The sequence below is a fragment of the Streptomyces sp. NPDC021749 genome (genome assembly GCF_040640655.1).
Lineage (GTDB): Bacteria > Actinomycetota > Actinomycetes > Streptomycetales > Streptomycetaceae > Streptomyces.
Genome location: NZ_JBFACE010000022.1, coordinates 57672 through 115342, shown reverse-complemented (window position 1 = coordinate 115342; position 57671 = coordinate 57672). Strand labels below are relative to the sequence as shown.

General features: G+C 72.8%; 43 protein-coding genes and 1 pseudogene (2 of these 44 cut by a window edge). 20 read left to right on the top strand and 24 right to left on the bottom strand.

Annotated features, from left to right (window positions below; genetic code table 11):
• The 3 genes from AB0G35_RS22230 to AB0G35_RS22220 all read right to left on the bottom strand — a co-directional run.
• On the bottom strand, positions 1-423 hold the 5' portion of the coding sequence (locus AB0G35_RS22230) for a response regulator transcription factor (protein ID WP_360951994.1). The gene continues 291 nt to the left of window position 1, outside the view; 423 of the gene's 714 nt are visible here — the first part of the coding sequence; it begins with the start codon at positions 421-423; its stop codon lies beyond the left edge, outside the window.
• A gap of 59 nt (positions 424-482) precedes the next feature.
• Positions 483-1781, bottom strand: a complete 1299-nt coding sequence (locus AB0G35_RS22225) for a PspC domain-containing protein (RefSeq protein WP_360951991.1) — start codon at positions 1779-1781, stop codon at positions 483-485.
• Between the two features lie 86 nt (positions 1782-1867).
• Positions 1868-3631, bottom strand: a complete 1764-nt coding sequence (locus AB0G35_RS22220; protein WP_360951988.1) for a serine/threonine-protein kinase — start codon at positions 3629-3631, stop codon at positions 1868-1870.
• Positions 3632-3881: 250 nt separating this feature from the next.
• Between AB0G35_RS22220 and AB0G35_RS22215 the strand changes: the two genes are divergently transcribed.
• The gene (locus AB0G35_RS22215) at positions 3882-5444 is read left to right on the top strand and encodes a PspC domain-containing protein (RefSeq protein WP_360951985.1); all 1563 of its coding nucleotides are present in this window, start codon (positions 3882-3884) and stop codon (positions 5442-5444) included.
• Positions 5441-5692 carry a hypothetical protein gene (locus AB0G35_RS22210; protein ID WP_360951982.1) on the top strand — a complete coding sequence of 84 codons (252 nt, stop codon included), beginning with the start codon at positions 5441-5443 and terminating at the stop codon, positions 5690-5692. The genes AB0G35_RS22215 and AB0G35_RS22210 overlap by 4 nt, the downstream gene beginning before the upstream one ends.
• Before the next feature lie 29 nt (positions 5693-5721).
• Here AB0G35_RS22210 and AB0G35_RS22205 read toward each other — a convergent pair whose 3' ends face one another.
• From AB0G35_RS22205 to AB0G35_RS22195, 3 genes are all read right to left on the bottom strand, one after another.
• Positions 5722-6267, bottom strand: a complete 546-nt coding sequence (locus AB0G35_RS22205; RefSeq protein ID WP_360951979.1) for a TQO small subunit DoxD — start codon at positions 6265-6267, stop codon at positions 5722-5724.
• 349 nt (positions 6268-6616) lie between these two features.
• Complete coding sequence (locus tag AB0G35_RS22200) at positions 6617-7894, bottom strand: hypothetical protein (RefSeq protein ID WP_360952066.1); 1278 nt, start codon at positions 7892-7894, stop codon at positions 6617-6619.
• A 998-nt stretch (positions 7895-8892) separates the two neighbouring features.
• Positions 8893-9051: a hypothetical protein gene (locus tag AB0G35_RS22195; protein ID WP_360951976.1), complete on the bottom strand. Its 159-nt coding sequence runs from the start codon at positions 9049-9051 to the stop codon at positions 8893-8895.
• On the opposite strand from AB0G35_RS22195, the gene AB0G35_RS22190 reads away from it, so the two are divergent.
• Positions 9050-9808 carry a hypothetical protein gene (locus AB0G35_RS22190; protein ID WP_360951973.1) on the top strand — a complete coding sequence of 253 codons (759 nt, stop codon included), beginning with the start codon at positions 9050-9052 and terminating at the stop codon, positions 9806-9808. The two genes, AB0G35_RS22195 and AB0G35_RS22190, sit on opposite strands and share 2 nt — an antisense overlap.
• Positions 9809-10010: 202 nt before the next feature.
• On the opposite strand, the pseudogene AB0G35_RS22185 reads toward AB0G35_RS22190, so the two are convergent.
• Positions 10011-10802: pseudogene (locus AB0G35_RS22185) on the bottom strand (class II aldolase/adducin family protein); the annotation flags it as partial.
• 181 nt (positions 10803-10983) lie between these two features.
• On the opposite strand from AB0G35_RS22185, the gene AB0G35_RS22180 reads away from it, so the two are divergent.
• On the top strand, positions 10984-11484 hold the full coding sequence (locus tag AB0G35_RS22180) for an SRPBCC family protein (RefSeq protein WP_360951970.1): 501 nt from the start codon (positions 10984-10986) through the stop codon (positions 11482-11484).
• Positions 11485-11530: 46 nt separating this feature from the next.
• Here the strand turns inward: AB0G35_RS22180 and AB0G35_RS22175 are convergent, their stop codons facing one another.
• Positions 11531-11980, bottom strand: coding sequence for a Uma2 family endonuclease (locus AB0G35_RS22175; protein WP_360951967.1), 450 nt, complete (start codon positions 11978-11980; stop codon positions 11531-11533).
• Positions 11981-12100: 120 nt separating this feature from the next.
• On the bottom strand, positions 12101-13687 hold the full coding sequence (guaA, locus tag AB0G35_RS22170) for a glutamine-hydrolyzing GMP synthase (protein WP_360951964.1): 1587 nt from the start codon (positions 13685-13687) through the stop codon (positions 12101-12103).
• A gap of 252 nt (positions 13688-13939) precedes the next feature.
• Between guaA and AB0G35_RS22165 the strand changes: the two genes are divergently transcribed.
• Positions 13940-14278 carry a chorismate mutase gene (locus AB0G35_RS22165; RefSeq protein ID WP_360951961.1) on the top strand — a complete coding sequence of 113 codons (339 nt, stop codon included), beginning with the start codon at positions 13940-13942 and terminating at the stop codon, positions 14276-14278.
• Between the two features lie 1061 nt (positions 14279-15339).
• Positions 15340-16485, top strand: coding sequence for an LPXTG cell wall anchor domain-containing protein (locus tag AB0G35_RS22160; protein ID WP_360951958.1), 1146 nt, complete (start codon positions 15340-15342; stop codon positions 16483-16485).
• A 62-nt stretch (positions 16486-16547) separates the two neighbouring features.
• On the opposite strand, the gene AB0G35_RS22155 is transcribed toward AB0G35_RS22160, so the two are convergent.
• The 3 genes from AB0G35_RS22155 to AB0G35_RS22145 all read right to left on the bottom strand — a co-directional run bounded on the left by AB0G35_RS22155 (position 16548) and on the right by AB0G35_RS22145 (position 22129).
• Positions 16548-18374: a GMC family oxidoreductase gene (locus AB0G35_RS22155; RefSeq protein ID WP_360951955.1), complete on the bottom strand. Its 1827-nt coding sequence runs from the start codon at positions 18372-18374 to the stop codon at positions 16548-16550.
• Between the two features lie 51 nt (positions 18375-18425).
• Positions 18426-20099, bottom strand: a complete 1674-nt coding sequence (locus tag AB0G35_RS22150; protein WP_360951952.1) for a succinic semialdehyde dehydrogenase — start codon at positions 20097-20099, stop codon at positions 18426-18428.
• A gap of 152 nt (positions 20100-20251) precedes the next feature.
• A complete protein-coding gene (locus tag AB0G35_RS22145) occupies positions 20252-22129 on the bottom strand; it encodes a protein kinase (RefSeq protein WP_360951949.1) in 1878 nt (625 codons plus the stop codon).
• Between the two features lie 154 nt (positions 22130-22283).
• On the opposite strand from AB0G35_RS22145, the gene AB0G35_RS22140 reads away from it, so the two are divergent.
• The 4 genes from AB0G35_RS22140 (at position 22284) to AB0G35_RS22125 (ending at position 26351) form a co-directional block, all read left to right on the top strand.
• On the top strand, positions 22284-22754 hold the full coding sequence (locus AB0G35_RS22140; RefSeq protein ID WP_360951946.1) for a hypothetical protein: 471 nt from the start codon (positions 22284-22286) through the stop codon (positions 22752-22754).
• 154 nt (positions 22755-22908) lie between these two features.
• Positions 22909-23916, top strand: coding sequence for a hypothetical protein (locus tag AB0G35_RS22135; RefSeq protein WP_360951943.1), 1008 nt, complete (start codon positions 22909-22911; stop codon positions 23914-23916).
• 540 nt (positions 23917-24456) lie between these two features.
• Positions 24457-25119, top strand: coding sequence for a response regulator transcription factor (locus AB0G35_RS22130; RefSeq protein ID WP_360951940.1), 663 nt, complete (start codon positions 24457-24459; stop codon positions 25117-25119).
• 17 nt (positions 25120-25136) lie between these two features.
• Entirely contained in the window at positions 25137-26351 is a 1215-nt protein-coding gene (locus AB0G35_RS22125; RefSeq protein WP_360952063.1) for a histidine kinase, read from the top strand.
• A 240-nt stretch (positions 26352-26591) separates the two neighbouring features.
• Here the strand turns inward: AB0G35_RS22125 and AB0G35_RS22120 are convergent, their stop codons facing one another.
• Entirely contained in the window at positions 26592-26966 is a 375-nt protein-coding gene (locus AB0G35_RS22120) for an STAS domain-containing protein (protein ID WP_030415409.1), read from the bottom strand.
• 612 nt (positions 26967-27578) lie between these two features.
• On the opposite strand from AB0G35_RS22120, the gene AB0G35_RS22115 reads away from it, so the two are divergent.
• Together AB0G35_RS22115 and AB0G35_RS22110 are read left to right on the top strand one after the other, a co-directional pair.
• Positions 27579-28214, top strand: a complete 636-nt coding sequence (locus tag AB0G35_RS22115; RefSeq protein WP_360951936.1) for a sigma-70 family RNA polymerase sigma factor — start codon at positions 27579-27581, stop codon at positions 28212-28214.
• A 458-nt stretch (positions 28215-28672) separates the two neighbouring features.
• On the top strand, positions 28673-29935 hold the full coding sequence (locus AB0G35_RS22110) for a zf-HC2 domain-containing protein (protein ID WP_360952060.1): 1263 nt from the start codon (positions 28673-28675) through the stop codon (positions 29933-29935).
• Positions 29936-30264: 329 nt separating this feature from the next.
• Here the strand turns inward: AB0G35_RS22110 and purU are convergent, their stop codons facing one another.
• Together purU and AB0G35_RS22100 are read right to left on the bottom strand one after the other, a co-directional pair.
• Positions 30265-31182 (bottom strand): formyltetrahydrofolate deformylase, encoded by a 918-nt coding sequence (purU, locus tag AB0G35_RS22105; RefSeq protein WP_360951933.1) that lies wholly within the window; start codon positions 31180-31182, stop codon positions 30265-30267.
• A gap of 32 nt (positions 31183-31214) precedes the next feature.
• On the bottom strand, positions 31215-31673 hold the full coding sequence (locus AB0G35_RS22100; protein ID WP_360951931.1) for a hypothetical protein: 459 nt from the start codon (positions 31671-31673) through the stop codon (positions 31215-31217).
• Positions 31674-31844: 171 nt separating this feature from the next.
• Here AB0G35_RS22100 and AB0G35_RS22095 point away from each other — a divergent pair, with 171 nt between their 5' ends.
• Positions 31845-33200, top strand: a complete 1356-nt coding sequence (locus AB0G35_RS22095; protein ID WP_360951928.1) for an ABC transporter substrate-binding protein — start codon at positions 31845-31847, stop codon at positions 33198-33200.
• Positions 33201-33511: 311 nt separating this feature from the next.
• On the opposite strand, the gene AB0G35_RS22090 is transcribed toward AB0G35_RS22095, so the two are convergent.
• Both AB0G35_RS22090 and AB0G35_RS22085 read right to left on the bottom strand, forming a co-directional pair.
• A complete protein-coding gene (locus AB0G35_RS22090) occupies positions 33512-35281 on the bottom strand; it encodes a hypothetical protein (RefSeq protein WP_360951925.1) in 1770 nt (589 codons plus the stop codon).
• 444 nt (positions 35282-35725) lie between these two features.
• The gene (locus AB0G35_RS22085; protein WP_360951922.1) at positions 35726-37120 is read right to left on the bottom strand and encodes a transcriptional regulator; all 1395 of its coding nucleotides are present in this window, start codon (positions 37118-37120) and stop codon (positions 35726-35728) included.
• Between the two features lie 678 nt (positions 37121-37798).
• Here AB0G35_RS22085 and AB0G35_RS22080 point away from each other — a divergent pair.
• The 5 genes from AB0G35_RS22080 to AB0G35_RS22060 all read left to right on the top strand — a co-directional run bounded on the left by AB0G35_RS22080 (position 37799) and on the right by AB0G35_RS22060 (position 46322).
• A complete protein-coding gene (locus AB0G35_RS22080) occupies positions 37799-38470 on the top strand; it encodes a bifunctional DNA primase/polymerase (RefSeq protein ID WP_360951919.1) in 672 nt (223 codons plus the stop codon).
• A gap of 535 nt (positions 38471-39005) precedes the next feature.
• A complete protein-coding gene (locus tag AB0G35_RS22075) occupies positions 39006-39752 on the top strand; it encodes an ABC transporter ATP-binding protein (protein ID WP_360952057.1) in 747 nt (248 codons plus the stop codon).
• Entirely contained in the window at positions 39749-41386 is a 1638-nt protein-coding gene (locus AB0G35_RS22070; RefSeq protein WP_360951916.1) for a transporter, read from the top strand. The genes AB0G35_RS22075 and AB0G35_RS22070 overlap by 4 nt, the downstream gene beginning before the upstream one ends.
• A 912-nt stretch (positions 41387-42298) precedes the next feature.
• The gene (locus AB0G35_RS22065; RefSeq protein ID WP_360951913.1) at positions 42299-44656 is read left to right on the top strand and encodes a hypothetical protein; all 2358 of its coding nucleotides are present in this window, start codon (positions 42299-42301) and stop codon (positions 44654-44656) included.
• 409 nt (positions 44657-45065) lie between these two features.
• On the top strand, positions 45066-46322 hold the full coding sequence (locus AB0G35_RS22060; protein ID WP_360952054.1) for a hypothetical protein: 1257 nt from the start codon (positions 45066-45068) through the stop codon (positions 46320-46322).
• Positions 46323-46620: 298 nt separating this feature from the next.
• Here the strand turns inward: AB0G35_RS22060 and AB0G35_RS22055 are convergent, their stop codons facing one another.
• Entirely contained in the window at positions 46621-47496 is an 876-nt protein-coding gene (locus AB0G35_RS22055; RefSeq protein ID WP_360952051.1) for an alpha/beta hydrolase, read from the bottom strand.
• A 992-nt stretch (positions 47497-48488) separates the two neighbouring features.
• Positions 48489-49181 carry a metal-dependent transcriptional regulator gene (locus AB0G35_RS22050; protein WP_360951910.1) on the bottom strand — a complete coding sequence of 231 codons (693 nt, stop codon included), beginning with the start codon at positions 49179-49181 and terminating at the stop codon, positions 48489-48491.
• A gap of 496 nt (positions 49182-49677) precedes the next feature.
• Between AB0G35_RS22050 and AB0G35_RS22045 the strand changes: the two genes are divergently transcribed.
• Complete coding sequence (locus tag AB0G35_RS22045; protein ID WP_360951907.1) at positions 49678-50463, top strand: SIS domain-containing protein; 786 nt, start codon at positions 49678-49680, stop codon at positions 50461-50463.
• 92 nt (positions 50464-50555) lie between these two features.
• Here AB0G35_RS22045 and AB0G35_RS22040 read toward each other — a convergent pair whose 3' ends face one another.
• Positions 50556-52079 carry a PAS domain-containing protein gene (locus AB0G35_RS22040; protein ID WP_360952048.1) on the bottom strand — a complete coding sequence of 508 codons (1524 nt, stop codon included), beginning with the start codon at positions 52077-52079 and terminating at the stop codon, positions 50556-50558.
• A gap of 705 nt (positions 52080-52784) precedes the next feature.
• Positions 52785-53444 carry a pyridoxamine 5'-phosphate oxidase gene (pdxH, locus tag AB0G35_RS22035; protein WP_360952045.1) on the bottom strand — a complete coding sequence of 220 codons (660 nt, stop codon included), beginning with the start codon at positions 53442-53444 and terminating at the stop codon, positions 52785-52787.
• Between the two features lie 524 nt (positions 53445-53968).
• On the opposite strand from pdxH, the gene AB0G35_RS22030 reads away from it, so the two are divergent.
• On the top strand, positions 53969-55072 hold the full coding sequence (locus AB0G35_RS22030; protein WP_360951904.1) for a citrate synthase 2: 1104 nt from the start codon (positions 53969-53971) through the stop codon (positions 55070-55072).
• Between the two features lie 79 nt (positions 55073-55151).
• Here AB0G35_RS22030 and AB0G35_RS22025 read toward each other — a convergent pair whose 3' ends face one another.
• From AB0G35_RS22025 to AB0G35_RS22015, 3 genes are all read right to left on the bottom strand, one after another.
• Positions 55152-55844, bottom strand: coding sequence for a TetR/AcrR family transcriptional regulator (locus AB0G35_RS22025; protein WP_360951901.1), 693 nt, complete (start codon positions 55842-55844; stop codon positions 55152-55154).
• Entirely contained in the window at positions 55832-56602 is a 771-nt protein-coding gene (locus tag AB0G35_RS22020; protein WP_360951898.1) for an enoyl-CoA hydratase family protein, read from the bottom strand. Before AB0G35_RS22020 ends, AB0G35_RS22025 begins: the two co-directional genes overlap by 13 nt.
• Positions 56603-56730: 128 nt before the next feature.
• Positions 56731-57671, bottom strand: partial view of an acyl-CoA dehydrogenase gene (locus AB0G35_RS22015; RefSeq protein WP_360951895.1) — the 3' portion only. Its footprint extends 250 nt past the window's final position; only the last 941 of its 1191 coding nucleotides appear in the window; its start codon lies off the right edge, out of view; it ends in the stop codon at positions 56731-56733.

The window sequence follows — 57671 nt, the reverse complement described above, 5'->3', positions numbered from 1 at the left end:
GAAGATCGCGTTGACCAGGTCCGTGCCGGTGATCGTCTTGGTGACGTAGCCGCGGGCGCCGCCACGGATGACGCCGATGACGTCCTCGGCCGCGTCGGAGACGGACAGAGCGAGGAAGCGGACCGGGCGCTCGGGGTCGGCCATCATCACGGCACTGCGGCGCAGCACCTCGGCGCCGCCGCCCCCGGGGAGGTGCACGTCCAGGAGGACGACCTCGGGGCGGGTGGCGGTGATGACCGTGATCGCCTGGTCGACGTCGGCGGCCTCGCCGACCACCTCGACGCGGGTCCGCTCGGTCTCGCCGATCTCGGCCTGGACGCCCGTGCGGAACATCCGGTGGTCGTCGACCAGCACCACCCTTACGGTGCGGTCGCCGTCCTCCGCGCCGCCGTTGCCGTCCTGCTGTGCGCCCTCGCTGCTCATGTCTTCCGTCCGTCCTTCGGTGTCTGCCCGGTCATCATTCCGTGTCCCGCCCGGCCCGGTCATATGTCGGGCTCCTGCGCGGTGCGCTCCATCTCCAGCTCGACGACCGTGCCGCCTTCGGGGGCGGAGCGCAGCCGGGCGGTGCCGCCGTGGCGCTGCATGCGGCCGATGATCGACTCGCGGACGCCCATCCGGTCGGCGGGGACGTCGTCCAGGTCGAACCCCGGGCCCCGGTCGCGCACCGAGACGAACACCGACGAGCCCTCCACCTCGGCGAACACCTGGACCGCGCCACCCTCGCCGCCGTACTTGGCGGCGTTGACCATCGCCTCGCGCGCGGCCTGCATCTGGGCGCCGAGCGCCTCGTCCAGCGGGCAGTCGCCGACGACCACGACCTCGATCGGGACGCCGTGGTGGTCCTCCACCTCGGCGGCGGCCTTGCGCACCGCCTCCGCGAGCGTGGCCGGCTCCTCGTCCTCGTCCTTGCCGCGGCCCTCGGGCTTGTAGAGCCAGGCGCGCAGTTCGCGTTCCTGGGCCCGGGCCAGCCGCGCCACCTCGCGGGGGTCGTCGGCGTTGCGCTGGATCAGGGTGAGGGTGTGCAGCACGGAGTCGTGGACGTGGGCGGCGACCTCGGCGCGCTCCTGGGCGCGGATGCGCATCAGCCGCTCCTCGGAGAGGTCCTGGGCCATCCGCACCAGATACGGGCCGGCCAGCAGGGCTATGCCGACGACGACGGCGAGCGCGGCCTGCAGCACCGAGCCGAGGCGCTGCACCGAGCCCTGAAGCACCACGATGCCGGTCACGCCGACGCAGACCAGCAGCACCCCGGCCGCGCCGCGCAGCACCGGCAGCAGCCCCTTGCGGCGGCCGAGCTCCAGCCACTGGGCGCGCCGGGAGTTGTCCGCCTGGCGCCACACCAGGGCGACACCGGCACCGATCAGCAGTACCGGCCAGAGATAGCCGTCGGCCTGGCCGAGTTGGAAGCGGGAGGCGACGACGCCCGCGCCGATCAGCAGGGCGATCAGCGCGAAGGCCTGCCCCCGGTCGGGCCGGCGGGCCAGTAGCCGCTGCCTGCCGTCGCCGGGGGCGTGCTGCCGGTGCTCCACGCCGCCGACGCCCAGCGGGACGAAGAACCAGAACGCGGCGTACAGCAGGGCGCCCATGCCGTCGGCCATGAAGAGGGCCACGAAGACGATCCGCACCCAGGAGACCGGCAGGCCGAGGTGCCCGGCGAGGCCGCGCGCGACGCCGCCGAGCAGCCGCCCGTCAGCGCTGCGGTAGAGCTTGCGCACGGGCGGCTCGTCGGGGTCCGGCGCCGGGGTGTAGATCGTCTCGGCGCGGGGTGGTGCGGTGGTCATGTCCCCGATCGTCACACGCGCCGGACGCCCGGGGCATCAGGGTCGACCCTGAACCGGCCCTGACGTTCCCCTGAGTCGGTCAGGGGTCAGCTCTTGGGCGGGATCTTCCGGAAGCCGTCCTTCACGTCCGAGAAGACCTTCTCGAACTTCGCCCAGTTCGCCGCGGGCGCGGCGACGTAGATCGCGTACTCCTTGTCGCCCTCACGGCCGAAGCCCAGGTCGATCGCGCGGAAGGTGCGGGCCCGGCCCCCGAACGTGAACTCCCAGATGGCCGCCGGGTCGCCCTGGAAGACCGTGTCCTGCAGGCGCAGCCGGGTGTACACCGGGTACAGCTTCCTGACGTCGACCTCGACGTCCTTGAAGTGCTGCACCTGGTCGGCAGAGGAGAAGTCCAGGACGCTGACGGTGATCTGGGCGAGGTCGGCGTCGGAGGCGTAGACGATCTGCCGGCCGCCGTCCTTGACCTGGCGCCGCCATCCGTCGGGCACCGGGAAGGTGACGCCCACCGCGGATTCGGTGGCCTTGTGGTAGCCGGCCGGGAGGGGCGGCGGCGGTCCGATGCTGCTGCTCGGCACGCCCGGCAGCACGGGCGTGCCCTTGTCGCGCGTCGCCTTGTCACCCGTCACCTTGGTGGCCGGCGTGGGCTGCTCGCGCTGCATCAGATACCAGGCCGTTCCCGCGCCGCCGCCGGCGACCAGCACCCCGGTGATGCTCAGGGCAATGACCCGGCCGCCCCGCCGCTTACGGGACGCGGGGGCGCCGGACCGTACGGCCGGACGGCCGCCGAGGCCGCCGTCCGGAAGGGCCACCCGGCCCGTGACACCGCCGTCGGCGGCCGGGCCCGTTCCGGTACCGGTGGTTGCTCCGGCGCGGGCCGGGGCGCCCGGCCTTGCGCCCGGGTGCGGCACCGCGCGGGTCGGGGCCTCCGAGTGCTCGTCCGGCGCGGCCGATTCCTCGCCCGCCGAGCCGGGGGCGAGCGGCGGCCAGCCGAGCAGCGCGGTCTCCGCGTCGCTCTCGGCGGCCCGCAGCGCCTGCTCAACGACCTCGGCGGTCGGCCGGTCCTCCGGTTCCTTGGCGAGCAGCGCCTCGATGAGCGGGGTGAGCGGCCCGGCGTTGCGCGGCGGGTCGAGCGGGTCCATGGCGATCGCGTAGGCCGTCTCGACCGCGGTGTCCTTACGGAACGGGGGCCGCCCCTCGACCGCCTGATAGAGCGTCGCGCCCAGCGCCCACAGGTCGGAGGCGGGGCCCGGGGTACCGCCCTTGACGCGTTCCGGCGCCAAGTAGTCGATGGAACCGACCAGCTCACCGGTCTTGGTGAGGGTGGAGGTCCCGGAGGCGACCGCGATGCCGAAGTCGGTGAGCACGACCCGGCCGTCTTCGCCGAGGAGCACGTTGCCGGGCTTGACGTCGCGGTGCAGCACACCGGCGGAGTGCGCGGCCCGCAGCGCCGCGATCATGCCGCGGCCGATCCGGGCGGCCTCGCGCGGCGTGACCGAACCGCCGGTCCGTGCGGCCTCCTTGATGGCGTCGCCGAGCGTCGCGGAGGGCACGTATTCCATGACGATGCAGGGCAGCCCGGCGTCGTCCACGACGTCGTGCACACCCACGACGTTGGGGTGGTTGATGCGCGCCGCGGCCTGCGCCTCACGGGTGGTGCGTTCATGGCGGGTCGCCAGTTCGTCCGCCTCCAGCTGCGGTGACACATGCAGGCGTTTGACGGCGACCTGACGCCCGAGGAGTTCGTCCCGGGCTCGCCAGACGGTGCCCATACCGCCCTGGCCTATCCGCTCAACCAGGCGATATCGCCCGGCGACCAGTCGCCCCTCGTCCACCGACGCCGCCTCCGTCACCGCACGCCCCTCCGGAAACCCGTACGTATCCGAGGCGCAACGATAGTCTCCGGCGCCGGCGGACAGCCCCCGGCCCACCGCGGGTCGGCTCCGGTCCGCCGGTTCAGGCGGGAGCTCGTGGCATATGCCCGTCGGCGGGGGATTTCCGCACGGCCCTGACAGGTCTCGGGGACGGGCGGCGGCGGATCTCAGGGTTCTGCCAGGGTTTCCACGGATGTCCCGGCCGCGTTGACCTTGTCACCATGGGCCCATGAACGAAGCAGCCCCCGTCGCGGAGCCGGCACCGTCCGACCCCGCCGGCCCCACCCCACCGCATCCGCCGCTGCGCCGCAGCCGGCGGCACAAGGTCGTCGCCGGGGTGTGCGGCGGACTGGGCCGGCAGTGGGACCTCGACCCGGTCGTCTTCCGGATCGTGCTGGCCGTGCTCTCCGTCGGCGGTGTGGGCCTGATCCTCTACGGCTTCGCCTGGCTGGCGATCCCGCTCGCCGGTGAGGAGGAGAACGAGGGCCGCAGGCTGCTGTCCGGCCGCGTCGAGGGTTCCGCGCTGACCGCGCTGCTCTTCGCGCTGGTCGGCTGCGGACTGTTCCTGACCACGCTCGCCAAGGGCAGCATGATGTCGTTCGCCATCATGCTGCTGCTGGCGGTGGGCGGTTCGGCGTACTGGTCACGGCGGCGCCGCCAGGCAGAGGCCGAGGGCCCGGAGTCGATGGACGCGGCCACGGCCCAGGCGGTCGCCGACGCCCCGCCCGAGACCAAGGCGCCGCCGGTGCCCGCCAGTCCCTCCTGGTGGCGCGATCCCCGCTCGCCGGACGCGGCCGGCGGGGGCTATCTGTGGGGCCCCGAGACCACCCCGCTCCCCCTGGACATCTCCTACCGCTTCACCCATGGCGCGGACACGGCCGCCGCGCCCGGCCAGGGCTCCTGGTCCGGCGCCGGCCGGCCGCCGGGAGCGCCCGTTCCGGCGGGCGGCGCCCACCCCGCCCGCAGCCCGCGCCGAACCCGCCGCCCCGGCCGCCCGATAGGCGGCCTGACCTTCCTGCTCGCCCTGTTCGGCGGCGCCGGCACCGCCCTCGCCGTCGCCCGGCACGCCACCTTCGTACCCTCCGTACAGGCCGGACTGGCCGCCGCGCTGGTCGTCTTCGGCCTGGGCATGGTCCTCAGCGCCTGGTTCGGACGCACCGGCGGCGGCACGGTCTTCCTGATGGTGCTGACGGCGCTGATGCTGGCCGGTGTGACGGTGCTGCCGCGCACCTTCACGGCCGACTGGCAGACCCGCAGCTGGGCCCCGACCACCGTCGCCGCCGTGCAGCCGCACTACGCACTCGGCTCCGGCTCCGGCGAGTTGGACCTCGGCGCACTCTCCCTCACGGGCGGCCGTACGGTTCACACCAGCGCCGACGTGGGCGCCGGCCGCCTCCAGGTGACCCTGCCGCCGGGCGTCACCACCCGTCTGCACATATCGGTCGGCCTGGGTGACATCCGGCTGCCCGGCGAAGCGGCCGAGCACGTAGAGCTGCTGGCGGGCGGTCAGGACAAGACGATCACGATCCCCGCCGACGGCCTCAAGAAGGGCGAGAAGCCGCACGGGGTGCTCGACCTGGACCTCAGCGTCGGCGCCGGCCAGGTCGACATCCAACGCGCCACCCCGCCCCTGACCCCACCGTCCCCCGTCCCGCCGACACCCGTCCCGCCGGCGGCCACACCCCCGCAGGCCGGCACGCCCCCGTCGGCCACCGCCACGCCCACGGCACCCGCCGTCCGGCGACCGGCCGCGGCACCGACCGTCCCGACCCGCCAGGGAGCCCTCCAGTGAAGCGCCACCCCTTCGAACCGGCCCGGCTGATCTCCGGCGTCACCGCCCTCACCCTCGGCACCGCCTACGGCCTCGACGCCCTCGGCGTCCGGGAGGCCCCCGGCCCCTGGCTGCTGCTGATACTCCCCGCCGGCCTCCTCCTCTCCGGCATCACCGCCGCCGTCTGGACCACGGCCCGCCGCCACCGCGCCGACCGTGCGGACCGTGCCGACCGCGCCGAGGAGGCACCCACGACACAGCACCCTTAGCTCCTGGCCCACCCCACCGAACGGCACGCCTAGCCGAACAGCTGCGCCCCGTGGCGTGTGCGGCGGTTGGCGAGGGCCGCGTCGAGGGAGAAGCGCGGTGTGCCGGCCAGCACGAGCGGCAGCCAGGCCATCAGATAGGCGAGGTCGTTGCCGTAGTAGTACGGCGTGGTCGCCCAGCTCACGGTGAGCCACAGCGTCAGCGAGATCAGCGCGCCGCCGAACGCCGCGAGCCGGCCCAGCAGTCCGACCAGCGTCCCCAGGCCGACCGCCAACTCGCCCGCGGCAATGGCGTAACCGAAGCCCACCGGGCTCTTCTGTGCCAGATCGACGAGTTGCGGCAGCGCCGCCGCGTCATGGACCTGCTGCAGCATCTCCCCGAGCGAGCCGGCCCCGCCGGCCGCCAGGAACGCCCGGTCGGTCAGCTTGTCGATCCCCGCGTAGAGGAAGGTGACGCCCAGGAAGAGGCGCAGCGGGAGCAGTGCGTGCCGCGCCAGTTGCCCGCGCAGCCCGGTGCCGGGGCCGTCGATGCCCGAGCCCGCCAAGTCGGCACCGATCGTGCGATTCGCGTGAACCATGACGTCCGCCTCTCCGTTGCCACCGGGAGCGACGATTGTGCCCGCGCCCGCGCCTCAGGGGGAGATACGTACGCACCTGCGCAAGAGGTTCAACGGACCGCTGCACTTCCGGCGACCGCCGCACACGGAATCGACACCCGCGAGGCCGGAACGGACGGGAGGACCAGAACGAGCGAAGACCTGAACCGTCGGGAGACCGCACCGATGCGGGACACCGCACCGATGCAGAAGGCCGGGCCATGCGCCCCGCGCCCCGGCGCACCCAGCCACCCACCACCTCGACCGGCCGGGACAGCCCCTCGACCGGTCAGTCCACCACCTCGACCGGCCGGGACAACCCCTCGACCGGTCAGTCCACCACCTCGATCGGAAACGCAGCCGTCTCGACGCCTGCCGCCGTGATCACCCGGATCTCCACCCGGCCCGGTTCCACGTCGACCGGGACCGGGACCGTGAGCACGCCGTCCGTGGGATTGGCGAAGCCGCCGGCGACCGGGACCAGCGGTACCGGGACGTGGACCGCGCCGATCCGTACGACGGTGCGGGCCAGCCGGTCGGGCGTGGTGGCCCCCGGGGGGACGAAACCGGCGCCCCGGATCTCGATGTCGTCGCCGGTGCGGACCGGCGCCGCGAGATCGCCCAGTTCGCGCGCGCGGACCACCGAGAGGATCACCGGACGGCCGCCGGTCACCAGCTTCCCGGCGAGGTACGCCGTCCCGGAGACGCCCGCCAGCGCCACCAACCCCCAGGGCAGTCGCGGCAGTTGACCCGGCTGACCGGCCAGCCGGACCAGGGCGAACGCCAGCACCGCGGCGTTGACCAGGACGTACTGCACGTCCAGGAAGCTGCCCCGCCCGGCATCGTCCGTCAGCAGATCGGCGCCCCGCGGCCGTTCCGCGGGCACCTTCTGCAGCCATCCGGTCCGCACCCGCACGGCCACCAGCCCGTACGCCAGCACCGCCACCCCGCAGGCGAGGCCGAGCAGCGCCAGCGCGGTACCGGAGTGGACGAGCGCCAGGCCGCGGAGCAGGCGGTGCCGCTCGTCCGGGCCGGTCGCGGTCGCCAGCCGGACGGCCATGACCAGTACGGCGTACAGCACGACCGCCGCCCAGGCCGCGCCGACCGTCCGCGAGGTGGACAGCCGACCGTCCTCCCCGATCAGCGGCGCCAGCGCGCCGCCGTGCGACCGGTGCAGCCAGGCCGCCGCCGTCAGGGCCAGCGCCAGCAGGACGGCCGCGAGCAGCGCCGCCGTACGGAACGCCGTCCAGCCGGTGCCGATCGCGGTCAGCGCCTCACCGACCAGGAGGGCCACCACCGCGCCCCAGACCACCAGCAGGGTGCGCCACCGCACGGCGGTCAGCCAGGCGACGCCCTCGGCGGCACCGCGTTGGGCCACCTCGCGGGCGGACAGGGTCAGTTCGTCGGACACCCACTGCCGCGCGGCGCCGGCCGAGTGCGCGAGCCCGGCCGGGACACCGCGCCCGGCGGCGAAGTCCTCGCGCAGCGCCACGAACGCGGCGACCGCCTCCCGGTGGCCCGCCCTGGCGCCGTGCGGGCACCGTCCGCACCGGCACTCCTCACCGTCGGCGCGCTCCGCACCGCCCTCCGGCTCGCCCGTTCCGGCCATCCTGCCCGCCGTATCCACCGACACGTCCGTTACCGTCCCGCCACCGCTGTCATCAACTCGTCCCGTGTAAACGGGAATTGTGCCTCAAAGGGCTACGGGTGACGGTAAACGTCCAGTTGGTGACGGGTGGTACCGGCATCGGCACGTTGACGCGCCACCGCGTTCCGGCTCGCACACGCGCGGACCTCGCCACCGCACGATCGGTCCTCCCCGGCCCACCCGACGGTCCCCGTACCCGCCCGGCGGCCGAAACGTGCGCCCCCGGCGCTTCCCCTATTCGGGCGAACCGGGGCACGGTGACGGCTGAGCCATACGCCCGCTGCGCAAGCTCTCGCCGTGTGCCAGATACGCCGATGTTCCTCCACCCACCGACATCACGGACCACCCCACGGACCGGACCGCCCCACGGTCAGGCCGGCCGGCCGCCTGGCCGCCGCGGCCGCCGTCCTGCTGACGGGGGTTGTGGCGCTGCTCGCCGCCGCGGGACCGGTCAGCGCGGGTGAACCCGCCGCGACCGGTGGGCGGACGGCCGTCCAGGGCCGGCACGAGGGCGGGTCCGCGGACCGGCACGAGGGCGGGTCCGCAGGGCGGCACGAGGGCGGGTCCGCGGGCCGGTACGAGGGCGGGTCGGGCGGATACGGCCGCACGGCCGCCGGTGACAACTGTGCCTACGCCGGGACCGCGCCCCCCGTGGACGTACCGACCGGCTTTCCCATGCCGCACGGCTGGCACTTCCCCTGCACCCAGGCCACGCGCCCGCCCGCGCCGTCCCGTCCCCCGGCGCCGCGCCCGCGCAGCCCCAGGCCCGCGCCACCGCCGCCCGCCCCCCGGCCGACGCCACCCCCGACTCCCCCACCGGCACCGCCCCCGCCCCCACCGCCCCGTCCGCCCGAGCCGTCACCCTCACCGACTCCCCGCCCGCACACCCCGCACCCGCCGCCCCCGCCCCGGCCGGAACCCCGACGCCCCACCCCGCCCGCTCCGGTGCTGCCCCACAGCTACGCCCGGACGTACCACAAGGCGCACGCCGGGCGCTCGATGGTGACCACGACCCTGCTGCTCACCGCCCCGGCCGTGCTGGCCGGCGCCGCCCTCCGTTCCCGTTCGAGCTCCTCGTCCGGTTCCGCCGGGCGCCGTTCCTCGTAGGAGGTCCCCATGTCGCAATGGCTGGTGCTGGGCATCGCCATGGCCGCGGTCTGCGGCGTCGTCCTGAGCATCACGGTCCTCCGGGAACGCCGGATCCCCGACGATCACGATCCGACCGAAACGCCCGATGTGATCGAGTACCTGACGATGATGGTGGGGGTGGTCTACGCGATCGTGCTGGGCCTGGCCATCGCCGGTGTCTGGGAGGCCCGGAGCGCGGCCGAGGACACCGTACGGGCCGAGGCACAGGCGCTGCACGAGGTCAGCGCACGGGCCCGGGCCTATCCCGCGCCGGTACGGGACCGGATCCGCTCGGACGTGGACGCCTACGTCTCCCACGTCGTCCACAAGGAGTGGCCCGTCATGTCCGACCAGGGCCGACTGACCGAGCGGGGCAGGGAATTGCTCACCAAGGTCCGCGCCGACGTGACCGACTACCACCCGCGCAACGACTTCGAGGGGCAGTCCTACCAGCCGCTGGTCGACCAGGTCGCGGTGGCCGACGGGGCCCGCAGCGCCCGGGCGGACGCGGCCGATTCGACGCTTCCGGGGGTGGTGTGGTTCGGGCTGATCACCGGTGGTGCGATCTCCGTGGGCATCATGTTCACCCTGCAGATCCGGCGGTCCGGCCGGGAGATGCTGATGGCCGGCCTCTTCAGCACGTTGATCGCCTTCCTGCTGTTCCTGGTCTGGGACTTCGACTCGCCGTTCAGCCGCGGGATCTCGGCGAGCGCGGAGCCGTTCCTGGACCTCTTCCCGCACCTTTGACGGCTGACGGCCGGGAAGCGGGAGGGAGCGGGTGTCCCCCGTGGAGCCGATCCCCGGGGGACACCCGCGCGTCAGGTTCCCGGCGGCCTCTTTGAGACCGCTTGAGCCTCCTTGACGCCCTGGAGGCCGCTGGAGACCACTGGAGGCGGCTGGCGACCCTGGAAGCGGCTGGAGGCGGCTGGAGGCCCCGGGAAGCCCCTTCCTAGTCGAACAGGTCCGGCTCGCTCCGCGTGATCTGCTGGTGGAGCGGCTGGTAGTTGATCCACGCGACCAGGTCGTTGCCCAGCTGCTCCCGGGTGTGGACGGCGCTGTGGTGGTCGATCAGGACCGGCTTCCCGGCGGCCTTCGCGGCGAGCTGGACCTGGCAGGAGCGTTCCATCGTGAGGAACCACCACGCGGCCGCGTCCACCGAGTCGCCGACCGTCAACAGCCCGTGGTTGCGCAGGATGACCGCCTTGTGCGGCCCGAGGGCGGCCGCGATCCGGCGGCCCTCCTCCTCGTCCACGACGACGCCGGTGTAGTCGTCGAAGAGCGCGTGGTCCTCGTAGAACGCGCAGACGTCCTGGGTGATCGGCTCCAGCAGCTCGCCGAGTGCGGACAGCGCCCGCCCGTAGGTGGAGTGGCTGTGGGCGGCCGCGACGACGTCCGGGCGGGCCTGGTGGACCTGGGAGTGGATGGCGAACGCCGCCTGGTTGACGTGGTAGCGGCCCTGGACGACCTGGCCCTCGGCGTTCACCAGGATCAGATCGCTGACGGTGATGTGCCGGAAGGACATCCCGAAGGGATTGACCCAGAAACAGTCGGGGAACTCCGGGTCGCGCGCGGTGATGTGCCCGGCGACGCCCTCCTCGAAGCCGAAGCGCCCGAAGAGGCGCAGCGCCGCGACCAGCCGTTCCTTGCGGTGGCGCCGCTCGTCCTCAACGGTCTCGTGCGTCGGCGGCATGGCGAACTGCAGCTGGTCGGTGGGTATCGGCGTCGGTTCGGGCATCGCCGTTCTCCTTCTGGCATGTACCTGGCTCGTGCGGCTCGCTGCGGAAGCTACCCTTCGCTACCCCAGGTAACCAGCCCCATGACGTGCCCGGATGCCGCCCACCGGCATGATGGGCACACGGACTTGGGACACCGGACGCAGGTCGGCGACGGCCGCCGGCGGGCGGCGGTGCAGGGGGTGGACGATGACGGCCCGCAGGACCCTGTCGGTCGGCAGGGACATCGACGCGGCACCGGAGCGGCTCTTCGCCGTGCTCCGGGACCCGGCCCGGCACGCGGCGCTGGACGGCTCCGGGATGCTGCGCGGCCGACCCGAGGGGCCCGCTCTGCTCGGCCCCGGCGACCGCTTCAGCATGGGGATGGCCCAGGGCAGGATCCCGTACCGGTCGGTGAACGTCGTGGTGGAGTACGAGCCGGACCGGCTGATCGCCTGGGAGACCTGGGGCGAGCTGCGCGGCCGCCGGCTCGTCGGCGGCCAGCGCTGGCGCTGGGCCCTCACGCCCCTGGACGGTGCGGCGGACGGCGCCCCCACCACCCGGGTCACGCACACCTACGACTGGTCGCGCGCCCGCCTGCCCCGCCTCGTCATCGAACTCCCCGGCTACCCGCGGCGGATGGGCCCGGCGATGGCCACGACGCTGGAACGGCTGGCGGCAGCCGTACGGGAGGAACAGGGCAACGGCTGACGGACGGCCCGCTACGCCGCCTCCTCCCGCCGCAACCGTTACCCCTTCAGCGGCGCTTGTTGATCGCGGTGAGATCGATATCGATGGGGAAGGGGACCGGCACCTTGATGCGGTCGTGGTAAATGCCGGTGGGCGTGTACGCACCGGTCGCCGGGTCGAGCTCGTAGACGTAGACGACCGGGAGGCCGCTGCTCTTCTCGACCCGCCAGAAGTGGGGGACGCCGGCGGCTGCGTACTTGCGGGGCTTCACGTCCCGGTCACGGGCCTCCGAGTCGGGCGAGACGACTTCCACCGCAAGGACGACGTCCTCCGGGCGGTACCACGTCTGGTTGGCGTCGTCCGTGATGCCTTCCTGACGGAAGACCACGCCGTCGATCAGCTCCGTATGCGGAGGAAGGTCCGGAAGCCGGTCGAGGTCGTCCGCGGTCCAGCCGCCCGGGGGCGGGACGGGGTAGTTGTACTGCTCGTCCAGCTCGAACTCGGGTGCGGCGCTCATGGTTGCTCCCATGCGACGGAGTCTCGCCTGTTCCGTCAGCGTACCGAGCGGGAACGACGACGCCGTCGCTCACACGTGTGAGCGACGGCGTCGTATCGACCTCATCGGGGGATCAGACGATCACTCCCACTCGATCGTGCCCGGAGGCTTGCTGGTGACGTCCAGCACCACGCGGTTGACGTCCGCGACCTCGTTGGTGATCCGGGTCGAGATGCGGGCCAGCACGTCGTACGGCATCCGGGTCCAGTCGGCCGTCATGGCGTCCTCGGAGGAGACCGGGCGCAGCACGATCGGGTGGCCGTAGGTCCGGCCGTCGCCCTGGACGCCGACGGAGCGGACGTCGGCCAGCAGGACCACCGGGCACTGCCAGATCTCGCGGTCCAGTCCGGCCGCGGTCAGCTCCTCGCGGGCGATCGCGTCGGCCTCGCGCAGCAGGTCGAGGCGCTCCTTGGTGACCTCGCCGACGATGCGGATGCCCAGGCCGGGGCCGGGGAACGGCTGGCGGTGGACGATCTCGTCGGGCAGGCCGAGCTCGGTGCCCACCATCCGGACCTCGTCCTTGAACAGCTTGCGCAGCGGCTCGACGAGCTCGAACTCGATGTCGTCGGGGAGGCCGCCCACGTTGTGGTGCGACTTGATGTTGGCGGTGCCGGTGCCGCCGCCGGACTCGACGATGTCCGGGTAGAGCGTGCCCTGCACCAGGAAGGCGACCTCTTCGCCGTCCGCGCCGGCCTCGGCGACCAGCTCGGCCTGGGCCTGCTCGAAGACGCGGATGAACTCGCGGCCGATGATCTTCCGCTTCTGCTCGGGGTCGCTGACCCCGGCCAGCGCGCTCAGGAAGCGCTCCTCGGCCTCGACGACCTTCAGCTGGACGCCGGTGGCGGCCACGAAGTCCTTCTCGACCTGCTCGGACTCGCCCTTGCGCATCAGGCCGTGGTCGACGTAGACGCAGGTCAGCTGGTCGCCGATGGCCTTCTGGACGAGGGCGGCGGCGACCGCGGAGTCCACGCCGCCGGACAGGCCGCAGATCGCCCGCTTGCTGCCGACCTGCGCGCGGATCGCGGCGACCTGCTCCTCGACCACGCTGTGGGTGGTCCAGTCCGGCCGCAGGCCCGCGCCGCGGTAGAGGAAGTGCTCCAGGACCTGCTGGCCGTGCGTGGAGTGCATGACCTCGGGGTGGTACTGGACGCCGTAGAGCTTGCGCTCGTCGTTCTCGAAGGCGGCGACCGGGACCATGTCCGTGGACGCGGTGACCGTGAAGCCCTCGGGGGCGGCGGAGCAGGCGTCGCCGTGGGACATCCAGACGGACTGCTCGGCGGGGGTGCCCTCGAAGAGGGTGGAGTCGGGGCGGGAGACGGTCAGGGCGGTACGGCCGTACTCGCGCGCGCCGGTGTTGTCGACGGTGCCACCGAGGGTGGTGGCCATGAGCTGGAAGCCGTAGCACATGCCGAAGACCGGGACACCGGCCTCGAACAGGGAACGGTCGAGGCTGGGGGCGTCTTCGGCGTAGACCGACGACGGCCCGCCGGAGAGGATGATCGCCTTGGGGTTCTTGGCGAGCATTTCGGCCACCGGCATGGTGGACGGCACGATCTCGCTGTAGACCCGGGCCTCACGGACGCGGCGGGCGATGAGCTGGGCGTACTGTGCGCCGAAGTCGACTACGAGGACGACGTCCGGGGCAGCGGCAGGGGGCGCTGATGGCACTTCGGCGGCCTTCCGGCGGTGTGGAGCAAGGGTTGGACTTTCGATTCTAACGGGCTCATACTGTGGCCCATGTTCCAGCAGCTGACCTTCGTCTTTACCTATGGCACCGGCCCGTCCGGCTGCCATGGTCGTGCTGCTTGATCCACTGACGAGCAACTTCCCAGGCGCCCCGGGCCGACAAGGTCCGGGGCGCCTGCGTTTGTCCGGATCTCGATCATCGGCTCCGGGGCCACACCCCCAGGAGATACGGACATGAGCACCTCGACCGCCGACACCGGCACCCGTCCCACCACCGGCCCCTCCGCCGCGCCCGCCCACACGCCCGGCACCGGCGCCCATACCCCGGAGGCCGCCGGGATCATCGCTGACGCCCGGCGCCGGATCGACGATCTCGACGGCCGGATCATCGGCCTCGTGCAGGAACGGATGGCCGTCTCGGCCGTCATCCAGCGCGAGCGGATCACCTCCGGCGGGCGGCGGGTGAACCTCTCCCGCGAGATGGAGATCCTCGCCCACTACCGCGACCAGCTCGGCAAGCCGGGCACCGCACTGGCGATGACCCTGCTGGAGCTCTCCCGGGGGCAGATCTGAGGTGGGCCGCACAGTGGCTGGTTCCATGCGCTGAAGGGTCGGTTCCGGTCGCCGGGCGGTCGGTTTCGCGGCGGGATGTGATCACGTTGCGCCGGGCGTTCCGCCGGTTTCAGGAGGGGCGGGGCGCAGGCCGGGCGCATGACAAAGGAGCGTACGCCCGGCGCAGCGGCTGGATCTGAGTTCGGTTGCCGACTCACCCGTACGGCGCGTGACCGGGCAACGCGGGGCTTCGTTGTTCCCGGTGCCACGCCAGCCAGGCGCGGCCTGCAGGACTACGCGTAGACGCCGCCCCACGGGCGGAAAGCCGGAGCGATGAGACGCCGGCCGCCTTCCGCGGCCCGCGTCGTGGGACCTCGTTCCGGAGCCGTGACCGGTCAGCAGGGGACAGCAGCCCGGTCACATCCGATGGGGTGGTCGGTCCTGGGGACGCCCGGGACCGACCGCATCCGGTCGAAACGGTTGCGCCAGGTGAGGCGTATCCAGGACGATGCTTGACGAACGACATACCGCGCCTGGTATGGACTTTTGCCCTGCCGTGTGTCCGCAGACCGCGACGACCCGGCACTGTCATCGGTCCGGACCACCGGGCGCACCGCACCATCGAGCACCACGCACCACCCCCGTAAGCCAGCGGCGCTACCCCCCCCCCAGCGCCGCCCCTCGGTGCCGGCGCTGCCCTGACGCCGGCACCGAAAGCCAAGGGCCCCGTGGCCGTCCGCACCCCCCTCGCGGACGGCATCCGGGGCCCTTCGCTATGGGGCCGGGAGACCTCGCCGAGGGGGCGTACGCCGGGCGCACGGCCGTCGCCGACCGGGTCCGGACCGCCGCTGCCCGCCGGCCCGTCTGTGCGCCGGCCATGGAGCTCCTGTGGGCCGGCCGTGGAGCGACTGTGCGCGATGTGACCGGGGTCACCGAAAGAATTCGGTTCGAGCGGGCAACCTTTTTCGGCCATGGCCGGTCATGTACGTGAAATCGCACGGCCATACCGCGCCCCCCAACGCGACGGCCAGCTATCAACTGGTGCCGACCCACGGCACATTGGACCCCGAGAGGTCTTCTCGATGAAGCTTCGCCGTGCCTTGACGGCTGCCGCTGCGACGGCCGTCATAGCCCCTGCCGCCCTGATGGCGGCCCCTGCCGCGTTCGCGACCGGCGCCGACGCCGAGACCACCGCGAGCGCCGAGCCGACGCCGGGCACCCCCGGCCAGGACCAGACCGACGGCACCACGACGCAGCCGGAGACCCCGGCCGGCGGCGAGGAGACCGGTACCGGCGGTGAGACCGCCACCGGTGGCGAGACCGGCACCGGCGGCGAGACCGCCACGGGTGGCGAGACCGGCACCGGCGGTGAGACGGGTACCGGTGGCGAGACCGGTACCGGCGGTGAGAGCGGCAACGGTGGTGAGGACGGGTCGGGCGGCCCGGGCACCCCGGGCGACGACACCAAGCCCACCAGCGACCCCAAGCCCTCCACCTCGGCCAAGCCCACCGCGAAGCCGACCGGGGAGCCGACCGACGACACCTGCACCGAGCAGTCGGACGAGATGGCGATCAGCACCGAACTGCGCGGTCTGCCGAGCAAGGTCGTGGCCGGTTCGGGCTGGAAGAACTTCACCTTCCGCGCCACCAACACCTCCGACAAGGCGATGAAGTCGGTCGACGCGTACGTCGCGCTGGACGCCATCAGCACCGACAGCTTCGACGACGTCTCCAAGCTGCTGACCGTGCAGTGGTACGACGAGGACTCCCACTCCTGGGAGGCCATCACCGACGAGGACGGCTACTTCGCGTCCGTGGACGGTCTCAAGCCCGGTGAGTACGCCGACGCCAAGCTGCGCCTGAAGGTCGACGCCAAGACCCCGGGCAGCTACGGTTTCGCGTTCACCATCGGCGCGTACCACAACGAGGACGACGTCTGCGGCTTCTCCGACGTCGCGGAGTACGACTTCGACGTCCTGGTCGCCGGCAGCAAGCCGGGCAGCGTCCCGCCGGCCAAGAGCAAGCCTGGCAAGAACCAGCCCAACAAGCCTGCGCCGCAGGGCGATCTGAAGCAGCTGCCGGTCACCGGCAAGCTCGCCGAGACCGGTTCGTCGTCCGCGCTGCCGACCATCGCCCTCGTGGGCGGGGTCGCGATGGTCGTGGGCGCGGGTGCGCTCTTCGTCGTCCGCCGTCGTAAGACGGACGGGAACGGTGCCGCGGCCGCGTAACGACAGGCCGTGAAAGCCACCGGGCCGTCGGGGAGCAGACTCCCCGACGGCCCTGTGCCGTACTACGCCAGGGACTTCTTCGGCGGTACCGGCGGCACGGCCAGGAACGGCAGGTTCAGCGCGCCGTAGGCCTTCTCCGGGACGGCGGGGCGGACCGGTTCCACCGGGGCCAGCCGCTCGTAGGGCCGCCCCGGGGCGGGCCGCGGGTCCGCCTCGCCCTTGTTGGGCCACAGGGACATCGCGCGCTCGGCCTGTGCGGTGATGGTCAGCGACGGATTGACGCCCAGGTTCGCGGAGACCGCGGCGCCGTCGACGACGGAGATGCCGGGGTGCCCGTACAGCCGGTGGTACGGGTCGATGACGCCGGTCTCCGCCGAGTCGCCTATCGGGCAGCCGCCGAGGAAGTGGGCGGTGAGCGGGGTGCCCATCAGCTCGCCGATGTTGGAGCCCGCGAAGCCGTTGATCTCCTCGGCGAGCAGAGTGGCCGCCTGGGTGGCCTCGGGGATCTGGTTCGGGTTGGGGGCGCCGTGGCCCTGGCGGGCGGTGAGCAGGCCCTTGCCGAGGCCGCTCGGCTTCCGGTACGTGGTCAGGGAGTTGTCCAGGGACTGCATGACCAGGCCGATGATGGTCCGCTCCGACCACCGCCGGTTGGACAGCGCGCGGAGCGCGAGCCAGGGGTGGCGGCCCAGGTTGGCCAGCCAGCCCCGCACCCGCCCCGCCGGGCGGTAGGGCACCTGGAGGATCGTCAGCCCGCCCATGGAGTTGGAGCCCTTGCCGTACCGGACCGGTTCTATGTGGGTGTTCTCGTCGGGGTGGATCGACGAGGTGATCGCCACACCCTTGGTGAAGTCGGCCTTCTGTGCGCCGTGCCGCTTGCGGTAGCGGCGGTCGTCGGTCTGCGCGCCCACCAGGGCCTCGGAGTTGGTGCGGGTGAGCGCGCCGAGGCGGCCGGAGACGTACGGGAGCAGCCCGCTGTCCTTCATGCGGTGCAGCAGCGTCTGCGTGCCGTACGTGCCGGCCGCGAGGACGATCCGGCGGGCGGTGAAGGTCGTGCCCTCGCCCTTCCTCCGGTCGTCCGTCGGCAGCGTCCGGACGGCGAAGCCGCCGCGGGAGTCCTCGGTGAGCGCGACGACGGACGTCATCGGGTGGATCACCGCACCGGCCTTCTCGGCCAGGTAGAGGTAGTTCTCGGTGAGCGTGTTCTTCGCGCCGTGCCGGCAGCCGGTCATGCACTCACCGCATTCGGTGCAGGCCCGGCGGGCCGGGCCTGCGCCGCCGAAGTACGGGTCCGGCACCTCCTCGCCGGGCTTCGCCCGCGCCGTGCCGTCGGCGTCGTCACCGTCCCCGAAGAACACCCCCACCGGCGCCATGTGGAAGGACTCCCCGACGCCCATCGCCTCCGCGGTCGCCTTCAGATGGACGTCGGACGGCGTCATCGTCGGGTTGAGCCGCACCCCCAGCATCCGCCGGGCCTGGTCGTAGTACGGCTTCAGCTCCTCCTGCCAGTCGGTGATGTCCTTCCACTGCGGGTCGTCGAAGAACGGCTTCGGCGGGACGTAGAGGGTGTTGGCGTAGTTCAGCGAACCGCCGCCCACGCCGGCGCCGGCCAGCACCATGACGTTCCCCAGCAGGTGGATGCGCTGGATGCCGTAGAGGCCGAGGGCCGGCGCCCACAGGTAGTTCTTGAGGTCCCAGGAGTTCTTCGGCAGCGTCTCGGGGGTGAAGCGGCGGCCGGCCTCCAGGACGCCGACCCGGTAGCCCTTCTCGGTCAGGCGCAGGGCGGAGACCGAGCCCCCGAAGCCGGAGCCGATGACGAGGACGTCGTAGTCGTAGCCGTCGGCCCGGGTGCCGTCCGGGTCCTGGTTCTGGGCAGAGTTCTCCTGGGGCACTGGCTCTCCCTGCTTTTCGGGGGCGGAGGGGCGGACTGCCGTGGGGGGGCGTTACCTCAGCCGGAACGCCTTCATCGCGCGCAGGCTGCGGGTCATGAGCTGGGCGTACTTCTCATCCGTCAGCCCGAAGGCCGGTGCGAGCGGCATCACCCGCTGATGGGCGACGGTCTGCGCCTCGGTGTATTTGAGGATGCCCTCGGAGCCGTGCCGGCGGCCCAGGCCGGAGTCCCCCATCCCGCCCATCGGCGACTGCACGCTGCCGTAGCCGGCCGCGTACGACTCGTTGACGTTGACCGTGCCCGTCCGCAGCCGGGCGGCGAGGGCCCGGCCGCGCCGGCCGTCCTTGGTCCAGACGCTGGAATTCAGGCCGTACGGCGTGGCGTTGGCGAGCGCCACCGCCTCGTCCTCGTCGCGGAAGCGGTAGACGGAGACGACCGGGCCGAAGGTCTCCTCGTCGCAGACGGCCATCGGCGACTGGACGCCGTCGAGGATGGTCGGTTCGTGGAAGAACGGGCCGATGTCGGGGCGCGGGCGGCCGCCGGCGACCACTTCGGCACCCTTGGCGACGGCGTCCTCGACGTGCCGGACCACGGCCTGGAGCTGCCGCTCACCGGCCAGCGAGCCCATCTCGGCGCCGTAGGCGAGGGCGTTACCGAGCCGCATGGCCTTCGTGCGGGCGGCGAAGCGGGCGAGGAAGTCGTCGGCGACGGATTCGTGGACGTAGAGCCGCTCGATGGAGATGCACAGCTGGCCGGCGGAGGAGAAGCAGCCGCGGACCGCGCCCGCGGCGGCCTTGTCCAGGTCGGCGTCGCGGAGCACCAGCATGGCGTTCTTGCCGCCGAGTTCGAGGGAGACGCCGATCAGGCGGGCGGCGGCGCCCTGGGCGACCTCGCGGCCGGTGCGGGTCGAGCCGGTGAAGGAGACGTAGTCGGCGTGCTTGACGACCTCGGGGCCGACGACCGGGCCGTCGCCGATCACGACCTGCCAGACGTCCTCCGGCAGCCCGGCCTCGATGAGCTGCTCGCGGGCCCACAGGGCGGTCAGCGCGGTCTCGGTGTCGGGCTTCATCACCACGGCGTTGCCCGCGACGAAGGCCGGCAGGGCGTCGCCTATGGAGAGTTCGAAGGGGTAGTTCCAAGGGGCGATCTGGCCGACGACGCCGCGGGGGTGGCGGAGTTCGCAGACCTTGGTGAGGGTCGGGACGACACCGGTGTGGCGCTTGGGGCGGAGGTAGGCGGGGGCCTTGCGGCCGTAGTGGCGCGCGGCGACCGCGACCGCCTGCACCTCCTCGTGCGCGTGCAGCCGGGCCTTGCCGGTCTCCAGCTGGATCAGGTCGAGCACCTCCGCCTGGCGGCGCAGGACGAGGTCGTGGAAGCGCAGCAGGACCGCGGCGCGCTGCCGGACCGGGACCCTGGCCCAGCGTTCCTGCGCGGCCCGGGCCCGTTCGAAGGCGGTGGCGACGTCCTCGGGGGTGGACTCCGGCAGGTCGGCCAGCTTCTCGCCGGTGAACGGCGTGTGGTTGGCGGTACGGCCGCTGCCCACCACTCCGCGGGTGAGCCGGGCGGCGACCTCGGGGGTGACCACGTCGGCGGCGGTGCGGCCGCCCGCGGGGGCGGGTGCGACCGGATTGCCCTCGGTCGGCGCGGCGGGGGCCTCGGCGGGCGCGGTGGCCTCGGGGGCCTCGGCGGCGGAGGCAGCTGTTCCGGTGTCCTGCGAGTCCGTCATGTCGGCGAGGGTATTCCTCCCCGGACGCTTTGTGTACCCGGCAGTAACGGGTTTTCACCCGCTGCCCACCATCATGCCAGTGTCCGCTGGCCGTAAGGGCTCTGGTCAGGGACGACCGGGGGCCCGGCGGCCCCGGGGCGGATCTTCGGCCGTCACGTCCCGGTCAGCCGGAAGGCGTCGAGGGCGGTGTCGAAGTGACGTTTGGCCTCGGTGCGCGAGCCGAGCGGCGAGGAGATCCACACGTCGATCATCCGGCCGTTCTCGTCCCAGCTGAGGTCGTAGGTGTACCGCGAGCCGCCGTCCGCCGCGCTGCCGTCCCAGACGAACTCCCAGAGGCCGGCCTGGAGTCCGTTGTGGGTGGTCTCGGTGACCTGGCCCGACCGGTAGCCGCGGTAGTTCGCCGGGCCCTCGGTGTCCGCGGTGCGCATCGCCCCGATCGGCCCCTCCGGCACCGGCTTCTGCAGCTGGACGCCGATCCGGAACCGCTTGCCCTGCGAGTAGTAGTAGACCCGGTCGTGCTCGTAGGAACGGGTGAAGCCCACCGGTACGGCGAGCGCGAAGCCGACCGGGTCCTTCACGAGGTGGTAGCCGTCCGGGATCCCGCCGGTGGCGCCCGGGGAGGGCGCGGAGGTGACGGTGCCCGTGGGGCGGGGCGTGCCGGGCCGGGCGTTCTTCGCCGGTCCGGCGTGCGAGGCCTGCTGGGAGCGGCCGGGGCGGCCGCCCCGGGCGGCGGTGTCGTCGGTGCCGCCCTGCTGCATCAGCAGGGCCGTGATACCGGCACCGGCGCCCCCGATCACCACGACGGCGAGCGCGATCAGCAGCGCCGTACGGGTGCGGCCGGTGTGCGGGCGGGCGGCCGCCGCCAGCGCCCGCTCGTCGAGGGCCTCGCGGATCGGCAGGCCCGGGACCCGCCCGCCGGGCCGCCCGAGCGCGGGTCCTGCGGAGGGGTGGCCCATGGGTGCGGGGGCGGCGGCCAGGGGGTCCTCGGCGGGCGGGTGGCCACCGGGCAGCGGCGCCCCGGGCGGGCCGCCGGCGGGGCGGCCGTGCGGCGGGGTGTCGGCACCGGGGCCGCCCGGCGCACCGAGGGCCGGGGTAGCGGGGAACGGCGTACCCGCGGCCTGCGGACCCGGAAACGGCGTCCCGGGGGCCGCCGGTGTGCCGGGGACGGCCGGGCCGGCCGCTCCGCGCTCCGGGGCGCGGCCCGACTGAAGGTAGCCGCGCAGCAGCTGTTCCGTCTCCGTCAGCCCCATCCGGCGGTCCGGGTCGCGCTCCAGCAGGCCGCCGAGCACGGCCCGCAACGGACGGGCCGACTCGGGGAGTTCGATCTCGTCGTACACGACGGCGTGCAGCACCCCGCCCAGCGAGTCGCGGCGGAACGGCGACTCCCCGTTGAGCGCGGCACACAGCAGCACACCCAGCGACCAGAGGTCGGCCTCGGGGCCGGCCTGCCGGCCGGACATCCGTTCCGGCGCGGTGTACTCCGGCGAGCCGACGAAGCCGCCGGCGTCGGTCAGCGTGGTGACGCCGGGGACCTGGGCGATGCCGAAGTCCGTGAGCACGACCCGGCCGGTGCCGGACTCCATCAGGACGTTGGCCGGTTTGAGGTCGCGGTGCAGCACTCCGCCGGCGTGCGCCGCGCGCAGCGCGCCCAGCAGCGCCACGCCGATCCGGGCCGCCTCGCGCGGCGCGACCGGGCCGCCGCTCTGCAGCCGGTCGGCCAGCGACGGGCCCTCGACCAGCTCCATCACGATCCACGGCCGGCCGTCCTGCTCGACGACGTCGTGCACGACGATCACGTTCGGGTGCTTGATCCGGGCGACCGTACGCGCCTCGCGCATCGCCCGCTCGCGCTGCACACGCGCCTCGGGTTCGGCGGTCGCCTCGTCCAAGTGCAGTTCCTTGACGGCCACTTGGCGGCCCAGCAGTTCGTCGGTGGCCCGCCAGACCGTACCCATACCGCCGCGGCCCAGCCGTATGCCCAGGCGGTACCGACCGCCGATCAGCCTGCCCTCGCCCCCGAAGATCCCCATGCCCCCCTATCTTGCCGCACCGCCGCCCGCCCGGCGGGGGCGGCTCCCCGCCACGGCGGCGGCATCCGTCCGCCCCGCCACTGACCTGCGGCGACCGCCCGCCGGACCGGTCCGCGGCCGCCCGCCGGGCCGCACGGTGTGGTCAACTTCCGTCATGGAGGCACTCGTTGCAAGCATCGTGGCCGTCATCGGCACCCTGCTGGGTTCCGGCGTCACCCACCTCTTCCAGAGCCGGGCGGCCGCCCGCAGCGAGCACGTCGCCCGCGCGGAGCGGCTGCGCCAGGAGCGGATCGACGCGTACTGCGCCTACGCGGGGGCGCTGCTGGACTACCGCCGGGTGCTCGTCCACCGCTGGTTCGTGCTGCACGAGGAGGAGCGCTGCGACGAGGACAGTCCGGAGCTGCGCGAGGAGGTGTACAAGACCCGCTATACGGCCCAAGAGGCCATGTTCCGGGCGCAGATGGTGACCGAGGACCCGGGAGTGCTGGACCGCACCGAGCAGGTGATGGACGCGGTGACCGAACTTCACCGGGTCCGCGACCGGGAGTCCTTCGACGCCGTGCGGTCCGCCACCCGCCAGGGCATCCGGGACTTCATCGCGGCCACCGCACGACAAGTGCGCTGAACACACCAACCGGCCCGCACGACACACGGGGTGGAACCTCCACCGGCTCTCCCACCGTCCTTGACACAGTGAGGCTGCCGTACGGGAACGGCCGGTACGGAAGCTGCGACACGCGGAACGGGGGTCGGTCAGCATGATGCAGGACGGCGGAACGGTGGACGTCCGACCGGGCACCGACCCCGGCCGCGCCGCTCCCGAGCACAGCGGCGCCTACCTCACCACCGCACTGTGCCTGGCGCTCTACGGCGGCACGCTGGCCGCCTGGACCTGCTACGGCATCGTCCAGTCCGACGGGACCCTGGGGGACTTCCTGGAGGGCCTGTTCAACCCGGGCGCCTCCCCCGTCCTCCAGGTCCTCGGCCCGTACGAGTGGTCCCTCACGGTGGCGTTCCTCGCGGTCGCGGGTCTGGCGCTGGCCCAGCGCCGGGTGGCCCGCTCCGCGGCCCTGCTCTCCGGCTGCCTGCTGCTCGCGCTGTCGCTGCGCGAGGCCGTGGGCCTCTTCGACACCACGTACCGCGACCAGTACCGCAACGACCCGCTGGGCGGCTGGACGCTGGCCACCCGGGTGCTGGGGCTGGTGGTGGCGCTGGTCGTGCTGGCCGTGATGTTCCCCGCCACGGAACGGCGGAGGGCCGGGGCGGGGCCGCGGGCCGCGGAACCGGACCCGGCGTGGCGCCGCACCTCGCGGATCTGCGGGGTGCTGTTCCTGCTGATGGGCCTGGCGCGGCTGGGCTGGACCGGGCGCGATCTGACGGCCGGCGGGACGGACGTGGTGGGCTATCTGCGCGGGGTGGTGGACGGGTCGGTGCACGGCACGCTCGACCTGGAGTCGTCCATCGAGTTCACCACCGTCGGTTCGGTGGCCGCGCTGCTGGTCCTCGGGGTGCTGGCCTTCCGGGGACGGCACGACGTACGGGGCGCGCTGCTGGTGTTCGCGGCGGTCGAGCTGTATCTGACGGTGCGGACGGTGGTGTGGCTGACCGTGACGGACTTCTTCAACCGGTCCTTCGAGACCACCGAGGGCACGCTGTCGATGGCGACCACGGCGTACGGCTTAGCCGCGATGACGTCGGTGGTGGTGCTGGCGACCGGCCGCGGCTTCGGCCCGTACGGCGGGCTGCGGACGGAGGGCCTCCGGACGGCGGGGGCGGGTCGCTCGTAGGCGGCACGGCGGTTACGGGGTTCCGGTAAGGGGTTCCGTAGGTGTTCCGTAGAGGTTCCGTAGGCGTTCCCGTAAGGGCGCCGGCGTCGACGGGGTGACGGGGCTTCGGGGCTTCGGGGCCGAATGCTCGCAAGGAGTTCCCGAACGGGACGTCAGGTCCGTCAGAGCCGTCAAGGGCGTCAGGGGCCGGCAGGGGCGTCAGGGGCGGGCTTCTGGCGGTGCGGGGGAGATCCCCCTCCGAACCGCCCCCGCAACGCCATACAGCGGCCGCCGCGTGTGGGGGTCGCGGCGGCCGCCGATGTGAACTGCAACGCGTACTGGGCTTGTGGCCTCTTCAGTGGTGCAGCATGTGGACCACTCTGCCCGTGAGGGGGCCCGCATGGCATCCTCCCGAGGTCCCGGGCTCACCCCCGCCGCTCGGCGGGGGTCCGGATCCGTCGCAGGGCGGGGACCGGGGCAGAGGGACGGAGTCGCGCAGCGCCGGGCGGTTCCGCGGGCTCGAACGGGTGTGAACCAGCAGAAGGCAGAAAGGGGCGGCCGGTGATCCGTGTCGCTGTGGTGGACGACGAACGGCTGGTCAGATCCGGGCTCCGGATGATCCTGGGGACCGCCCCGGACATCGAGATGGTCGCGGACTGCGGTGGCGCCGAGGCCGTGGAGACCGTGCTGCGCTGTGCGGCCGAGGTGGTGCTGCTCGACATCCGGATGCCGGACGTGGACGGGCTCACCGTGCTGCGGCAGTTGCGCGCCGCGCCGGAACCGCCGGCGGTGGCGATGCTGACCACCTTCGACGCCCAGGAGTACCTGACCGCTGCGCTGCGCGAGGGCGCCGCCGGCTTCCTGCTGAAGGACTCGGATCCCGAGCAGCTGGTGCGGGCCGTACGGACGCTGGCGGCCGGCGGCAGTGTGCTGGATCCGGGCGTGACCCGGGCGGTGATCGGCGGTTATCTGACGGCCGAGGACCAGGCGGCGGCCGCCCGCGCGGTCAGCGGGCTGACACCGCGGGAGGCGCAGGTGCTCGCCCTGCTCGGCGAGGGGCTGGGCAACGCCCAGATAGCCGGGCGGATGGGGCTGGCGCCCAGTACGGTCAAGGACCATGTCCGCGCGGTACTGGGCAAATTGGGCGGCATCAACCGCATCCAGGCGGCCATCGTCGCCGACCGCGCGGGCCTGGTGTCCGGGGCTCCCCGGGGGGCCTGGTGAGGTCCGTCGGCGGGCGCCTGCTCGCACGCGGGGCGGCCCGGTGGCGGGCGTTCGCGGCCGGGACCTGGGGACGGCGGCTGCGCCGGATCGCGCCCGTGGTCGTGCCGGTACTGCTGGCCATCGCCGACGCGGTGCTGGTCAACGGCCTGGAACTCGCCCTGGAACTGGGCGTCTCGGTGGTCGCCGCGACCGCCCTGCTGCTGCGCCGGCGCTTCCCGCTGCTGGTCTTCCTCGTGACGCTGCCCGGCCTCTACATCGGCTACATCTGGTTCGCCCCGATGATCGGGCTCTACACCCTGGCGGCCCGGCGCCCCGGCCGGAGGCGGCTGGGGATCTGCGCGGTGCTGCTGATCGCCGCGCACTTCCTGCCGTACCCGATCTCCGACTTCGAACTCACCGCGTACCGCGAGAACACGCTGGTGCTGATCGACGCCTGCGTCACCTCGGCCGCGCCGATCGCGCTGGGGCTGCTGGTGCGTACCCGCCGCGAACTGGCCTCCCGTGTCGAGGACCTGACCCGCAGCCTGCGCCGAGAGGACCGGCTGCTCGCGGACCGGGTCAAGACCACCGAACGGGCCCGGCTCGCCCGGGAGATGCACGACGTGGTGGCCCACCAGGTGAGCCTGATCAGTCTGCAGGCGGGGGCGGTGCAGGTCAGTACGGAGGACGAGGCGGCGCGGGCCGGCGCCCGGACGATCCGCGAACTGTCCGTACGGACGCTGGAGGAGCTGCGGCACATGGTGGGGGTACTGCGGGCGGACGGCGGGGACGGCGACGGCGAGGAGGCGAGCGGACTGGCGCCGCAGCCCGATCTGGAGGAGCTGCCGCGACTGATCGAGATGAGCGCGCTGGACGTGACGTACGAGGGCGGCGTGGTGGCCAGTGCGGGCGGGCCGGGTGGTGCGGGTGGGGCGAAGACCGTGGAGCGGGCCGCCTTCCGCACGGTCCAGGAGGCGCTCACCAACGTCCGCAAGCACGCGCCGGGGGCGCAGGTGCGGGTCCGGGTCGATCCCTCGGACGAGGTCGGCGGGGAGGCCGGTCCGGGACTGCGGGTGGAAATACGCAACGGCCCGCCGGACGCGACGGCAACCGCCCCGGCACTGCCCGGTGGCGGCCACGGCCTGGTGGGACTGCGCGAGCGCGCCCAAAGCCTGGGCGGCACGCTGGAGGCCCGCCACACCTCCGACGGCGGCTTCGTGGTACGGGCGGAGTTTCCGTACGGGGCGGGGTGAAGGCGGCTTGAGGGCGGGTTGAAGGCGGGTTGAATCCGGGGTGAGCGCGTCGGGGGCGGCGTGAGCCCGCGAGACGGGGCAGCGGCCGGGCGGGCGAAGGACGGGCCGCTGCGGGCGGACGGGAGCGCGGCGGACCGGGTGGCGGGCGGCACCGCTCGGGGCGCTTGGGTGCTTGGGGCGCTTGGGCGCTGGGGGTCCTTGGGAGGCTGGTTGCCTGGAGTTCCTCGGGCGCTTGGGGCGTCAGGCGGAGAGCGGTGCGGCGGCCTCGTCGACGGCGGTGGAGAGGTCCGGGTAGACCTCGAAGAGCCGGCGGACGCCGAGTGCGGCCAGCACCCGGTTGACGTGCGAGCCGTCGACGGCACCCTGGGCGGGCAGGATCAGTCGGAGCCGGCCCTGGCACGAGCGCATCAGCCGACGGGCGGCGATCAGCACACCGACCCCGCTGGAGTCGCAGAAGCGGACCTCGGAGAGGTCGAGGACCAGCGATCTCCGGCCGTCCGCCACCGCATCGTGCACGTGCTGGCGCACGGCAGGCGACGTGACCAGGTCCATCTCACCGGAAACCTGGAGTACGGCCCAGGGGCCCTGTGCGTCCTCTGCCACCTTCAACGACACGCGCTCGAAGCCTTTCGCTCGCTTTCGGACCGGATACGCCCGGTTACATCCGGAACCCATCCTTCCCCGGCTCGACTGCCCGGCCTCGATGTCCTGAAACTCATCATGGTTCCCGACGGCAGCCGTGGGGCGTAACAGGCCGTTCACACCCAAGGCTATGCCCCAGGGCCGGCAACTTTCCGCCCACCTCTGGTCACGCCCGGATAACACATCATCTCAAACATCCATGAAAGATCAGCAACGTTCAACTTCGAGCGCCCGGCCGCCGCTTACGCGCGCTTCCCGAGCGCTTTCCGAGTGCCTCCCGAGTGCTGCACGGCGCTTCCGGGGCGCTTCGCGGGCACTCCCGGGCGCCTCCCGAGCCGTTCCCAGGACACTCCCCCCGGCCGGGCCCGGGCCGTCAGGCCCCTACCATCCGCGTCCCCCTCAAGGTTCGATTTGCCGCAAAGGAGCGTCTGTTGTCAGACCCGCGCATTACATTCGAGGCACGACGATTTCCGTGATCGCGCCCACAGCCTCGGGCTGAGGGTGTGCAGATGCGCAGGAGCGACGGTGCGCAGGAGTGACGGCTGAGGTGTGAGCCCGCAGGCGACGGGCAGAGATGGGGGTCCGATGGGACACGACGCGCCACCCCGCTGGGACAGGCGGATGCAGCAGCGGCTCGCCCGCGGCGAGGCGGCCGCGCTCGGCGAGCTCTACGACCGCTTCGCCTCGCTCGTGCACAGCCTCGCCTACCGCGTCCTGGAGGACGAGGACGCCGCCGACCGCATCACCCGCGAGGTCTTCGCCGCCATCTGGGAACACCCGGATTCCTACGACCCCAAGCAGGGACCGCTGCGCTCCTGGATCGCCGGCCTCACCCGCCACCAGGCCGTCCAGCGGCTGCGCCAGACGGAGGCCGCCTGCGCCCGCGACGGCGGTGCGGACGCCCCGGCGCAGGCCGAGATGGAGCAGAAGATCCGTGAGGCATCCACCGCCGCCCGCGCCGACTACATCGTCACGTCCATGCCCGCACCCCTGCGGGCAGCCCTGGAGCTGGCGTACTTCCAGCGCCGCGACTACCGCCAGACCGCCGCCGACCTCGGCGTCACGGAGGACGAGGCCCGACGCCGGCTGCGCCTGGGCCTGCAACTGCTGTCCACCGCCCACAACGCCACCGCCCTGCCGCCCACCCGCCGCTCGGCCTACGCATCCTCCGGCCCCGGCACCGCCGCCCCGCCCGGCCAGGGCCCCGGACGGGCACTGTGAACGGCCCGGACGAGTGGGACGGCACCGGGCGCCCCAGCGGCCCCGGTGAACGGCCGTGGATACCGGCACCGCGCCCCGCCGCCGAGGACCGCGGCCCGCTCCCCGACGCCACCCCCACCCCTCCCCCACCGCCCGAACCCTTCGTACCGCCCGCGCCCTCCCTCACGCCCGTACCACCCGTCCCGCTCCATGACCCGGAAGCCGACCCGCCCAGCGACCCGTCCGGCGACCCGTCCGGCGAGTCGTCCGGCGGGTCGTCCGGCGATCTGGATGCCGATCCGACTGCCGATCCGACTGCCGAACCGGCTGCCGATCCGTACGACGACCCGTCCGACGATCCGTACGACGACCCGTCCGGCGCCCCCTCCGCCGAACCGGTTGACGATGCGGGCAGCCCGGGCAGCGCAAGCAACACGCGCAGCACAGGCAACACGCACAATGCGGACAGTACGGGCGATATGGGCAATGCGAGCGATGCGGCGGACACCGAAGCCCCGCCCGTGGTACCACCGCGCGCAAACACCCCGCGCGCACACTCCTCGCGCGCCCCGGAAGCCGAGCCCATGACCGACCCTGTCGCCGCGCCCACCCCGCCCCCGGGCCCGGCGCCCGCCCCGCCGCACCGCGTCCTGAAGTCGCTGCTCGGCGCCTGGGCACTGTCGGCCTGCTCCGCCGAGGAGACCGCCGCCGTCGAGGCGCACCTGACCGACTGCGCCTCCTGCGCCGACGAGGCGGTGCGACTGCGCGACGCGGTCGGCCTGTTGCACCCCGCCGACAGCCTCGACCTCGACCCGCTGCTGCGCTCCCGGGTACTGGAGGGCTGCCTGGGCCGCCGCCCGGCGCGTATCCCGGTGCCCGAGTGGGCAGCGCCGTACGACGCGGAGACCGCAAAACTGGACGCCCTGCTGCGCGACATGGGCGAGGCGGAGTGGCGCGCCCCGGTGCGGCTGCGCTGGTTCGAGGACGAACGCCCAGTGGAACGGCAGACCACGGTCGCCGGGGTCATAGGGCACCTGATGGCGGTGGACGGCCTGGTCGCGACGGCGCTCGGGCTCCCCGACCCGCTCGGTACGGCAGCCCCGCCGGGCACCCCGGACCCGCTGATCCGCACCGAGACGGTGTGGCGCGGCCGCAGCGGCACGGAGAGCCCGCTCGCCACCCATGAGCCGTGGCGCGAGCAGAGCTACGCCCTGATGAGACAGGCGTCGTTCGCCGGCGACAAGGTCGCCCAACTCGCCGTTCCCTACGGCGACTTCCGACTCGCACTGCGCGACGCGTTCCTGGACCGGGCCTTCGAGTGCTGGGTGCACGCCGGCGACATCGCGGAGGCGGTGGATTATCCGTACGAGGCCCCGGCCGCCGCGCATCTGAACCGCATGGTCGACCTCGCCGCCCGCTTGCTGCCCAGCGCACTGGCCGACCGCCGCCGGGCCGGGCTGGCGTCCCCGCCGCAGCGGCTGGTCGAGGCCGGCGCCCCGGGCCGTACGCTCCATCTGGAGGTCGAGGGCAACGGCGGCGGCCACTGGTACATAGCGCTGGACTCACCGGCCGCGCTGGGCACGCCCGAGCACACCGTTGCGCATATCGCCCTGGACAGCGCCGAGTTCTGCCAGCTGGCGGCCGGCCACATCTCTCCCGAGGACGCCGCCGCAGGTCAACACGGCGAACGCGACGCCATCCGCGAGGTCCTCTTCGCCACCGCGTCCCTGTCCCGCCTCTGACAACCCCGCCCCGACGCCCCCGAACCAAGACCAGGAGCCGGCAACCCGCAGGGGGCCTCTCCCCCCGGGGGCCAGGCGCACCCCGGAAGGCACAGACCGAAGGCACAGACCGAAGGCGCGCGTCGGAAGGCATACGCCGAGGCGCGCGCCGGAAGGCCCGCGCCTGCGCCTACACCCGCGCCTGCGCTTACGCTTACGCTTACGCTTACGCGAGACGAGAGCGTTGCGCAAAGACGACCGCGGCGCGAACGCCGCCGTTACACGAAAACCACCGCCCGGCGTTACGCGAAACCCACCGCCCGGCGTTACGCGAAAACCGCGGTCCGCCGTCAGGCGAAAACCACCGTCCGGCTGCCGTTGAGGAGCACGCGGCGTTCGCTGTGCCACTTCACGGCGCGCGCCAGGGCCTGGCACTCGACGTCGCGGCCGATCGCCACGAGCTGGTCCGGGGTGACCTCGTGGCCGACCCGCTCGACCTCCTGCTCGATGATCGGGCCCTCGTCGAGGTCGGCGGTCACGTAGTGCGCGGTGGCGCCGATGAGCTTCACGCCACGGGCGTGCGCCTGGTGGTACGGCTTGGCGCCCTTGAAGCTCGGGAGGAAGGAGTGGTGGATGTTGATGATCCGGCCGGACAGCGCCTTGCACAGATCGTCGGAGAGCACCTGCATGTAACGGGCGAGCACCACCAGTTCGACGCCCTCCGCCCGCACCAGCTCCAGCAGCTTCGTCTCGGCCTGCGCCTTGGTGTCGCGGGTGACCGGAATGTGGTGGAACGGGATGTCGTACGAGCCGACCAGCTCCGCGAAGTCCGTGTGGTTGGAGACCACGGCCGCGATCTCGATCGGCAGCGCGCCGATCCGGGAGCGGAAGAGCAGGTCGTTGAGGCAGTGCCCGAACTTGGACACCATCAGGATGACCCGCATCTTCTCGTCGGCCCGGTGGATCTGCCAGTCCATGCCGAAGGAGTCGCCCACCGCCGCGAAGCTCGCCCGCAGCTTGTCCACGCTCACCGACGCGTCCGCGCTGAAGTGGACGCGCATGAAGAACAGCCCGGTGTCGTGGTCGCCGAACTGCTGGCTGTCCTCGATGTTGCAGCCGGTGATGAAGAGGTAACTGGACACCGCGTGCACGATCCCCTGCTTGTCCGGGCAGGACAGGGTGAGGACGTACTGATCGTTCCGGGCGTTCCGATTGTCGTGATCGTTCCGACCGTTTCGACCGGGCTGGGTGGGCTGCGACTCGCTCATGACCTCATAGGTTCCCATACCTGCGGAGCAGCTCAGACCGGGGCGTCCGCGCCGCCCGTCATGATGGCCAGCACCTCCAGCGAGCGCGGCGGCGCATCGGGGTCCTCGCCGTCCGCCGTCGCCATGTGCACATGGGCCGCACGGGCCGCCTGTACGGCCTCCGTCCAGCCCTCGTGCGCCATGTAGGCGGTAACCGGGGCGTCCGCGCCGACCTGGTGCATGATGCGCAGCACCCTCAGGACGGCGACGTCGACCAGCTGGGCCTCCTGGGCGTCCCGGAAGATCGTGCCGACGTACTTGTCGGCGGACCAGTTGTCCAGCCAGGTGTCCTCGACGAGCCGGTAGACGGCGTCGGTGACGTCCCCGTATCCCGGCCGGCCGGCCAGCCAGGTCTCCTGGTGGAACGCGGGGTCGGAGAGCATGTGCAGCGCGGAGCGCACATTGCAGCGCCAGCGCCACCACGGCATGTCGTTGAGTGGCATGCCGCCCATGGTGGTCGAGCGACGGCCGCGACGGGAAGACTTCTCCGAACCTTGCACAGCATTCGATCGTACGTTCTGCGCAAACGATCTCGCACGGCCCCCCGGAGTTCACCGCCACGTCACCATCCGTTGCTCTTTCGTCACTCGGGCGTTCCGGGCAGGACGGAAGGCTGCGGTGCCATGACCGGACGGCGACGCTCCTCCCCCCGCCCCTTGTTGCCCCATGCTGCCGCGGTCACGATCGCCGCTGCGGTGACATGTACGGCGGCCGTCGCGTCGCTGCTCTCCGGCTGCGGCTCCCTCCCCGGAGCGGGGGATTCCGGGGAGCGTGAGCCGGTCACGGTCATGACCTGGGCGCCGGAGGGCACCCGGGCGACCAATATGCCGGGAATGCCGGCCATGGCCCAGGCGTATGCCCGCTCGGTCAACGCGCACGGCGGCATCCGGGGCCACCGACTGCGGGTGCTGACCTGCAACGAGCGCAACGATTCGGTGGCCGCCGCACAGTGCGCCCAACGGGCGGTGGACGAGGGCGCGGTCGCCGTCGTCGGTTCCTACAGCCAGTTCGGCCGCTCGTTCATGTCCCCGCTGGAGGTCAAGGGCATCCCGTTCATCGGGGGCTACGGTGCCTCCGACGAGGAGTTCCAGAGCCCGCTGTCGTATCCGGTGAACGGCGGCCAGGCGTCCCTGCTCGCCGGGAACGGCCGCCAGCTGGCGGCCGACTGCAAGCGCGTCGCGCTGGTCCGCCCGGACACCATCCAGGGCGACCAGATGCCGTCCCTGCTCGACTCCGGCCTGCAGAGCGGCAGTCGGCGCCCCGCCAAGGACATCAAGGCGCCCGAGGACGGCACCGACTACTCGCCCCAGGTGAACCGGGCCCTGCACGAAGTGGGCGCCGATCCGGCCGTCTACGGGACCGCCGAGGCCGGCGGCAAGGCACCCGGAGCGTGCGTGGCCGCCTCCCTCGGCGACCACACGGACGCGTTCTTCGACGCCTTCCGGCGCCTCCAGGAGGACAGCCCCAAGGTGCGGGTCGCATCCGTCCTCGGCAGCGTCGGCCAGGCGCTGGTGAACCGCTCGGGCGGCACGTCGGGCCCCCTGGAGGGCGCGGACATCACCGGCTGGTACCCGGTGGCCGACGACCCCCGTTGGCGGCCGATGCGGAAGGTCATCACCGACTACGCCTTCGACGACAACCGCATCGATCCGGCCGACCAAGGGGTGCAGACCACCTGGATCGCCTATACGGTGCTGCGCTCACTGATCGAGCAGCTCGACGACGCGGGCATGACCGAGATCACCTCGCACGGCCTGCAGACCACCCTCGACCGCGGTGAGCGCGCCATCGACACCGGGGGCCTGACCCCGAAGCTGCGCTGGCGCGACGACGACATGCTCGCCGTGCAGGACTTCCCGCGCATCGTGAACGGCATGGTGACGTACCAGGTGGTGCGGAACGGCGAACTGGCCTCCGCCCAGGACGGGTTCGTGAACGTCACCCGGACCCTGGAACGCCGCCGCACGGACGACGGCTGAGCCGCCGGGCCCGACCCGTCGCCGGGACCGGGCCGTCGCCGGGACCGGTGGGCCCAGGCTCGGCCTCGGAACCTGGCCCCGGCGCAGTCGGCGGCCCGGGCCTGCCCGTTGACGTCCGGAGCTGCCCGTCGACGTCCGCAGCTGTCCGTGAACGTCCGGAGCCGGCCGGTGACATCCGGAGCTGCCCCTCGAAGTCCGGAGCTGCCCAGCGACATCCGGAGCCTTCCGTTGCGGTTCGGAGTGTTCCGTTGACGTCCGAATGCGCCTGGCCGCCTGGCGGCTCAGAGCCGCTCAGAGCCGCGCAGAGCCGCTCAGAGCTGTTCCGGGCGGCGTTCCGTCAGGCTGTACTTCTGGGCGAGCGGGTTCCACAGCTGCGCCGCCTGCTTCTTGGCCTGGGTCGCCTGGGCGCTGGCAGCGTTGCCCTGCACGGCCTGCCTGGTGCCCCGGGCCCGGCCCTTGTGGCAGCCCTTCTTGCCGCCCACCTGGCCGGCCCAGGCCGCGTAGTGGTTGTCCGCGGCGGCCGAGGACTGCCACGCCTTGGTGAGCGCCGCGGTCAGCCGCTCGTGGCCCGGGATCTTGTCGACCGGCAGCTGCTGCAGCCGCTTGACCAGGTCGTTGCGCTGCCCGGCGGCGGCCCGCAGGTCCTTCGCCGCGTTGCCGAGGTTGCTGCACGACTTGATGTTGTTGACGGCGCCGATCACGGAGGAACGACTGTTGTTGCTGTCGGCCAACAGGGCGTCCAGCCCCTTCGCCTGGGCCTCGGCGGGGTCCGTGGTGGCCTTCGGTGCCTCCGACTCCGACTCCTTGGCCGCCTTGGTGCTGCCGCTGGAGCCCTGCTTCTGCGCGGTGTCGTCGCTGCCGCCGCTCAGCGCCCAGCCGACACCGAGGCCGGCACCCGCCAGCGCCACGATGACGACACCGACGATCGCGAGCGGGGCCAGCCGCCGGCCCCGTCCGCCGCCGTCCTCGTCGTACGAGCCCTGCGGGTCGTACGGGCCCTGCGCGTCATGCCCGCCGGACGCGAACTGCTGGCCGTACCCCTGGCCGCCCTGGCCGCCGTACGGGGGCTGGCCCGGGTCCTCGAAACGGGGCAGCTGCGCGGTGGCGTCCGGCGCCCCCGCGGGGGGCGCCGCCGGCCCGTCGCGGAACAGGCCGTCGAACTCGGCGGGGGTGGGGCGGTCGCCGGGCGCGCCCGGGCGGACGCCGAACGGCGCGCCAGGAGGCGGTGCGGGCACACCGGCGCCCACCGGGGGGATGAGCTGGGTGGCCTCGGAGTCGCTCCCGCCGCCCGCACCGGGCATCGGCTGGGCCTGCGGCATCGGCTGCGCGTGCCCCTGCGGCCCGCCCTGGCCCGGCTTCACGGCCCGGAGCATCGTCGTGGACTCGTCGGGCGACTCCGGCCGGGACATCGCCTCAGGAGGCAGCGGGGCGGCCCCACCGGCCCCACCGGGACCACTGGACCGGGCGTCGTACGGCGGGATCACCGTCGTCGCCTCGGCGTCACCCGAAGCGGGCGGAAGCGGCGCACCGGCCTGCGGAGCGGACCGCACCAGCTCACCGGAGGACGCCGGGGGCTGCCCGGGCTGAGCCTGGGGCTGCCCCCAGGGCTGCGGGGCGGGCTGCTGGCCGAACGGCTGCGCTGCGGGCTGCGGGGCGGCCTGCTGGCCGGGCGCCTGCTGCGGCGCCGACGGCGGCACGGGCGGCACCGGGGGCTGTCCCTGGGGCGGCGGCGGAAAGCCCTGACCGCCGGGCTGCTGGGGCGGCAGGGGGGCCTGCGCTCCCGGAGCCTGCACTCCCGGAACCGGTGCGCCCGCATCCTGCGGCGGCGGATATCCGTAGCCCTGCGACGGCGCCTGGCCGTAGTTCTGCACCGGCCCCTGGGCGGAGTTCTGCCCCGGTCCCGGTGCCTGACCGTAGTTCTGCTGCGGGGCGGGTGCCTGCCCGTACGGCTGCGGGGCGGGAGCGTTCTGCGGCGCGGGAGCGGCCTGCTGGCCGGGCCCCCAGGGCTGGCCCCAGGGCTGCCCCGCCGACGGAGCGGCCTGCTGGTCGGGGATGTACGGCTCACCGTTAGCGGGCAGCACAATGCCCTCTCGCGCGGGACCGGCCGCAGAATTCTGCGGGTCGTGACCCTGTCCGCTCTGCGTCACCGTGACTCCTACCAACGTGCAGACCTACGGAATCGTCGGCTGCACGCTACCGGGTCGCAGCAACGTTCGACCACGCCCCCTGGTCACCGCCCCCTTCCGCCCTGCCGCGCACCGGGCGGGGACGGCGTGCACACCGGGCGGGCCGTGATCGACGGCCCACCCGGTGCCCTACGACGAACCGGCGACAACTACGGCGACGAACCTGTCACCAAGCCAGGAACACCCGACTCAATCCGGCAACCCGACGTTGCCCAACAAACCCGACTTTGTCTAACCAACCGGACTTCGCCCAATGAACTCGATGCAATCCAGCGAACCCGATGCGCTCCGGCAAAGCAGTCGCCGCACCGTACCGACCGCGCCGGCAGCATGAGTCGATCACGCCGCCGCGGCCCGTAGTTCCAGTCGTGCACTGAATTCCCTTACTACCGGTTCGTCCCGGTACGGCTCCAAACGCAGCTGGAAGTCCTCCAGATACTCGGAGCCCCGGTCCGACCGCAGCCCGCTCAGCAGCTCCACGGCCTGTGCGCCCGTATGGCAGGCCTGCTCGACCTCGCGCTGCTGTACCTGCGCGCCGGCCAGCAGCAGCAGCCCGATGGCGCGGCGCCGCGCCCGGCCCTCCGGATGCCCGTCGAGCGCCTCCGTCGCCCGCTGGGCGGCGGGCCCGGGCTGGCCCAGGTCCCGGTGGCAGTGCGCGAGTTCATCGGCCAGATACGCCTGGTCGAAGTGGGCGATCCAGACCGGGTCGTCGCCCGCTTCGGTGGCCGTGTCGGCACGGTCCATCGCGGCGAGCGCCTGCCCGGCCACCGCCTGGAAGGCCCGGCCGTCGCCCATCAGGGCGTGCCCGCGCGCCTCGGCCGCGAAGAACATCGCCTCGGTGCGTGGGGTGACGTGTCCGCGGGCGCCTTCCTGGGCGGCGCGGGCGAGTTGGGCGATCTCCCGCGGGTTGCCGAGCGAGGCGGCGAGGTGGCTCATGCTGGCGGCGAGCACGTAGCCGCCGTAGCCGCGGTCGCCGGCCGCCTGCGCCAGCCGCAGCGCCTGGATGTAGTAGCGCTGCGCCAGACCGGGCTGACCGGTGTCGACGGCCATGTAGCCGCCCAGTTCCGTCAAACGCGCGACAGCTGCGAAGAGTTCCCGCCCGACGGCCTCCCGGTACGAACCGGCGAGCAGTCCCGACACCACGCTGTTGAGGTAGTGCACCACCACGGGCCGCACGTGTCCGGCGCCAAAACGGTGGTCGAGCTCGCTGAGTGCCGTGGTCATGGCCCGTACCGCCTGGACGTCCGAAACCCCCACCCGCGCACCGGCGTTGCGTGCGACCTGGCTGTCGGCGCCGGTGATCAGCCAGTCGCGGCTGGGCTCGACCAGCGCCGAGGCCGCCACCGTGGAGCCACTGAGGAAGTCACGACGCCCGACATCGCTGCGCCACAGCTCACAGACCTGCTCGATCGCCCCGAGGACAGTCGGCGAGAACTGCAGCCCCACCCCGGACGCGAGGTTCTTGCCGTCGGCCATCCCGATCTCGTCGATGGTGACCGTGCGCCCCAGTTTGCGGCCCAGCGCCTCGGCGATGACGGCCGGGGCACGGCCCCGCGGCTGCTGACCACGCAGCCAGCGGGCCACCGAGGTCTTGTCGTAGCGCAGGTCGAGGCCGTGTTCCGCCCCGCACATGTTGACGCGACGGGCGAGCCCCGCGTTGGAGCACCCGGCTTCCTGAATCAGCGCCTGCAGCCGCTCATTGGGCTGCCGCGCGACGAGTGGCCTGGCGGCCATGCTTGTACCCCCTGGTTTGCTGCGCGTTCACCACGGAACGCCGTTCCCCGGGATCGCTTCCCCACGGATATCCCGGATATCCGAGAGATCCGGGATACGCATGTTGGGAAGGATCTGAGTGATACGCGCTTTGCAGGCCGATGCCAGATGGTGTGCGATTTGCTCGCTCTCCTGGGCACTTGCGTGCGAAGCGCGGGTTCACGAGACCTGCTCCGAGATCGTGCACGAAGTCGGTTTCCGAAGACGTTTCCCGAAGACGCATTCCGAAGGCGCTTCACGAAGACGCTTTGCGAAGACGCTTTCCGGGATCGCGGCCCTCGGCCGGAGGATGCGGCCACGGGACGCGGTCACGCGTTCGGTCACGGATTCCGGGAACGGGATTCGGTCACGTTTGTCCGTTCATGAAGTCGGTTCACGGGACGTGTGCTGCTGGTGGGGAATGGCGCGGTGGTGCCCGTGCACTGGTAACGGCGCCGCCGTGCAGGGCTCCCCTGGTGCACCGCGGCCTGCCGTCGGGCGGCCTCTCCGCCCGTCACGCAGGTGGCTACCCACCCGCCGGGCCCGACCCGCATACGCGCCCCCACCGGTGCACCCATGCGCCCCACGTGCGAGAACGATGCGCCGGGGAGGTCACCCATTCGGCCGTAACCCTTGGTGACACGGGGAGTTGTCCTCTGCGTGGAAGAGACCATCGGAGTCACAGGAGCCTCGCAGATCCCCAAGCAGCGCGGCGAGCAGCTGCTCGAAACTGCGGTGCGTTACGCCGAAGAACGCCACTGGGACGTGTTCCCCGGCGCATGGCTGGAGCACGACGGTGAGACGCCGCGCTGCTCGTGCGACGCCGGCGACTGCGCCGTGCCCGGTGCGCACCCCATGGCGCCCGGTTGGGCCGGCCTGGCATCCGGCAGCGCGACCACCGTCCGCCGTATGTGGAGCAAGCAGCCCCGGGCGTCGATCCTTCTGCCGACGGGACGGACCTTCGAGGCCCTCGACGTGTCCGAGACGGCGGGCTGCCTGGCGCTGGCCCGTATGGAGCGCATGGGGCTGACGCTCGGGCCGGTCACCCGCACCCCGGACCGCCGGATGCTCTTCCTCGTCCTCCCCGGCGCCGCAGTGAAGGTCCCCGATCTCGTACGGGGCCTGGGCTGGGCCCCGGCCGCGCTCGACCTGATCTGCCGGGGCGAGGGCGAGTACATCGCCGCCCCACCGACCCGGGTGGGGGCGCACGGGTGCGTGCAGTGGGCGCGCCGCCCCACCGCCAGCAACCGCTGGCTGCCGGACGCGGAGGAACTGATCAGCCCACTGGCGTACGCCTGCGCCCGGGACGCGGTGGCGGCCCGGGGGCGGTGAACCGCGGGCGTGGGGAAACGGGGGAAACGGGGACCGAGGGGAAACGGGGACCGAGGGGAAACGGGGGGACGCGGTGGGGAGCGGGGGTGGAGAGCCGAACCACTGGGGGGATGCCGAACCAGCGAACCGCCAGTCTGCGTGAAAGCCGGTCCCCCCGCCTGGTCCCCGCCTGGTCCACCCGCCTCGTCCGATCGGCCCGACCCGCGCCCGACCCGCGCCCGCCCCGCCGACGCGCCCGATCCTCCCGATCGGCCGCCCGGGGGACCCGACCCCGTCCCGGCGGCGCGCGGGTCGTTGCCCGGCGCGCCCTTTGCCCGACGGCTTGTCAGTGGCCGCTCGTATCGTGGGACGCGGACGGGGGTCGAGGGGGCTCCTGCGGGGACGTCGGAGGGCGGGACCGGTGGGCAACGAGCCGGAACACAACGAGGTGCGGGCCGGTGCGACACCGCCCGAGCAGACATCGGCTGCTTCTCCGGGCGGGCCGTCCGCGGCCGCCGGCGCCGCGGACGGGCCGCCCGCCGTCCGCGTCCAGGGCCTGTGGAAGAAGTTCGGCGAGCAGGTCGCCGTCCACGGCATCGACCTGAAGCTCCCCTCCGGCCGCTTCATCGGGCTGGTCGGCCCCAATGGCGCGGGCAAGACCACCACCCTCTCCATGGTGACCGGTCTGCTGCGCCCGGATTCGGGCGTGGTGGAGATCGGCGGGCACGACGTCTGGGGTGACCCGGTCGCGGTCAAGTCCCGGATCGGCGTGCTGCCCGAGGGACTGCGGCTCTTCGAGCGCCTCTCCGGACGCGAACTCCTCGCCTACATGGGCCGTTTGCGGGGCCTGCCGGGCGACGAGGTCGACAAGCGGGCCGCCCAGCTGCTGGACGTCCTCGATCTCGCCGGCTCCCAGCACAAACTGGTCGTGGACTACTCCACCGGTATGCGCAAGAAGATCGGCCTCGCCGCGGCCCTGCTGCACAACCCCGAGATCCTCTTCCTCGACGAGCCCTTCGAGGGCGTCGACCCGGTGTCCGCGCAGACCATCCGCGGCGTACTGGAGCGCTACACCGCCTCCGGGGCGACCGTGATCTTCTCCAGTCATGTGATGGAGCTGGTCGAGTCGCTGTGCGACTGGGTCGCGGTGATGGCCGGCGGGCGGATCCGCGCGGACGGCCCGCTCGCCGAGGTCCGCGGCGCCGCACCCACGCTGCAGGACGCCTTCCTCGAACTGGTCGGCGCCCATGACCGCGCCGCCGGGCAGAGCCTGGACTGGCTGGGCGGTGGCGGCGCCCGATGAGCACCGAACCCACCGCAGTGGCCGCGCCCTCGCCCGCCGCACCGAACCTCACCGCCGTCTTCGTACGGCTGAAGCTGACCCTGCTGCGCAACGGACTCCGTCAGTCGGCCGGGCGCACCGCCGCCTACGTCAGCTCGGTCATCGTCGGGCTGCTGTTCGCGGCCGGCGCGGTGCTGGGGCTGATCGCGCTGCGCGGCAACGTCCATGTCGGGGCGCTGGCCGTGCTGTTGACCGGGATCCTCACGCTCGGCTGGGCGGTGATGCCCCTGTTCTTCCCGACAGGCGACGAGACGCTGGACCCGACCCGTCTGGTGATGCTGCCTCTACGGCCACGCCCGCTGATCGGCGCCCTCCTGGTGGCGTCCCTGATCGGCATCGGCCCGTTCGTCACCCTGGCGCTGATGACCGGCGCGGTGATCGCCCTCGCGGACGGGCCGGCCGCCGCCCTCGTCGGTGTCCTCGCGGTCGTCCTGGTGGTGCTGGTGTGCGCGGCACTGGCCCGCGCGATCGCCACGGCGTCGGTGCGGCTGCTGACCAGCCGCCGCGGCCGTGACCTCGCCGTGCTGAGCGGCCTGTTCATCGCGCTCGGCGCCCAGGGCATCAACATCGCCGTCCAGAAGCTCGGCAGCCCCGACGGGCTGGCCGTCCTGGAACCCCTCGGGGACGTCCTGCGCTGGCTTCCGCCGGCCTCCGCGATCGGCGCGGTCGAGGCCGTCGGTCAGGGCGCCTACGGGCGCGCACTGGCCGGCATAGCCCTCGCGGCGGGGGCCCTGGCCCTCCTCCTCTTCTGGTGGCAGCGCTCGCTGACCACCCTGATGACGTCCCCCGACTCCTCCACCCTCCAGGCGGTGGAGAAGGACAGCGCCCGCCGGTCCGGCAGCGGTGAGCGCGGGCTCGTCCGCCTGCTGCCCGGCGGCCGCACGGGCCCGGTCATGCTCCGTACGCTGCGCTACGCCTGGCGCGACCCCAAGTCGAAGATGTCCTGGGCGACCGCCCTCGGCATCGGCCTGCTGGCCCCGGTCGTCTACTCGATCCAGGGCAACGGCAGCATCTACACCGCGTTCTCGGCCCCTGCGCTGCTCGGCATGCAGATGTACAACCAGTTCGGCCAGGACACGTCGGCCTTCTGGATGGTCGCCTCCACGATCGCCACCCCGCGCGATGCCTACCAGGAGCTGCGCGCCCGGGCGTTCACCCTCGCGCTGGTGGCCGTCCCGTACGTCACCCTGGTCTCGGTCGGCGCAGCGGCCTTCATCGGCCCGTGGTCCGACTTCCCGCAGGTGTACGGCCTCTCCCTGGCCCTGCTGGGCGCACTGATCGGCACCGGCGCACTGACGTCCGCGATCTTCCCGTACTCGATCCCCTCGGAGAGCAACAAGAACGTGGCCCCGGGCCAGGGTTCGATCGCCTGGTTCAGCCTTTTCGGCGGCTTCCTGATAGGCGCCGTCCTGTGCACCCCTCTCCTGGGCCTCACCATCTGGCTCCACGTCGCGGGCCTCCACCACCTCCTGTGGATCCTGCTGCCTCTGGGCGCCGTTTACGGCACCGGCGCAGCAGAACTGGGCCTCCGTATGGCGGCCCCCCGCACCATCAAGCGCCTGCCGGAGATCCTCACGGCGGTGAGCAAGGGGTGAGGGCGGGCGAGGGTGGGTGGGTGGGTGGGTGAGGCGGGTCCTGCGTATATCCCGTATGGCCCGCGCCTTTGGGTCGCCCGCCCGCGGCCCCTTTCGGTCTCCCGCAGGCGCCGTTTGGTTTCCCTTGGTTGCCCACGTGTGCCTTTTAGCCGCCCTCACGCGCTTTCGGCCAGCTGACCGCTCCGGCTGGGGGTTTGAGCGGGTCTGGCAGGGCGCCTGACGGGTCGGTCCGGCCGGGCGCCTGACGGGTCGGTCCGGCCGGGCGCCTGACGGGTGGGGCCGACGTCTGGCCCTCGGCCTGGCTGACTCGCTTGGTTGGCGCAGCATGGTTGAGGCGCTTGGTCGGCGCAGCCTGGTTGAGGCTCGTTGCCTCGCGCGTATCCCCCCACCCCCGAACCCACCCCCCGCCCCCTCCCCCGAAGGGGGAGAGGGGGAGGGGGCGGGGGAAGCCCACGGCCAGCCCGTCGCCGTCGCCGCCGTGCGCCGCAACCCGCCGTCGCCACAAGCGAGGTCAACCGCCGACGCCCCGCGGACAAGACCAACCCGCCAACGTCGTCACAGGCAAAACCAACCGCCAACACCCCTGCGGTCTGGAGCAACCGCCGTGTTGCCGCTAGCCGCACGCCACGGACCGGCCGTAGGAGGACGGCAGCCCCCGGCTGGCTGACTCCTCCTCGCCTCCCCCCTCAGATCCGGCTCCGCATACGTACGGAAACGCATGGTCGGCGCGGCGAAGAACCCAACACAGCGGGTCCGTCGACAGGAGCACCGGCGACCTCGCCGGTGGAGACGGGGCACGGCGGTCGCGAGGGCGTACCGCGGCAGTCGGGGCTGGTCGTGAGGTTATCCACAGGGCTCAGCGGGCGGCGGGCAGGAGCGGTAGCGTCATGGCATCAACACGAACGAGGGGTGGTGGGGGCGGTGCTGCGCACCGGAGTTGTGCTGGTCATGGGGTGGTTGGCGGTGCTGTTCTGCGCCGGTGGAGTGCAGGCTGCGCCCAGCGGCACCGACGCCCCGACGCAGACCGCGTATCTCGCCGGGCAGTTGCGCAGGAACCCGGTCTTCATCAGCGACCAGATCCCGCGCGCGGTCCCCCGCTCGACCGCGCCGGACTTCGCCAAGGAGGCCCGGCGGCTGGGCGTCCCGACATACGTCATGGTTCTGCCGGACACCCAGTACGGCGCCGAGGCCACTGGTCTGCTCGCCGGGGTCCATGACCGGCTGGGCCGTAAGGGCCTGTATGTGACGCTGAGCCCCACAGGTCTGGCCGCGGTGCAGACGTACGGCGTGAGCCTCCCCGGCGCCGAGGACGCGGGTCGGGCGACGCTGTACGAGCTGCCGTACGACGCCACTCCGCGTGAGGTGTTCCGGCATTTCGTTGACGTGCTGACCTCCGGTCATGCCCACCAGCGCGCCGAGGCGGCACAGGCCAAATACGGCGGCTCGGTGGATGAGTTGCCTCCCCTGCACACCGACCAGACCACCCGCAAGGATCAGAGCTTCGCGACCGGCGTCGCCGTCACCGGCATCCCACTGACGGCCCTGCTGCTCACCCGGTACGCCGTGCGGCGTCGCCGGGTACGGCGCGCTGCGGCGGCGGGCAGCCCGGTAAGCGCGGCGAAAGCGGCGGGCGGTCGGAAGCCGACGACGCGTAAGGAGAAGGGCGTCGAGGGGCCGGACGGGCGGCGTGTGGGAGTGCTGCCGCTGGTGATGGGGGCTGTGGCACTGGGCGGGCTGATCGCGTTCACCGCCTCGCAGGTTTTCGACGACACCACCACTGGGGACGGTTCGCGTCCCACCGCCGCCGATATGCGGGCGAGGATCGACCGGGTGGCCGGGGGACTGCGTCGCGACCCGTTGTACGTCGACCCCGAGAGCCGCCCCCCGCTGGACGCCGCCGAGCGCGCCCGTCTGCGCGCGAAACTGCGGACGCTGCGCATCCCAGTAGTGATCGCCGCCGTACCCAGCAGTCCGGACGACGAGTCCGACGGCAGCAAGGAACTGCTGGTCAAGACGCTGCACGACCGGTTGCACCGCAATGTCCTGATCGTGCTGGCCGACCCCTCGGCGGGCGGAATCGAAGTCGTCAACTACGGCACGCGCGTGGACCCGACGTATCTGACGAACCGGCCGCGCAATCTGGAGTACCCCGAGTCCGCCGACCCGGAGCTCGGCCGTCGTCTCGATCAGTTGCTGACGTACCTCGGCAAGGCCCCGACCACCAAGTCGGGCACCGCCACGTCGGACACCATGCCCTACGAACCGCCGCCCGCGGCCGATCCGGTCGAGGAACAGGCGCTGCCCGGTCTGTTCACCGGGGACTTCCGTCCCGGCCTGGTGCTCGGCATCTTCGCCGCGCTCCTGGTCACGGGGGTGGTGGCGGCCGGTTGCGGAACGATACGTGTGATCGTGCGGGCCCGGCGTCGACGCTACGGGTCGGACGGCGTCTCCGCTGCCGCCGCCCACGGCCCACAGGCTCCGGAGCGGCCTTCGTTGGCGTGGCTGCGGCGGACCGCCCGTCAGGAGCTCGACGCCCTCACCGCAGCGCTGGAACGGACCACCACACTGGAACCGACGTGCATCCCTGAACCGACGTCAGTCCCGGAACCGACATCAGTCCCGAGTCCAACGTCCACGCCGGAACCGACGGCAGCGCCGAACCCGATGGCTGCGCTGCCCGAGGAGACCCAGCGTCGGGCGTGGGAGTGCCTGGATGCAGCCGCGTTGCTGGTCGACGGTGACAGCGACGGCCGGATCGACGCCGATGCCACCCCGGCCGCCCTCGCCTGCGCCATCGTGCTGGCCCGCGCGGGCCGCACCATGATCGACAAGCCCTCCGAGCCGTCCGCGGCCCGCCACGTCTGCCACCGCAACCCGCTGCACGGCGCCGCCCGTAAGCGCACCGAGACACGACAGATCCGCCCGGGTGTCGCCACCACCGGCACCACCACCAACGGCATCACCACCAGCGGCACCACTGGAGGCACCGCCGACGCGGCCGGCTCTCGCGGCACCCGCGGTCCTGCCGGCGCTCGCGGCACTGCCCGCAGGACCCGCGCGGGCACCACGGGGCGGGGGCGGTCGCTGCCGGTGTGCGACGGGTGCCGGGTGACGCCTGGTGCCGTACTGCGGCTGCGTTCCCAGGAGAGCACCGGGCGCGGAGCGTACGTCCCGTATGCCACCCTCCCCAAGCCGCTGGCCATGCTCGCCGACGGTGCCGAAATAGATCAACTCACCCGCGATGTACGGGAGTACTTCGGTGTGCACTGACCCTGGCGACCCCACCGGCGCGACACAACGAGAGGACCAGACCTCCCTACGACGCGCCCGCCTCGCGCAACAGCGCGACGGAATCGCTCAACGACGTGACCGCACCGGTCGACAACCAGACCAGGTCGGCAAGCGACGGGCTGCGATCAGCCCGCCCGGCACCACCTTGGCCGCACGGACCGGCACCGCCCCAGCCACACGGCCCGGCACCGCCCCAGCCGCGCGGACCGGCTCCACCCTGGCCGGGCGGCCAGGCACCCCGGCCGCCGGGCCAAGGCCCCGTGCCGCCCGTCGGCTGTGGCCCGCGCGCTCGCTCGCGCTTGCCCTCGGGATAGCAGCCGCCACCCTCCTGTACGGTTCAGCCGCGCCCGCCACGGCCGCACCCGCCATGTCCGTGCCCGCCTTGTCCGTGCCCGCTGGCGCCGCCGGGCGGGTGGAGCCGGCCAGCGCTGGCCTTGCCGGCCACGGCACGGCCAGCCCGGGGAAGAAGATCGCTGAGGCGCTGCGGGGTTCGCCCGTCTACGTGGATCCCTCGCTGGCGACGGCCGTTGATGCGGCGCAGAAGCGGGAGCTGGTCGCGCAGATCAAGGAGACCAAGCTGCCGATTCGTGTCGTGCTGGTGCCCCTGGTCGAGGGTGACAGCTGGGGCGGTAAGCCCGAGCAGCTCGCCGAGGTGGTGCACGACCGGATGGGCAGCGGCCCGTCCATCCTCATCACGCTCGGGGACCTGCCCGACGACATCGCCGCCCGCGAGTGGCCCGCGGGCGCCCATCAGGCGATGCACGCCGCCTCGGCGGTCTTCTTCCAGGACGACATGAAGGGCGCGGGGCTCGCCAAGCGCGTGGCCCGGGCGATCAGCATCATCAAAGCGGGCAACGGCGACAAGGTGTACGAGAAGGCCACGGCCAGCCTCGGCACACCGAAGCCCACGTCGTCGGACGGAGCCGAGGGGACGACGGGCAAGGATGCCGCCTCCCGTACGGGGAGCGGTGGGTCTCCGCTCGTCCGGTTGCTGAGTCTGGTCGTCGGGCCGGTACTGCTGGTGGCCGCCGCGGGGATGCTGTTGCGCCGGCGTTCGCGGCTACGTGATCTCACCACGCCGTTCGCGCTGCCGCGGTCGGTCTTCGCCGCTGCCCGGCAGGCGGACGAGGCCGGGCTGCGTGACCGGGCCACCGAGGAGGTGGTGCGCCTGGGAGAGGAGGCACGCGCCGCGCAGGGCGATCCAACGGCCGTCGAGCGGGCCCTCGATGCGTACGCGGCGGCCGGTACGGTCCTGGACCAGGCGCACGGAGTCGTCGATCTGGCCGGGGTGTTCGCGCTGGTCGCCGAGGGACGGGCAGCACTGTCCAAGGCCCCGCTTCCCCTCCCGCTGTGTTTCTTCCACCCGCTGCACGGGCCTGCCGTGCGCCGCATACCCTGGCGGCCGCTGGGCCGTCGTGAGCAACTGCGGGTGGCCGCCTGCGAGACCTGCCTGCGTGCGGTACGTACCCGGCGCGCGCCGGAAGTGCTCACGGACCGGCGGGACGGCCGGCCGGTCCCGTACTTCGAGATACCCGCTGAGGACAGTGTCTGGGCGGCCACCGGGTACGGCTCACTGCTGGGCGGCGACGGTGACTCGCTCGCGAGGCGGGTCCAGCGCGGCGACTTCACCCGCACGCTGGGCTGACCGAACCACGGTCAGCAACGCCGTACACAGCACTCGACCAGCCATGCCCGTCCGTCCGTCCGTCTGCCCGTCCGTCTGTCCGTCCGTCCGTCCGCCCGTCTGTCTGTCCGTCCGTCCGTCTGCCTTTCTGTCCGTCCCTCCCCGTGCCTCGCCACGACGACCAACCACCGCTGCCACCGCTGCCACCGCTGATGCACCTACCCCCGCTGAGGCACCTGCTCCCGCTGCCGTCGCTGCCACCGCTCACGCAACTGCTCCCACTGCTGCCGCGTCGGTGTTTCTCGTGGCCGATGCCCGCTCAGGCCGGCGACGTCGCCGCGTGCAGGAAGGGTTCGATGGCGGCGCACCAGTCGTCGGGTTGTTCCCAGGGGAGGAGGTGGCCGGCGTCGGGGATTTCGGCGTAGGCGCCGCGTGGGAGGACGCGGACCATCTCCTGGGCCTCCGCGCGGCCGAGTTCGGCGTCCAGGCCGCGGACAACGAGGGCGGGGCAGGTCACCTGGGCGAGCTCTTCCCAGTGGGCGTCATGGACCCAGGTCTCGCGGGCGGTGAGCATCTGGCGACGGGAGAACACCGGGCGCCAGCCGTCGGCCCGCTCGGCCATCACCTCGGCGAAGAACTCACCACGAACCGGCCGCGGCCGCTCCAGCGTCGGGTCGTCCTCGCCGAACCACTTGCGGACGTCCGCGAGCGTGGCGAACGGCATCGGCCATGAGCGGAACCACTCGGTCCATTCGCGCTGTGAGGCCGCACCCAGCGCGGAGGCACGCATATCGCAGATCACCAGCGCACTGACGAGATCCGGGCGCCTGGCCGCTAACTGCCACGCCGTCAGCGCACCCATGGCATGCCCGACCAGGGCGACCGGGGCCAGGTCGAGCTGCTCGATGGCAGCGATGGCGTCCTGGACGTACGCCTCGCGGTCGTACGGTCCGTCAGCCGGCTTGTCGCTGCGGCCGTGGCCCCGCTGGTCCAGGGCGACCGGGCGGTGTCGGGCGCTCAGCCGGCGGGCGGTGGCCGCCCAGTGTGAGGCGCGGCCCATCAAGCCATGGAGCAGCAGCACGCCGGGCCGCTGTTCGCCTCCCTCCAGCCCGCCGTCGATCTTGGGCGGGTCGGTGAATTCCCAGGCGGCGAGTCGTACGCCGCCGGCCCCTGTCACATCGATGCGCCGCACCATGTGCTCTGGCACCCCCAATCGTCCCTTGAGCAGCTCCACACTATCGAACCCCTATTCGAACGCGCCGTTCCGGCGCTCAATACCCCTCGTTCGAGTGACCTCTCTCAAGGATTGGCCGCGCTCGCCACGGGGAGACATCTGCCGGGAGGCGGGCCCTACCGGGAAGGGGGCCCGTGGGGGAAGACCCTGAGAGCTCGGGGCTCCGGGTCTTGGGTGGGGGACATGGGGAGGCAGGGCCCCGGCTGCTCGCAGCGCCGGGGCCCTGACCGTCCCGCACTCAGTGGATGCATCCGAGTCCCCTCCCCGGCCAGGACAGGCCCTCGCAGGGGCCATGCGTCAGCGTGACACGCAACCGGCCGTACCGCACGGATTCGCACAAGCCCGTTCAACGAGCAATCACTTGACGAGCCCACCGAACGGCGCGTCAACGCAGCTCAGCAGGTTCGTGAGGGAAGACGACGGCGGGGAACGGGCCGAAGAATCAGGGAGATTGCGGAGCTCGGCGAGTCGGGGAGGTCAGAGAGAGCGAGGAGATCGGGGAGTTCGAGGGGATCGGGGAGATCAGGGAGATCGGGGAGTCGGAGGGGCAGGGAGGTCGGGGAGGAGGACCTCGGGGGGGGAGGAACTTAGGGGGAATGGCGCGCGAGCGGCGCGCCCGGCACGCAGTACCCCGGCCCGGAAGCGAACAGCGAACAGCGAACCCTTGGGGGGGTCGGCGGGCGCGCCCCTCGGTGACCCGGCCCGCCCAGTCACCCCGTCAATGCCGCCCGCCAACTCAGCCCGCCGAACCGGACCGCTGAACGGACGCCCGGGCAGCCGGCCAAACCATCCGCTGACAGCCGCCGGCCGGGCCAGCGCAGACAGTCGACCGGCAGCCCGACGAATCGGTGTCAGCGCAGCGACGCCAGTGCAACGGCGTCAGCGCAGCACGCGGTGTCAGCGCAGCGGTGTACGTGCAACGGCATCAGCGCGGCGGCGTCAGCGCGGCGATGTCAGCGCTTGGCGACGAAGACGTGGGAGGCGATGTCGGAGGCCAGTTCGGCGGCCTCGCCGCTGCTGCCGACCAGCACGCCGGCCGGCGACTCCGTCACGCTCACCACCGCGCCCGGCTGCACTCCCGCGCGCCGGAGCGTGTACATCAGCTGGGCGTCCGCCTGGATCGGCTCGCCGATCCGGCGCACCACGGCCGTCTTGCCGTCCGCCCCGGCATCCAGGTCCATCAGGCTCACCATGCCCGCGTCCAGGAACGGGTCGGCCTCGGCCTTCTCGCCCAGCTCCTCCAGGCCCGGGATGGGGTTGCCGTACGGCGACTCCGTCGGGTGCCGCAGCAGCTCCACGACGCGGCGCTCGACCGCCTCGCTCATCACGTGCTCCCAGCGGCACGCCTCGGCGTGCACCTGCTCCCATTCGAGCCCGATGACGTCGACGAGCAGGCACTCGGCGAGGCGGTGCTTACGCATCACCCGCGTCGCCAGCCGCCGGCCCTCCTCCGTCAGCTCCAGGTGACGGTCACCGGCGACCGTCAGCAGCCCGTCGCGCTCCATGCGGGCGACCGTCTGGCTCACCGTCGGGCCGCTCTGTTCGAGCCGCTCCGCGATGCGGGCGCGCATGGGCACCACACCTTCCTCCTCCAGTTCGAGGATGGTGCGGAGATACATCTCCGTGGTGTCGATAAGTCCGGACATGCGTGCCCCTCGATGTGTGGTGCGGTGGCCCTGGACTCAATTCTGACGCATCCCACTGACATCGGTGCCTCCTCGTCCGTCCACCGGACCCCGACGGTGGTATGGCACGGCCGTATTGACAGGGCGCTGGTCCAGACCGCAACGTGATCCGCGCCACTGATCGCGAGTGGCGGCGACAGCGGGTCGGGGTGCGCCGGTCGGCCCGGATGGTGGTGTGCGCTGGGTCGGCCCGGATGGTGGTGTGCGGGTGCCCGTAGCCCTGCGCTCACCAGCACAGGCCGGGACACGTCGGCGCAGGTCGGCGCAGGTCGGCGCAGGTCGGCGCAGGTCGGCGCAGGTCGGCATAGACCGGTACAGCACCCCACCGCGCCGGAGCTCGTACCGCACCGCCCCGCACCGCAGCGCCCCCAACGCGCAACCCCGCACCACACCGCAACGCACCGAGCGCACGAGAACGCACACGCACGAGACCCCCAGGAGAGGGAGGCCCGCGGCCATGGCTGACAGCGACCGCAGTGACCGTAGTGACCGTAGTGACCGGCTGGCCGGGACGTACTTCGACGCCGCGATCGATCTGCTGCGGCAGGTCCGCGACGAGGAGGGCGAGCGGATCACCGCGGCGGGGCAGCTGATCGCGGACACCGTCGTGACGGGCGGCCGGGTCTTCTCCTTCGGCGCCGGGCACTCCTCGCTGCCCGCCCAGGACACGGTCTACCGCGCAGGCGGCCTCGCGATCATGAATCTGCTGTCCGTCCCCGGCGTCGTCGGCGTGGACGTACGGCCGGCGACGCTCGGCAGTGCCCTGGAGCGCGTCGACGGACTGGCGGCGGCCGTATTGGACACCAGCCCATTGGAGGCCGGTGACGTGCTGGTGATCATCTCGCTCTCCGGGCGCAACGCGCTCCCCGTGGAAATGGCGATGAACGCCCGGGCCCTCGGCATCAAGGTCATCGGCGTGACCTCGGTGGCGTACGCGGAGGCCACCAAGTCCCGGCATGCGTCGGGCACCTTCCTCAAGGACCACTGCGACCTCGTCCTGGACAGCCGGATCCCGGTCGGCGACGCGGAGCTGACGCTGCCGGGCATCGACGCGCCGTTCGCTCCGGCCTCGACGGTCGTCACCAGCGCGATCATGCAGGCCGTGGTGGCGACCGCGGCGGGCACGCTCGCCGAGCGCGGCATCGACCCGCCGTTGTTGCGCTCCGGGAACGTCGACGGCGGGCACGACTGGAACGCCCGGGTGATGGCCGACTACGCGGACCGGATCTTCTACCGGACCTGAACGGGGCTTGCGCCGAAAACGGGCTTGAGCAGGCCGGATGCCGAGCCTCGAACCGTTCTGCAGGACGACGCGCCCGCGAGGTCTCGGACCGTTCAGCAGGACGACGCGCCCGCGAGGTCCAGGGCCGCGGCGATCCGGGCCGCCACCTCCTCCGCGTACTCGGCGTCCGCGCGGTCGAAGGGGCGGCGTGCGGGCGACCGCAGGAACGTCAGCACGCCGAGCGTGCGGCCGCGGCTGCGCAGCACCACGCACAGGCCGTGCACGGTGCCGTCCGGCCAGTGGCGGGCCGCCGCCCAGCTCTCGGGCGCGGCGGCGCCGGCGCTCGTACGGACCGAGCCGCGCCGCTCGTACGCCTGGAGCGCCGGGTGGCCGGGGACGTAGGGCACGGGGATGCCGGTCGCGGTGAGTGCCACGCAGGGGCCGGGGGAACCAGCAGGGGAGGCCAGGGTCCGCACCAGGCCGCGCGGCGCCCCGGCCCGCACCTCCCCGCCGAGTTCCGTGTCATGGCTTTCGCGCGCACCCCCGCTCCCACGCGCACCCTCGCTCCCGTGCGTGTCATCGCTCTCGCCCGCGCCGTGCCCCGCACACGAATCGGCAATCCCGTCGCCCCCGTCGGTCCCGACCGTCCCGTCGCCCCCGTCGCCCCTATCCGTCTCGTCGATGCCGTCGATCTCGTCGATCTCGTACGTGTCGTCCGCGAGGACCGTCCCGTACGGGGCCGGGGCGGGCCTCGTGGCGAGGTCGACCAGGCCGTGGTCGGCGAAGCCCGCCAGGGCGAAGTCGAGGTGGACCGTGGCCGCCTCGGACGGGTCCGGGCACTCCGCGGCCGCCCGGCCGGCACGGTGCAGCTGGTGGGCCCGGAAACGCAGCAGGGAGCTGTCCTGCTCGGCGCGCTTGGCGTCGGTGACGTCCTGGAAGAGCCAGGCGACGCCGAGCGGTACCGGTTCCTCCGCCAGCGGGGAGGCCAGCCGGACGAAACCGCTGCGCCAGCAGCGGCGCGGATGCTCGGCGTCCTCGGAACGCAGGGTGACCCAGAATTCGGCGACGGCCGGCGGGGCGCCCTCCCCCAGGACGTGCTGCAGCGCGCACTCCAGCTCCTCGACGCCCTGGTCCAGCAGCTCGCCCAGCGGCCGGCCCAGCAGGGTGGTCCGGCCCACGCCGAGGGTGCGGGCGGCGTGGGCGTTGACGACCGCGGGCCGTAGATCGGCGTCGACCAGCACCACGCCCCATGACGCGTCCTCGAAGAGCGCCTCGCTGAGCGCGATGGAACGTTCCAGGTCGATCTGGGTGTGCACCTCGCTGAAGGCGCAGTACGCGCCCGCGACCCGGCCGCCCGGGCTCCGTACCGCCGAGCACTGGGTGCGGACCAGCACCCGGCGGCCGTCCTTGGTCAGCAGGGCGAATTCGTGCACCTGGCGGCCCGGTGAGCGCATCGCGGCAGTGAGGGCGGCCTCGATGCCCTGCGCGTCCTCCTTGCGGACCGCCCAGCCGGCCAGTCCCGTACGGCCGACCGCCTCGGCGGTGGTCCAGCCCAGGATGCGCTCGGCCTCGTGGTTCCAGTGGGTGACCGTACGGTCGGCCGTGAAAGCGATGAGCGCGGCGTCCATGCCGTCCAGGAGGGCGGCGAGGAGTCCGGAGTCGTCGGACTCCTCGGTGGCGCGGCGCGCCGGGACCGACGCACCGGACGAAAGACCGGAAGAAGCCGACGAAGCAGTCACTGGCACCCCTCACGAACCGGCTGCACGTGCCTCACCTGGGCACATTCAACTGGAAGGTGACCTGCAACACGCCCGTTTCCCGGAAATCGTTGTTCCCGGAAAAAACCCGTTGTGCGACGCGGACCGGCTTCCTAATGTGTGGAGCACACGAGAAGGGAGGTGGTTCGGCAGATGATTTCGCACCGGACGCGTGAGGTGGCTGCGGGCTAGCGGCCCGACGCTTCACCGAAGTGCAGCGCCGGACCAGCGCATACTGCAGATGCGCAGCCGGCCAATCCCAAGCAGTCACCCGACCCGCGGGCTGCCGGTTCGTCCGACCGGCCCTCTGCGCCACCGAGCGCGGAGGAAGCAGCCCGCGGGTCGTCTGCGTTTGCGGTCCGCCCGGTCCCGGTACGCGAGGCTCCCCGGTCCCGGTACGGGAGGTTCCTCGGCCCCCGTACGGGAGGTTCCTCGGCCCCGGTACGGAAGGCTCCCCGGCCCCGGTACGGAAGGCTCCCCGGCCCCGGCGACGCCCACCGGCCGACGCCCACGGCCGCCGACCGCCAGCCGCCGGGCCCCCTCCAGACGGCATCAGGGCGGCACCAGGGCGGTATCAGCGCGGCATCAGGGCGACAGGCGCTCCACCCGCCAGGTGATGTCGGCTGCCCCGGTTCCCGTCCCCGCGTCGGCCGCCTTCTCGCGTACGTAGCGGAGCCGGTCGTGCAGCCGGTTGTGCCGGCCCTGCCAGAACTCGACCGTTTCGGCGGCGACCCGGTAGCCGCCCCAGTGCGGCGGCGCGGGGACCTGCTCGCCCTCGGGGTAGCGGGCCGCCAATTCCTGGTAGGCCTGCTCCAGTTCGGCGCGCGAGGCGACCGGGGCGGACTGGTCGCTGGCCCAGGCGCCCAGCTGGGAGCCGTGCGGGCGGGTGCGGAAGTAGGCGGCGGTCTCGTCCCGGCCGATGCGCTCGGCGGTACCGGTCACCACGACCTGGCGGGCCAGCGGGTGCCAGGGGAACAGCAGGGAAACATAGGGGTTTTCGGCGAGTTCGCGGCCTTTGCGGCTGTGGTAGTTCGTGAAGAAGACGAAACCGCGGTCGTCGAAGCCCTTGAGGAGCACGGTCCGTGAGCTCGGCCGGCCCGCGGCGTCCGCGGTCGAGACGACCATGGCGTTGGGCTCGTGCAGACGGGCCACGGTCGCGTCCGTGAACCAGCGCGCGAACTGGTCGTACGGGCTGGCGGCGAGGTCGGACTCGGCGAGCCCCTCGGCGCGGTAGTGCGCCCGCATGGAGGAGGGATCGGGGATCTCGTGATGCGCGTCGGCTGGGTGCACGGCCTCATCTTGCAACATCCCCCGCGACGCGGTCAGCTGGGAGGGGCGGAAGTCTGCCCCCCGTCGACCTGCCGTAACCCTCCCGTCGGCAAATCGCCCAGTGTGCCGGATCTCACGCTTCCCCGCAGGTGGGGGACCCGCCAAAATCATGGCCCGGCCCACTGTGGCCCCCGGACAGGGGGAGCTATCGTGTTCCGTCCGGACTGACGGGACGCAATCACACCTGACGGGACGCACCACACCTGACGGGACGCACCACGCCTCCGTACCGCACGACACCGCGTCCGCCGGCCCGCGGCCCGACCCACCGCGGGCAGCACCTCGCGTGACCCATGCCCTGGCGGGGCATCACCCGGGTGACCGGAACGGACCGCGAGCTGCCCGGCGCAGCCGCGTAACCGCTCCGGCACCGCACCAGAACCGACCGTACGGCAGCCGGTCACGGACCGGATGCCGTCCCCATTTTGAGGAGCCGCCTGATGTCCGACTTCGTACCCGGACTCGAAGGAGTTGTCGCGTTCGAGACGGAGATCGCCGAACCGGATAAGGAAGGCGGCGCGCTCCGTTACCGCGGGGTCGACATCGAGGACCTCGTGGGACACGTGTCGTTCGAGAACGTCTGGGGACTGCTGGTCGACGGCGCGTTCAGCCCCGGTCTGCCGCCCGCCGAGCCGTTCCCCATCCCGGTGCACTCCGGTGACATCCGGGTGGACGTGCAGTCCGCGCTGGCGATGCTCGCGCCCGTCTGGGGCCTGAAACCGCTGTTGGACATCGACGAGGCGACCGCCCGCGACAACCTCGCCCGGGCCGCGGTCATGGCGCTGTCGTACGTCGCCCAGTCGGCGCGCGGGCAGGGCCTGCCGATGGTGCCGCAGAAGGAGATCGACAAGGCCGAGACGGTCGTGGAGCGCTTCATGAAGCGCTGGCGCGGCGAGCCCGACCCCAAGCACGTCAAGGCCGTCGACGCGTACTGGACCTCGGCCGCCGAGCACGGCATGAACGCCTCCACGTTCACCGCCCGGGTCATCGCCTCGACCGGCGCGGACGTCGCGGCGGCGCTGTCCGGGGCGGTCGGCGCGATGTCCGGCCCGCTGCACGGCGGCGCCCCGTCCCGGGTCCTCGGCATGATCGAGGAGATCGAGCGGACCGGTGACGCCGGGGCCTACGTCCGGCAGGCGCTGGACAACGGCGAGCGGCTGATGGGCTTCGGCCACCGCGTCTACCGCGCGGAGGACCCGCGGGCGCGGGTGCTGCGCCGCACCGCGAAGGAACTGGCCGCCCCCCGCTTCGAGGTCGCCGAGGCGCTGGAGAAGGCGGCGCTGGAGGAGCTGCACAACCGGCGCCCGGACCGGGTGCTGGCCACCAACGTCGAGTTCTGGGCGGCGATCGTCCTGGACTTCGCGGAGGTCCCGGCGCACATGTTCACGTCGATGTTCACCTGCGCCCGTACGGCGGGGTGGAGCGCGCACATCCTGGAGCAGAAGCGGACGGGCCGACTGGTCCGGCCGTCGGCCCGGTATGTGGGACCCGGTTCTCGGAGCCCGCAGGACATCGTCGGCTACAAGGACATCGCGGGGCGCTGAGCCCCACGGACCTGTCTGCGGCGCCGCCCAGCGCGCAACGGCGAGGAACCCCGCGGCGCGGCGGCCGGCGACGGGGGGTTCAAGCCTGCGGATGCAGGAGGTCGTCGATGGTCTTCGACCACTGCTCCACCACCCGCTCGCGGCGGGCCGAGTCGTCCGTCAGGAGGTTGGCGAGGCCCAGCCCCCGCGCCATGTCGAGCAGTCCCTGCACGGTCTCCCGTACGCCGGGCAGGGACTCGTCGGCGTCCAGCAGCGCCACCGCCGTACGGTGGGCGTCGCGGCCGACACGGGCCTCCAGGGCGGTGACCCGCTCGCGGAGCTGATCCTCGTCGGTGGCGGCCACCCACAGGTGGAGCGCGGCCCGGAACAGCGGTCCGGTGTAGAGGCCGACGAGTTCACCGACGATGATCCGGGTACGGGCGATGGACCCGGCGGGCGGCAGGTTGCGGGCGACCGCCTTCAGCGCACCCTGGCGTTTCTCCGCGACGTGCTCGACGGCCGCGGTGAACAGGTCCTCGCGGGTGCGGAAGTGGTGCTGGGCGGCGCCCCGGGAGACGCCCGCGCGCTCGGCGACCACCGAGACGGTGCTGCCGCTCCAGCCACGCTCGGCCAAGCAGGCGACGGCGGCTTCCAGCAGCGCGAGCCGGGTGGCGCGGCTGCGTTCCTGCTGCGGCTCCTTGCCGGTCTGCGGCCGGGCACCCGTCCGCGGCCGGCCGCCGGCCCCCGGCTCCTTGCCGGTGCGGCCGTCGCGGGCCGGGGTCAGCGCGCCCATGCCGGCGCCCGTCGTTCCAGGAAGGCGGTCATGCCCTCGCGGGCCTCGGCGGAGCCGAAGAGCCGCGCGGACTCCTCCGCCAGCGCGTCCGTGTCGCGGTCGAAGGCGGCCAGCACCTCCGCGGTGACCAGCCTCTTCGAGGCCGCGAGCCCCTGGGGGGAGCCCTTGCGCAAGCCCTCCAGTACGGGGGCCAGACCGGCGTCGACGTCGTCGGCCGCGAGCGTGACCAGCCCGATCCTGGCGGCCTCCGCCGGGCCGAACTTCTCGCCCGTCAGGTAGTAACGCCCCGCGGCCCGCGCCTCGATGCGTGGCAGCAGCGGCAGGGAGATGACGGCCGGGGCGAGCCCCAGCCGGGCCTCGGTGAAGGCGAAGGTGGCCGCCGGGCCCGCCACCGCGATGTCGCACGCGCCGAGCAGCCCGAGGCCGCCGGCGCGGACGTGGCCGGTGACCCGGGCGACGACCGGCCGCGGCAGCGCCACGATCGCCCGCAGCAGCCGGGCCAGCTCCAGCGGCCCGTCCTTCGCCGCACCGGACGTCGCCTCGGACAGGTCCGCGCCGGCGCAGAACGTCGTGCCCGTATGGGTCAGCACGACCGCCCGGGTGCCGTCGTCGGCCGCGGCCTCCCCGAGCGCCTGGTGCAGTTCGGCCACCAGCCGGGTGGAGAGTGCGTTGCGGTTGTGCGGCGAGTCCAGCGTGAGGGTGGTGATGCCGCGCTCGTGGGAGCGCGTCACCAGTGGTGTCGCGGATGCGTCGGTCATCGGCGGTCGAACTCCTTTCCCTGGCGGGCGCCTGCACGCCCGCGGCGTGCACGCCGCAGGATCTCTCCGGGCCGTGCGGTGGGGGCGGCGCCACTGTGGCCCGCCCGCCCGCACAGGATCATCGCCCCTCAGTACGACTTGGGCAGCCCCAGGGTCTGGTGCGAGACGAAGTTGAGGATCATCTCGCGGCTGACCGGCGCGATCCGGGCGACCCGGGAGGCGGTGATCAGCGAGGCCAGGCCGTACTCCTGGGTGAGGCCGTTGCCGCCGAGGGTGTGCACGGCCTGGTCGACGGCCCTCACACAGGCCTCCCCCGCCGCGTACTTGGCCATGTTCGCGGCCTCACCGGCGGCCAGGTCGTCCCCGGCGTCGTAGAGGTGCGCGGCCTTCTGCATCATCAACCGGGCCAGTTCGATTTCGATGTGGGCCTGGGCGAGCGGATGGGCGACGGCCTGGTGGGCGCCGATCGGCTCCTTCCACACCTGGCGGGTGCGGGCGTAGTCGACGGCCCGGTCGAGGGCGTAGCGGCCCATGCCGAGGGCGAACGCGGCGGTCATGATGCGTTCGGGGTTGAGTCCGGCGAAGAGCTGGAGGAGCCCGGCGTCCTCTCCCCCACTGCCGACAGCGTCGGAGGGGCCCCCGCCGACGAGGGCGTCGGCCGGGAGGCGCACGTCGTCCAGCGTGAGCTCGAACTGCTTCTCCGCGGCGGACAGTTCCATCCTGATGTGGCGGCGGCCGAAGCCCGGGGTGTCGCGCGGGACGATGAACAGGCAGGGCTTGAGGCGGCCGCTGCGCGCGTCCTCCGTGCGGCCGACGACGAGGGTGGCGTCGGCGATGTCCACGCCGGAGATGAACACCTTGCGGCCGTTGAGTATCCAGTCCGCGCCGTCCCTGCGGGCGGTGGTGGTGATCCGGTGCGAGTTGGAGCCGGCGTCGGGCTCGGTGATGCCGAACGCCATGGTGCGGCTGCCGTCGGCCAGGCCGGGCAGCCAGGCCCGCTTCTGCGCCTCGGTGCCGAAGCGGGCGATCACGGTGCCGCAGATCGCGGGCGAGACGACCATCATCAGGA

Coding starts and splice junctions, on each gene's coding strand:
- AB0G35_RS22025 (WP_360951901.1), bottom strand. CDS start 55,844: ATGGGCGCGCTGACCCCGGCCCGCGACGGCCGCACCGGCAAGGAGCCG.
- AB0G35_RS22140 (WP_360951946.1), top strand. CDS start 22,284: ATGGAGGCACTCGTTGCAAGCATCGTGGCCGTCATCGGCACCCTGCTG.
- AB0G35_RS22180 (WP_360951970.1), top strand. CDS start 10,984: ATGACGGCCCGCAGGACCCTGTCGGTCGGCAGGGACATCGACGCGGCA.
- AB0G35_RS22110 (WP_360952060.1), top strand. CDS start 28,673: ATGGGCAATGCGAGCGATGCGGCGGACACCGAAGCCCCGCCCGTGGTA.
- AB0G35_RS22150 (WP_360951952.1), bottom strand. CDS start 20,099: ATGACGGACTCGCAGGACACCGGAACAGCTGCCTCCGCCGCCGAGGCC.
- AB0G35_RS22165 (WP_360951961.1), top strand. CDS start 13,940: ATGAGCACCTCGACCGCCGACACCGGCACCCGTCCCACCACCGGCCCC.
- AB0G35_RS22115 (WP_360951936.1), top strand. CDS start 27,579: ATGGGACACGACGCGCCACCCCGCTGGGACAGGCGGATGCAGCAGCGG.
- AB0G35_RS22045 (WP_360951907.1), top strand. CDS start 49,678: ATGGCTGACAGCGACCGCAGTGACCGTAGTGACCGTAGTGACCGGCTG.
- purU (WP_360951933.1), bottom strand. CDS start 31,182: ATGAGCGAGTCGCAGCCCACCCAGCCCGGTCGAAACGGTCGGAACGAT.
- AB0G35_RS22160 (WP_360951958.1), top strand. CDS start 15,340: ATGAAGCTTCGCCGTGCCTTGACGGCTGCCGCTGCGACGGCCGTCATA.
- AB0G35_RS22190 (WP_360951973.1), top strand. CDS start 9,050: ATGTCGCAATGGCTGGTGCTGGGCATCGCCATGGCCGCGGTCTGCGGC.
- AB0G35_RS22020 (WP_360951898.1), bottom strand. CDS start 56,602: ATGACCGACGCATCCGCGACACCACTGGTGACGCGCTCCCACGAGCGC.
- AB0G35_RS22225 (WP_360951991.1), bottom strand. CDS start 1,781: ATGACCACCGCACCACCCCGCGCCGAGACGATCTACACCCCGGCGCCG.
- AB0G35_RS22205 (WP_360951979.1), bottom strand. CDS start 6,267: ATGGTTCACGCGAATCGCACGATCGGTGCCGACTTGGCGGGCTCGGGC.
- AB0G35_RS22095 (WP_360951928.1), top strand. CDS start 31,845: ATGACCGGACGGCGACGCTCCTCCCCCCGCCCCTTGTTGCCCCATGCT.
- AB0G35_RS22030 (WP_360951904.1), top strand. CDS start 53,969: ATGTCCGACTTCGTACCCGGACTCGAAGGAGTTGTCGCGTTCGAGACG.
- AB0G35_RS22085 (WP_360951922.1), bottom strand. CDS start 37,120: ATGGCCGCCAGGCCACTCGTCGCGCGGCAGCCCAATGAGCGGCTGCAG.
- pdxH (WP_360952045.1), bottom strand. CDS start 53,444: ATGCGGGCGCACTACCGCGCCGAGGGGCTCGCCGAGTCCGACCTCGCC.
- AB0G35_RS22070 (WP_360951916.1), top strand. CDS start 39,749: ATGAGCACCGAACCCACCGCAGTGGCCGCGCCCTCGCCCGCCGCACCG.
- AB0G35_RS22050 (WP_360951910.1), bottom strand. CDS start 49,181: ATGTCCGGACTTATCGACACCACGGAGATGTATCTCCGCACCATCCTC.
- AB0G35_RS22215 (WP_360951985.1), top strand. CDS start 3,882: ATGAACGAAGCAGCCCCCGTCGCGGAGCCGGCACCGTCCGACCCCGCC.
- AB0G35_RS22145 (WP_360951949.1), bottom strand. CDS start 22,129: ATGGGGATCTTCGGGGGCGAGGGCAGGCTGATCGGCGGTCGGTACCGC.
- AB0G35_RS22200 (WP_360952066.1), bottom strand. CDS start 7,894: ATGGCCGGAACGGGCGAGCCGGAGGGCGGTGCGGAGCGCGCCGACGGT.
- AB0G35_RS22175 (WP_360951967.1), bottom strand. CDS start 11,980: ATGAGCGCCGCACCCGAGTTCGAGCTGGACGAGCAGTACAACTACCCC.
- AB0G35_RS22100 (WP_360951931.1), bottom strand. CDS start 31,673: ATGGGCGGCATGCCACTCAACGACATGCCGTGGTGGCGCTGGCGCTGC.
- AB0G35_RS22195 (WP_360951976.1), bottom strand. CDS start 9,051: ATGGGGACCTCCTACGAGGAACGGCGCCCGGCGGAACCGGACGAGGAG.
- AB0G35_RS22055 (WP_360952051.1), bottom strand. CDS start 47,496: ATGGTGCGGCGCATCGATGTGACAGGGGCCGGCGGCGTACGACTCGCC.